General features: G+C 58.7%; 46 protein-coding genes and 6 pseudogenes (1 of these 52 running past the window's edge). 22 read left to right on the top strand and 30 right to left on the bottom strand.

The features are described from left to right. The 4 genes from ACVWXE_RS03730 to ACVWXE_RS03715 form a co-directional block, all read right to left on the bottom strand. Positions 1-150, bottom strand: partial view of an RNA-guided endonuclease InsQ/TnpB family protein gene (locus tag ACVWXE_RS03730; RefSeq protein ID WP_457489616.1) — the beginning only. It extends 1,044 nt beyond the left edge of the window; 150 of the gene's 1,194 nt are visible here — the first part of the coding sequence; its start codon is at positions 148-150; its stop codon lies off the left edge, out of view. Positions 151-345: 195 nt separating this feature from the next. Continuing rightward, entirely contained in the window at positions 346-714 is a 369-nt protein-coding gene (locus ACVWXE_RS03725) for a hypothetical protein (protein WP_457489615.1), read from the bottom strand. Between the two features lie 48 nt (positions 715-762). After that, entirely contained in the window at positions 763-2,535 is a 1,773-nt protein-coding gene (locus tag ACVWXE_RS03720) for an ABC1 kinase family protein (protein ID WP_457489614.1), read from the bottom strand. Positions 2,536-2,670: 135 nt separating this feature from the next. Then, complete coding sequence (locus ACVWXE_RS03715) at positions 2,671-3,957, bottom strand: glucose-1-phosphate adenylyltransferase (protein ID WP_457445209.1); 1,287 nt, start codon at positions 3,955-3,957, stop codon at positions 2,671-2,673. Between the two features lie 131 nt (positions 3,958-4,088). Here ACVWXE_RS03715 and ACVWXE_RS03710 point away from each other — a divergent pair, with 131 nt between their 5' ends. The 3 genes from ACVWXE_RS03710 (at position 4,089) to sat (ending at position 6,737) form a co-directional block, all read left to right on the top strand. After that, positions 4,089-4,871, top strand: coding sequence for a ParA family protein (locus tag ACVWXE_RS03710; RefSeq protein WP_457384419.1), 783 nt, complete (start codon positions 4,089-4,091; stop codon positions 4,869-4,871). A 140-nt stretch (positions 4,872-5,011) separates the two neighbouring features. Next, positions 5,012-5,380 carry a hypothetical protein gene (locus ACVWXE_RS03705; RefSeq protein WP_414329683.1) on the top strand — a complete coding sequence of 123 codons (369 nt, stop codon included), beginning with the start codon at positions 5,012-5,014 and terminating at the stop codon, positions 5,378-5,380. A gap of 166 nt (positions 5,381-5,546) precedes the next feature. After that, on the top strand, positions 5,547-6,737 hold the full coding sequence (sat, locus tag ACVWXE_RS03700; protein WP_414423984.1) for a sulfate adenylyltransferase: 1,191 nt from the start codon (positions 5,547-5,549) through the stop codon (positions 6,735-6,737). Between the two features lie 117 nt (positions 6,738-6,854). On the opposite strand, the pseudogene ACVWXE_RS03695 reads toward sat, so the two are convergent. From ACVWXE_RS03695 to ACVWXE_RS03660, 8 genes and pseudogenes are all read right to left on the bottom strand, one after another. Continuing rightward, positions 6,855-6,947: pseudogene (locus ACVWXE_RS03695) on the bottom strand (copper amine oxidase); the annotation flags it as partial. Between the two features lie 112 nt (positions 6,948-7,059). Beyond that, a complete protein-coding gene (locus ACVWXE_RS03690; RefSeq protein ID WP_414332524.1) occupies positions 7,060-7,236 on the bottom strand; it encodes a hypothetical protein in 177 nt (58 codons plus the stop codon). Between the two features lie 350 nt (positions 7,237-7,586). Further along, positions 7,587-8,012, bottom strand: coding sequence for a hypothetical protein (locus ACVWXE_RS03685; RefSeq protein WP_011432703.1), 426 nt, complete (start codon positions 8,010-8,012; stop codon positions 7,587-7,589). A gap of 43 nt (positions 8,013-8,055) precedes the next feature. Continuing rightward, a complete protein-coding gene (locus ACVWXE_RS03680; protein ID WP_457489613.1) occupies positions 8,056-8,883 on the bottom strand; it encodes a TlyA family RNA methyltransferase in 828 nt (275 codons plus the stop codon). A gap of 95 nt (positions 8,884-8,978) precedes the next feature. Next, positions 8,979-9,806, bottom strand: a complete 828-nt coding sequence (pstB, locus tag ACVWXE_RS03675; RefSeq protein ID WP_414388053.1) for a phosphate ABC transporter ATP-binding protein PstB — start codon at positions 9,804-9,806, stop codon at positions 8,979-8,981. A gap of 82 nt (positions 9,807-9,888) precedes the next feature. Then, positions 9,889-10,779: a phosphate ABC transporter permease PstA gene (gene pstA, locus ACVWXE_RS03670; protein WP_457467002.1), complete on the bottom strand. Its 891-nt coding sequence runs from the start codon at positions 10,777-10,779 to the stop codon at positions 9,889-9,891. A 6-nt stretch (positions 10,780-10,785) separates the two neighbouring features. Continuing rightward, complete coding sequence (gene pstC, locus ACVWXE_RS03665; protein WP_457489612.1) at positions 10,786-11,754, bottom strand: phosphate ABC transporter permease subunit PstC; 969 nt, start codon at positions 11,752-11,754, stop codon at positions 10,786-10,788. 33 nt (positions 11,755-11,787) lie between these two features. Next, positions 11,788-12,105 (bottom strand): hypothetical protein, encoded by a 318-nt coding sequence (locus ACVWXE_RS03660; RefSeq protein ID WP_457489611.1) that lies wholly within the window; start codon positions 12,103-12,105, stop codon positions 11,788-11,790. A 358-nt stretch (positions 12,106-12,463) separates the two neighbouring features. Here ACVWXE_RS03660 and rplI point away from each other — a divergent pair, with 358 nt between their 5' ends. From rplI to glmS, 8 genes are all read left to right on the top strand, one after another. Beyond that, positions 12,464-12,928: a 50S ribosomal protein L9 gene (gene rplI / locus ACVWXE_RS03655; protein WP_414329820.1), complete on the top strand. Its 465-nt coding sequence runs from the start codon at positions 12,464-12,466 to the stop codon at positions 12,926-12,928. A 178-nt stretch (positions 12,929-13,106) separates the two neighbouring features. Next, positions 13,107-14,882 (top strand): replicative DNA helicase, encoded by a 1,776-nt coding sequence (gene dnaB / locus ACVWXE_RS03650; RefSeq protein ID WP_414412921.1) that lies wholly within the window; start codon positions 13,107-13,109, stop codon positions 14,880-14,882. A 131-nt stretch (positions 14,883-15,013) separates the two neighbouring features. Beyond that, positions 15,014-15,910: a universal stress protein gene (locus ACVWXE_RS03645; protein WP_457489610.1), complete on the top strand. Its 897-nt coding sequence runs from the start codon at positions 15,014-15,016 to the stop codon at positions 15,908-15,910. Positions 15,911-15,956: 46 nt separating this feature from the next. Continuing rightward, positions 15,957-16,790, top strand: coding sequence for a nickel pincer cofactor biosynthesis protein LarB (larB, locus tag ACVWXE_RS03640; protein WP_457439994.1), 834 nt, complete (start codon positions 15,957-15,959; stop codon positions 16,788-16,790). A gap of 260 nt (positions 16,791-17,050) precedes the next feature. Next, on the top strand, positions 17,051-17,947 hold the full coding sequence (locus ACVWXE_RS03635; RefSeq protein ID WP_457489609.1) for a TerC family protein: 897 nt from the start codon (positions 17,051-17,053) through the stop codon (positions 17,945-17,947). Between the two features lie 487 nt (positions 17,948-18,434). Continuing rightward, on the top strand, positions 18,435-19,241 hold the full coding sequence (locus ACVWXE_RS03630; RefSeq protein WP_414417147.1) for an ABC transporter ATP-binding protein: 807 nt from the start codon (positions 18,435-18,437) through the stop codon (positions 19,239-19,241). Then, positions 19,241-20,464 (top strand): MlaD family protein, encoded by a 1,224-nt coding sequence (locus tag ACVWXE_RS03625; RefSeq protein WP_457489608.1) that lies wholly within the window; start codon positions 19,241-19,243, stop codon positions 20,462-20,464. The genes ACVWXE_RS03630 and ACVWXE_RS03625 overlap by 1 nt, the downstream gene beginning before the upstream one ends. Before the next feature lie 188 nt (positions 20,465-20,652). Next, the gene (glmS, locus tag ACVWXE_RS03620) at positions 20,653-22,500 is read left to right on the top strand and encodes a glutamine--fructose-6-phosphate transaminase (isomerizing) (protein WP_414355853.1); all 1,848 of its coding nucleotides are present in this window, start codon (positions 20,653-20,655) and stop codon (positions 22,498-22,500) included. On the opposite strand, the gene ACVWXE_RS03615 is transcribed toward glmS, so the two are convergent. Further along, entirely contained in the window at positions 22,461-22,967 is a 507-nt protein-coding gene (locus tag ACVWXE_RS03615; protein ID WP_457489607.1) for a heavy metal-responsive transcriptional regulator, read from the bottom strand. The two genes, glmS and ACVWXE_RS03615, sit on opposite strands and share 40 nt — an antisense overlap. A 155-nt stretch (positions 22,968-23,122) precedes the next feature. Continuing rightward, positions 23,123-24,337, bottom strand: a pseudogene (locus tag ACVWXE_RS03610) (RNA-guided endonuclease InsQ/TnpB family protein). A 13-nt stretch (positions 24,338-24,350) separates the two neighbouring features. Between ACVWXE_RS03610 and ACVWXE_RS03605 the strand changes: the two are divergent. After that, positions 24,351-24,470, top strand: a pseudogene (locus ACVWXE_RS03605) (IS200/IS605 family transposase); the annotation flags it as partial. A 211-nt stretch (positions 24,471-24,681) separates the two neighbouring features. Here ACVWXE_RS03605 and rpsD read toward each other — a convergent pair. The 3 genes from rpsD to ACVWXE_RS03590 form a co-directional block, all read right to left on the bottom strand. Next, positions 24,682-25,293 carry a 30S ribosomal protein S4 gene (gene rpsD / locus ACVWXE_RS03600; RefSeq protein WP_011432724.1) on the bottom strand — a complete coding sequence of 204 codons (612 nt, stop codon included), beginning with the start codon at positions 25,291-25,293 and terminating at the stop codon, positions 24,682-24,684. Between the two features lie 176 nt (positions 25,294-25,469). Next, on the bottom strand, positions 25,470-26,606 hold the full coding sequence (gmd, locus tag ACVWXE_RS03595; RefSeq protein WP_414344822.1) for a GDP-mannose 4,6-dehydratase: 1,137 nt from the start codon (positions 26,604-26,606) through the stop codon (positions 25,470-25,472). Positions 26,607-26,738: 132 nt separating this feature from the next. Further along, positions 26,739-28,121, bottom strand: coding sequence for a nicotinate phosphoribosyltransferase (locus ACVWXE_RS03590; RefSeq protein WP_457489606.1), 1,383 nt, complete (start codon positions 28,119-28,121; stop codon positions 26,739-26,741). 306 nt (positions 28,122-28,427) lie between these two features. Between ACVWXE_RS03590 and ACVWXE_RS03585 the strand changes: the two genes are divergently transcribed. Together ACVWXE_RS03585 and ACVWXE_RS03580 are read left to right on the top strand one after the other, a co-directional pair. Beyond that, positions 28,428-29,498, top strand: a complete 1,071-nt coding sequence (locus ACVWXE_RS03585; RefSeq protein ID WP_457489605.1) for an isochorismatase — start codon at positions 28,428-28,430, stop codon at positions 29,496-29,498. Between the two features lie 49 nt (positions 29,499-29,547). Continuing rightward, complete coding sequence (locus ACVWXE_RS03580) at positions 29,548-30,864, top strand: ATP phosphoribosyltransferase regulatory subunit (protein WP_414344827.1); 1,317 nt, start codon at positions 29,548-29,550, stop codon at positions 30,862-30,864. Here ACVWXE_RS03580 and ACVWXE_RS03575 read toward each other — a convergent pair. The 4 genes and pseudogenes from ACVWXE_RS03575 to ACVWXE_RS03560 all read right to left on the bottom strand — a co-directional run bounded on the left by ACVWXE_RS03575 (position 30,848) and on the right by ACVWXE_RS03560 (position 36,096). Continuing rightward, the gene (locus tag ACVWXE_RS03575) at positions 30,848-31,903 is read right to left on the bottom strand and encodes a DNA polymerase III subunit delta' (protein WP_457489604.1); all 1,056 of its coding nucleotides are present in this window, start codon (positions 31,901-31,903) and stop codon (positions 30,848-30,850) included. The two genes, ACVWXE_RS03580 and ACVWXE_RS03575, sit on opposite strands and share 17 nt — an antisense overlap. Positions 31,904-31,906: 3 nt before the next feature. Then, positions 31,907-32,086 (bottom strand): hypothetical protein, encoded by a 180-nt coding sequence (locus ACVWXE_RS03570; RefSeq protein WP_011432732.1) that lies wholly within the window; start codon positions 32,084-32,086, stop codon positions 31,907-31,909. Positions 32,087-32,338: 252 nt separating this feature from the next. Then, positions 32,339-34,585, bottom strand: a complete 2,247-nt coding sequence (locus tag ACVWXE_RS03565) for a hypothetical protein (protein WP_457489603.1) — start codon at positions 34,583-34,585, stop codon at positions 32,339-32,341. A gap of 588 nt (positions 34,586-35,173) precedes the next feature. Then, positions 35,174-36,096, bottom strand: a pseudogene (locus ACVWXE_RS03560) (IS630 family transposase). 178 nt (positions 36,097-36,274) lie between these two features. Between ACVWXE_RS03560 and ACVWXE_RS03555 the strand changes: the two are divergent. The 3 genes from ACVWXE_RS03555 (at position 36,275) to ACVWXE_RS03545 (ending at position 42,245) form a co-directional block, all read left to right on the top strand. Then, on the top strand, positions 36,275-36,442 hold the full coding sequence (locus tag ACVWXE_RS03555) for a hypothetical protein (protein ID WP_083757636.1): 168 nt from the start codon (positions 36,275-36,277) through the stop codon (positions 36,440-36,442). Positions 36,443-36,546: 104 nt separating this feature from the next. Continuing rightward, entirely contained in the window at positions 36,547-38,811 is a 2,265-nt protein-coding gene (gene recJ, locus ACVWXE_RS03550; RefSeq protein ID WP_457489602.1) for a single-stranded-DNA-specific exonuclease RecJ, read from the top strand. A 134-nt stretch (positions 38,812-38,945) separates the two neighbouring features. Next, entirely contained in the window at positions 38,946-42,245 is a 3,300-nt protein-coding gene (locus ACVWXE_RS03545) for an AAA family ATPase (protein ID WP_457489601.1), read from the top strand. 5 nt (positions 42,246-42,250) lie between these two features. Here the strand turns inward: ACVWXE_RS03545 and ACVWXE_RS03540 are convergent, their stop codons facing one another. The 6 genes and pseudogenes from ACVWXE_RS03540 to ACVWXE_RS03515 all read right to left on the bottom strand — a co-directional run bounded on the left by ACVWXE_RS03540 (position 42,251) and on the right by ACVWXE_RS03515 (position 47,605). Then, a complete protein-coding gene (locus ACVWXE_RS03540; RefSeq protein WP_414344594.1) occupies positions 42,251-42,676 on the bottom strand; it encodes a GerW family sporulation protein in 426 nt (141 codons plus the stop codon). Positions 42,677-42,741: 65 nt separating this feature from the next. Continuing rightward, on the bottom strand, positions 42,742-43,005 hold the full coding sequence (locus ACVWXE_RS03535; protein ID WP_414344596.1) for a DUF2973 domain-containing protein: 264 nt from the start codon (positions 43,003-43,005) through the stop codon (positions 42,742-42,744). Further along, positions 43,005-43,316, bottom strand: a complete 312-nt coding sequence (locus ACVWXE_RS03530; RefSeq protein ID WP_457489600.1) for a DUF2605 domain-containing protein — start codon at positions 43,314-43,316, stop codon at positions 43,005-43,007. Before ACVWXE_RS03530 ends, ACVWXE_RS03535 begins: the two co-directional genes overlap by 1 nt. Before the next feature lie 50 nt (positions 43,317-43,366). Further along, positions 43,367-44,851 (bottom strand): annotated as a pseudogene (locus ACVWXE_RS03525) (cobaltochelatase subunit CobN); the annotation flags it as partial. Between the two features lie 47 nt (positions 44,852-44,898). Next, positions 44,899-46,077, bottom strand: coding sequence for a transaldolase (locus ACVWXE_RS03520; protein ID WP_414344598.1), 1,179 nt, complete (start codon positions 46,075-46,077; stop codon positions 44,899-44,901). A gap of 574 nt (positions 46,078-46,651) precedes the next feature. Further along, positions 46,652-47,605 (bottom strand): RluA family pseudouridine synthase, encoded by a 954-nt coding sequence (locus ACVWXE_RS03515; RefSeq protein ID WP_457489599.1) that lies wholly within the window; start codon positions 47,603-47,605, stop codon positions 46,652-46,654. A 329-nt stretch (positions 47,606-47,934) separates the two neighbouring features. On the opposite strand from ACVWXE_RS03515, the gene ppsA reads away from it, so the two are divergent. Then, positions 47,935-50,400 carry a phosphoenolpyruvate synthase gene (gene ppsA / locus ACVWXE_RS03510; protein ID WP_457489598.1) on the top strand — a complete coding sequence of 822 codons (2,466 nt, stop codon included), beginning with the start codon at positions 47,935-47,937 and terminating at the stop codon, positions 50,398-50,400. 81 nt (positions 50,401-50,481) lie between these two features. Further along, positions 50,482-51,756, top strand: coding sequence for a dihydrolipoamide acetyltransferase family protein (locus ACVWXE_RS03505; RefSeq protein ID WP_457489597.1), 1,275 nt, complete (start codon positions 50,482-50,484; stop codon positions 51,754-51,756). Positions 51,757-51,773: 17 nt separating this feature from the next. On the opposite strand, the gene ACVWXE_RS03500 is transcribed toward ACVWXE_RS03505, so the two are convergent. Then, on the bottom strand, positions 51,774-52,907 hold the full coding sequence (locus tag ACVWXE_RS03500) for a DUF389 domain-containing protein (protein ID WP_457489596.1): 1,134 nt from the start codon (positions 52,905-52,907) through the stop codon (positions 51,774-51,776). 97 nt (positions 52,908-53,004) lie between these two features. Beyond that, complete coding sequence (lipA, locus tag ACVWXE_RS03495) at positions 53,005-53,898, bottom strand: lipoyl synthase (protein ID WP_457489595.1); 894 nt, start codon at positions 53,896-53,898, stop codon at positions 53,005-53,007. Between the two features lie 174 nt (positions 53,899-54,072). Here lipA and tkt point away from each other — a divergent pair, with 174 nt between their 5' ends. Then, complete coding sequence (gene tkt / locus ACVWXE_RS03490) at positions 54,073-56,073, top strand: transketolase (RefSeq protein WP_457489594.1); 2,001 nt, start codon at positions 54,073-54,075, stop codon at positions 56,071-56,073. A gap of 407 nt (positions 56,074-56,480) precedes the next feature. Here the strand turns inward: tkt and ACVWXE_RS03485 are convergent, their stop codons facing one another. After that, positions 56,481-56,609, bottom strand: a complete 129-nt coding sequence (locus ACVWXE_RS03485) for a hypothetical protein (protein WP_011432750.1) — start codon at positions 56,607-56,609, stop codon at positions 56,481-56,483. Between the two features lie 184 nt (positions 56,610-56,793). Between ACVWXE_RS03485 and ACVWXE_RS03480 the strand changes: the two genes are divergently transcribed. Both ACVWXE_RS03480 and ACVWXE_RS03475 read left to right on the top strand, forming a co-directional pair. Beyond that, positions 56,794-57,279 carry a hypothetical protein gene (locus tag ACVWXE_RS03480; protein ID WP_457489593.1) on the top strand — a complete coding sequence of 162 codons (486 nt, stop codon included), beginning with the start codon at positions 56,794-56,796 and terminating at the stop codon, positions 57,277-57,279. A 276-nt stretch (positions 57,280-57,555) separates the two neighbouring features. After that, a pseudogene (locus ACVWXE_RS03475) lies at positions 57,556-57,671 on the top strand (RNA-guided endonuclease TnpB family protein); the annotation flags it as partial.

The raw sequence follows: 57,671 nt of genomic DNA, 5'->3' as shown, positions 1-57,671 counted from the left end.
TTGGAGTTTGACTGCGTTGACTACTTTTTCTGGTGTGTTTTGGTTGACCCAGTTCAATGCCTGTACAAAGGCATCCATCGTCGCGTCCAATTTGGCGGCTTGCGACTGGGCTACCTTGAGCTTGCAGGAGACGGTCAGGACTTGGGTCATGGTTCTATTGTAACCTCGCATTCCTCCCGGCACTGACCCTACGGGTACAGTGCGGGGCTCCTGCGATTTCTAGCTGAAGCACCTTCGCCAGAGGCAGACCTGGCCCAGGATCGCAACTCAGCCGAGAGAGGATGGCAGAACCTAGAGAGGAAAGCCGCTGCCGCCTCTAGTTTGGCATGGACAGGGATCCCCTGCTCAAGGCTTTTCCTCAACAGCCCTGGAAGAGGTTTCCTTGACGAGCAATTGCGTGCGCATGGCCTGAATCGCCTCGTTTAACTCGGCAATCTTGGCCTCTAGAGTGCGGCGGGCTTGAGCAATGCGTTCTGCCTCATTTTCCCACTTCTTCCAGTCGCTGGACATGGCCGACTCACCCGAAGCACTGAGGCGCGGTCGTTCAGGGGTTGCGGAGGTGCCGTTGAGACGATCCGGATCCCGGCGTTGGCCTTCGGCGGATCCCTTTCTGAGTCGAGGGGCAAGCACAAACCCAATGACCCCGCCGATGATCCCTCCCAACAGGGCGCCAGTCACTACACCCGCAATGAAGTCACCTTTCTGATCTGCCACGCTTTTGTCCAGCTCAATAACAATAAACTTGAGTCATCTTCTTCCGTTCTACCTTTCCTGTCCCACTCCTGCCAGCAAATCCGACCAGGGTTGAGGTAGCCGCCAGCGGCTAAGATGTTCCAGATGGGCTTGCACCTGCTCCCTCAACTCGGCAAACGTGTGTTGCAGATCGCCGGTCGAGGGTAGGGATCTCAGCGTTGCCTGCCAGAGGTAAGCTGGGGAAAGTTCAGGGCTGAGCAACTGCCACAAACGCTGCAGCTTCTCAAAGTGAAGGCGATCATCTTCTGTGAGGGAAAGCACCAACTGGCGACGCAGATCGCGGGCCTCTTCCGACATCAGGTAGCGCAAACCCGTTTGGGCGGTGGGTAACCAATCCAATCCCCCATCGCTGCGGGCAATTTGAATCAGGTTCTCCAGGCGGTTCCAGCGGAACTTACCATCCTTGATCAACACTTGCAGCAGCCGTTGGCGAATACGCGGCGATTCATCCGTCAGCAGGCGCTTGGCCACATAGGGATAGGCCACACCGACGATGCGGAACTGGGGATAGAGGCTGAGGGCTACTCCCTCTTGGGTCACCAAAGAGCGGATCACCAGAGCAAAGTGGGAGGGCACCTGAAAGGGGTAGCGGTACATCAAGTCGGAGAACTGATCTGTGGCCGTTTTGAAGTTAAAGTTGACCACCTCTTGGGTCAGCACGTCTGCCAGCACCTTTTCCAAGGCGGGGATCAGCTCTTGGCGGCCGACATCCGACTGCAAAAAGCCCAGATGAATAAAGTCATCGATCAGGGCGTTGTAGTCGCGATCCACCAGGTGAACCAGAGCATCCACCAAGTACTCCTTCATTTCCTCGGTAAGCTGATCCATCATGCCGAAATCGATGTAGGCCATACGGCCATCGGTGAGGGCAAACAAGTTACCTGGGTGGGGATCCGCGTGGAAAAAGCCGTATTCCAGCAATTGCTTGAGGGCAGCAACCACCCCGATACGCACCAATTGTTTCACCTCCAGGTTGGCTGCTCGAATGCGCTCCACATCCGTCAGCTTGATGCCGTCGATCCACTCCAGGGTCAGAACCCGGCGGGTGCTGTAAGCCCAGAAGATGCGCGGCACGTACACATCCGGATCGTCGCGGAAGTATTCGGCGAAGCGCTCGCAGTTTCGCCCTTCGTGCAGGTAGTCGATCTCCTCAAAAAGCTTGCGGCCAAACTCATCGACCACCGCCGTCAAAGTACTGCCCAGGTTTAAGGGCAGCCAGGGGCCCAGCCATGTCGAGGCCCAGCGAATCAGGTACAGATCCAGGCTCAACTGCTCTCGCAGATGGGGTCGCTGCACCTTCACCGCCACCCATTCGCCGCTGTGCAACTGCGCTTTGTAAACCTGGCCCAAACTGGCAGCAGCCACCGGCTCTGGAGAGATCTGGGCAAAGATCTCGGCAATCGGACGGCCCAACTCGGATTCGATGCGGGCAAATGCTTGCTCGGAAGGAAATGGCGGCAGTTGATCTTGCAGTTGGGTGAGTTCTTCTAGGTAGTCTTTGCGCACCAGATCGGGGCGGGTGGAGAGGGCCTGACCCACCTTGATGAACGTTGGCCCCAGGTCGGTGAGCAGCTTTCGCAACTGCACCGAGCGCCGTCCCACATTGCGATCAGTGTGTCCCCACAGTTGATCCCAGCGCAAACAGAGGACAAACCACAAGAAAGGCCAGAGAATGGCCAGCGCCCGACCGATCACTTGGGGCAGGCGCCAGCGGTAATAGCGGCAGATCAATTGCGGATCGTAAACTTCCAAAGCGGCAACTGATGAAATTCTACTAAACACACTCCAGCGATCTCACAGTCTTTTGTTTTGAAGCTCTCGGTATCCATCTTAACAGAAAAAGCCTCGCCGTTTCTGCGCAAGGGCCTGTCAGCCCCATCCTGCCCCCTTCTCGGCCAGGGCCGGCCTGTTTCCCCCTCAAATGATGGTGTTGTCCGGGATCACCGAGTCTTTGATGATGGTGACGATGCCGTTGCTGATCCAGATCCCTTCCTCTTCCCGCTGCGCTTCGGTGACGTGATCCTTGTTGAGGATGCGGACATTGCGCCCAATGCGGGCATTCTTATCCACGATGGCGTTGACAATGTGAGAGTTGGCCCCGATGCCCACCGGTGGGATCCCTTCCTCCAGCCTGGCCTGCCGCTCTTCTACCGACTCGTAGTAATCGGCTCCCATCACCAGGGTGTTTTCGATGATGGTGTTGGCCTCCAAGCGGCTGCGAATGCCGATGATGGAGTTGCGAATTTGGGCGTTTTTGATGATGCAACCATCGGCGATCATGGAGTTGACAATCTGGGAGTCGAGGATTTTGTTGGGGGGCAAAAAGCGCGGGCGGGTGTAGATGGGCATTTCGCTGTCGAAGAAGCTGAAGGGCGGGTTGGGCTGCTGCACCAGTGCCAGGTTGGCCCGGTAAAAAGCCTCGATGGTGCCGATGTCTTCCCAGTAACCCTTGAAGAGGTAGGCTTGCAGATGGTACTTGCCGATGGCTGCCGGCAGCACCTCTTTGCCAAAGTCGGTGTGCTCCTTGACTTTGAGCATCTCGATCAGAGCTTCTCGCTTGAATACATAGATGCCCATGGAGGCGATGTAGGGCTTGGCTTTGGCTTCTTCCGGGCTGAGGCCGAGGGCTTGGGTGTCCACCTGACAGGCTTTCAGCAGATCTCCTGTTGGCTTTTCCTTGAAATCCACAATGCGACCGTTCTCGCCAAGCTTGAGCAAGCCAAAACCCGAGGCCACTTTTTCTTCACAGGGGAGCACCGCCAGCGTCACATCGGCCCCAACCTGCCGGTGATGGTGGATGAAGGGGCGGTAGTCCATGCGGTAGAGGTGATCCCCAGATAGGATGAGGAAGTCCCGCGGCTTCCAGGAGTCCATCAGCCAGAGGTATTGGCGGACAGCATCGGCGGTGCCTTGGAACCAATCGGGATTGTCAGGGGTTTGTTGGGCCGCCAAAACGTCCACAAAGCCGCCTGTGAAGGGGGACAAGCGGTAGGTGTTGACGATGTGGCGGTTCAGAGAGGCCGAGTTGAACTGGGTGAGGACGTAGATTTTTTCGATGTCGGAGTTGATGCAGTTGCTGACCGGGATGTCGATGAGGCGGTATTTGCCGGCCAGGGGCACAGCGGGTTTGGCGCGGCGCTTGGTCAGGGGATAAAGTCGGGTGCCACGCCCACCTCCCAAGATGATCGCCAGTACATCGCGCATGGTTGTCCTCCACCAGGCTACACCCAATAGCATAGACTGCTGCGGGGCCACCTCAACGACTGTCCTGTCCAATCTGGCCAGGCTGCTCGGGAAGGGGAACAAGTTGGCAAGACAGAATGCAGGGAGAGCTGATGGCGCGTATCCTGGCCTTTACCAACAACAAAGGGGGCACCGGCAAGTCCACCCTCTGCGTCCACGCGGCTCAGTTGACGGCCCAACGGGGATACCGAGTTCTGCTCATCGATCTCACGTCCCAGGCCACCGCCAGCAACCTTTACCTGGAAGGGGCCGGATCCCTGGCGGCACCGGAAACGGTTTGGGCCAGCTTACACCCGCAACACCAACGTCCTCTGGAAGAGGTGATCTACTGCACCGACAAGGGGGTAGATGTGGCGCCCTCCCACAGCACCATGGCGGAAGTGGCGGCCCAACTGGCTGCTGCCGGAGAGATGGGGCAGAATCTGTTGCAGCGCCAACTGGATCCCTTGCTGCCGGACTACGACTTCATCTTTCTCGATACGCCGGGAGAACTGAATGCCCTCACCGCCAATGCCCTGCGGGTGGCCCAGCGGGTGTTGATCCCGACACGGCTCAACCGCGCCGATTTCTCCTGCGCGGAAGTAACCTTGCGCTACATTGAGGCCCTGAAAGGCCAGCTAAGCCAAGCCCGCGCCATTTTGACAATGCTGGACGACCGCTATCTGCCGGGGGGCATTTGGTCGGGATCCCATACCGGGCAATTGTACGTGCAAGCGCAACAGATTTTTGCGGATGTGCTTTCACCCGTTACCATTCCAGATAGCAGCGATTTGCGCATCGCCTTTGACTACGGCTTGACGGTGATGGACTATCGGCCTGGGTCGGCGGTGTGTCAGCGGCTGCTACAGTTGGTTGAACACGAGGTGCTCTTGTGACCGGATCTGACCGTAGCCTCTTTCCTTCGTCGGGGGAAACTTCCCGCCGCTCCGGCGGAATTCGGCGCAAGGCCGGTGCTAAAACCAGTTCAGAGCCCACCTCCGCAGAGTCTACTCCCACAGGTGAGGAGCCGACAACGATGTCTTCTCAGTCTCCCCCAGAACCAACCCCAGAATTGCCGGAAATTGCAGCCCTCAAAAGCCAACTGGCCGAAGCTCAACAACTCTTGCAGGACTACCAAAACAAAGTCTCTACCCTGCAAGCTCAATTGCAGCAAGTCACTGCCCATCGGGACGAATTGCAAAAGGCGCTGGCGCAGTTGCAAGCGGTCGCGGACGAGCGGGCCAAAACCATCCAGGAGTTACGGAAACCCAAAGAGCAAGCCCCCATCATTCAGCCCAAACCCCAATCCTCGCCTCTGCACGCGCAAAAGAAGATCATGAATCGGCCCATCTTCGACAACGTATCGGCCACCGATGAAAGCATGCCTCCCTATCTGCTGGATTGACCGGGATGGAAGGGATCCCTGAGGGTGTGAGCCTGGATGGGGTCTCCATCTGTTCTGCTCCCGCCTGCTTTCAGCCCGACCTGTGCTTTCTTCCCCACTTTCTGGGGATCTGGGATCCGATAGTTGGATATTGGATTGGATAACCTTTGTTCCCGCTGCCCTTCCCATGAGCCAATCTCCATCGACTCTCCCTTCTGGTGATGCCATTCCGCCCCACGGGGGCACCCTGATCAACCGCATTGCCCCGCCTGAGCAGGCGCAGGAGCTGCGTTCCAAAGCCGAACATTGCCCCATCCTCTATCTCGACGAGCGGGCCCAATCGGATCTGGAGATGATCGCTATCGGGGGCTTCAGCCCGCTAACGGGGTTTATGGGGCGGGAAGATTACCAGGCCGTTCTGGAAACAATGCACCTGGCCAATGGCTTGGCTTGGTCGCTGCCGGTCACCCTGCCGGTCTCCTCAGAAGTGGCAGCGGGTCTGAAAGAGGGGCAAATGATTGCCTTGGCCAGTGCCGAGGGCAAGATCCTGGGCCTACTGGAGCTGACGGAGAAATTCACCTACGACAAAACCCGCGAAGCCCGGCAAGTTTATCGCACCACCGATGAGCAACATCCAGGGGTAAAGGTGCTCTACGAGCAGGGATCCGTCTATTTGGCCGGCCCCGTCACCCTCCTGCAGCGGGATCCCCACCCTCTTTTTCCGGCCTACCAGATTGACCCGGCCCAATCGCGGCAACTGTTTCGGGAAAGAGGCTGGAGAACCATTGTAGGCTTCCAAACCCGCAACCCCATCCACCGCGCCCATGAATACATCCAAAAATGTGCCTTGGAGATTGTGGACGGGCTATTTTTGCACCCGCTGGTGGGGGCTACCAAAAGCGATGACATTCCCGCCGATGTGCGTATGCGCTGCTACGAGGTGTTGATCGAAAAGTACTACCCCAAGGAGCGGGTGATCTTGGCCATCAACCCTGCGTCGATGCGCTACGCCGGCCCCCGCGAGGCTATTTTCCATGCTCTCATTCGCAAAAACTATGGCTGTACCCATTTCATTGTGGGGCGGGATCACGCCGGGGTGGGGAACTACTACGGTACCTACGATGCCCAACACATTTTCGATGAGTTCCAGCCGGGGGAGCTGGGCATCATTCCCTTGAAGTTTGAACATGCTTTCTATTGCACCGTCACCGGCACCATGGCCACGGCCAAGACCAGCCCCAGCCAGCCTCACCAGCGCATTCACCTCTCAGGTACCAAGGTGCGGGAAATGCTGCGCCGCGGTGAAGTGCCCCCGCCGGAGTTTTCTCGACCAGAAGTGGCCCGGCTGCTGGCCGAAGCCATGCGAGAGCGGGGTTAACCCTGGGAATCTCCCTAAGTGGCAGTCAAAAAGGGCCTGGGACAGACCAGACCCTCTGTATTGAAAGTTGTATTGAAAGTTGAACTTGAACCAGATTCCAGTCGAGTATCGGGCCGGCTCCGCTAGATTGATTGTCGGGTTGCGGTCGAAGAAGCCCCAAGGTACCAGCCTAAAGCCCGTTCTGTGTACAGGCATGACGGGCCAATCCTCATCCCATGAAAAAAACCCTGCCCAACGGCATGGGGAGAATGTATGATGGGGAGCCCGCGTTTCTACAGAACTCCCTCGAAGTCAAGCAGCCCTGAATAGGCAGCAACAGTTCTCATCCCGCCTCAAACCAGAGTTGTTCGGGATCCACATAATAGCAGCGGGCATTGTCCGCACAGATCAGCGCCCAGCCGTTTTGGTCGGCCTCGACCAAAGTATACTCACACTGGGGAATGAAATAGCCTTGGTGGTTTCGGGTATCGCTCTTAACCCAAACGGTCTGACGGTTCATCTTAAAGTTCCTCCCATCTGCAGTCAAAGGGGTCAAAAAAGTGAGGTTGGAAAACGGGACTCGATTCAGTGGCTATGGAAGCGGCGGCAGTGCAACACCACTGCAATTGAAGTGCAGCCACCGCCGAGCTAAGCATCTCGCGCCAGCCCGGAGTTCAATCTCATCAATCAACTGAGGCCGGGGAAGAGAAGCGACGAGAGCTAACCCCTATCGATAAATGGATCCCATATTGCTATTGGGTACAAGAAGTTTAGCACCAACTCCATGAGAACATCGCTAAGAGTTGTAGATTAAAATAAAAAGCTCTAGATTTTCCTAAAGTCTTGTTGCAAAACAAGGAATAGGGTCACTTAATCTTCTTCAAAGAGCCAGTTGTAAATCTTGCTCAAGTGGGGCCAAGCAGGACGGCGGTTCCCTCCCTCTTGCAGGTTGGATTTGACACCCTCAATCTGCTCGGGATCCCGTGCCAAGATTTGCTTAATGGCCTCCACCTGCTGGCGTACCCCGGTTTTTTTCAGCTCCAGCATGGCTAGGGTCAGATTCACACGGGGCTGGGCATCCACCGGATCCAACTTTACAGCAGTTTGAGCGGCCTTCAGAGCTTTTTCCGCCTGACCTTCCAGAAGATAAAGCCAGGACAAGCACGTCCAAGCCGCCGCCGCCTTTGGGGATCCCTTACAGATCGACTCAAAAGAGGGAATTAACGTCTTGGCTGCTTCCCCGGATTCATAGCGCCGAATCCCTTCCTGAAACAATTCTTCAATTTTTTGGCTCATCTCCCCCAACCCAGCACATCAACCTATTGACAAAATCGACAAGCTACCCGTGTAGGGTCGCTCTTGCCTGCTCGCTCATCTGTTGTAGCGCACTGCCGCTGGGGAGAGGGATCCCTTCTCCTTCAGCCAGCCAGAGCCAATACTCGATATTGCCGGCAGGGCCAGTGATGGGCGACCACGTGTAGCCTTGCACCTGCCAGCCCTGGGCCACGGCCGAGCGCATCACCGTCTCCAGCACGCGGGCATGGACAACCGGATCCCGTACCACCCCCTTTTTACCCACCTGGTCTCGGCCCGCCTCAAACTGGGGCTTCACCAGCAACAAAGCTTCCCGCGGCGGGCGCAACAGGTTCCAGAGAGGATCCAACACCTTGGTTAGGGAAATAAAAGAGAGATCCACCACTGCCAGATCTGGCCAGCTTGGAGTAGGCACCTCCGTTCCGTAGAGATCGACAGGCTGCAGGTAGCGCAGATTGGTTCGTTCCTTGAGGATGACCCGTGGGTCGGTTCGCAGAGACCAAGCCAGTTGCCCATAGCCCACATCCACTCCGTAGACCCGCTGGGCTCCCCGTTTCAACAAGCAGTCTGTAAAACCTCCTGTGGAAATGCCCGCATCCAAACAAATACGACCCTGCACCTGAACAGGAAAAGTTTGCAGCGCCCCCTGTAGCTTTTCTCCCCCCCGTGAGACAAAAGCAGGCCCAGACTGGATCTGCACCGTCGGATCCCCGCTCACCCAGGTTCCAGGCTTTTCCGCCCGCACCCCATTTAGAAAGACTTCTCCTGCCAAAATGGAGCGTTGCGCTTGCTGGCGTGAGGAAAAATATCCGCGCTCCACCAACCAGCTATCCAGACGCACCCGCTTGGCCATCTCGCCGGTGCCTCACCTTGCATAGATCTTCCCGCCCATTAGAATAGGCGAGCGGGATCCCAACTGACCAGAATTGAGGGATCGCCAACAGCAGATTAGCCGAACCGTCCGCTCACGTACTCTTCCGTTTCCCGATGGGCGGGAGAGTTAAAGATTTTCTCAGTGCGGTTAAACTCCACCAGCCGTCCGTAGCGAAACCCCTCTTCGTCGACTTCAGTGTTGAAGAAGGCGGTAAAGTCGGAGACCCGCGCTGCCTGCTGCATGTTGTGGGTAACGATAATGATCGTGTAGCGACGGCCCAGTTCCTTGAGCAACTCCTCAATGCGCAACGTGGAGATTGGATCCAACGAGGCACAGGGCTCGTCCATCAGGATAACCTCCGGCTGGATGGCCAAGGTGCGGGCAATGCAGAGGCGCTGCTGCTGTCCCCCCGAAAGGGAGAGGCCGCTCGTCTTCAACTTGTCTTTCACCTCGTCCCAGAGGACGGCCTGACGCAATGCGCGCTCTACCAGCTCATCCAAGTCTCCTTGGTAGCCGTTGACCCGTGGCCCAAAGGCAATGTTGTCGTAGATGGACTTCGGGAAGGGGTTGGGCTTTTGGAACACCAGGCCAACTCGCCGCCGCACTTCAGCAGGATCTACATCGGGATCGTAGATGTTTTTCCCGTGAAAAATTACGGATCCCTCTACTCTCGCCCCCGGGATCAGATCGTTCATGCGGTTAAAGCAGCGCAGCAAAGTACTCTTGCCGCAGCCGGAAGGGCCAATAAAAGCAGTGATGTGATTCTTGGGAATCTTCAGAGAAACCTGCTTCACCGCCAAATGAGAGCCGTAGTAAACACTGACTGCTTGCGTTTCCAGCTCAACAGTTAACTTGGCAGACTTCTTAGAGGAATCAGGAGTGCCGGGAAATGGAGGGCGCATAGGAATACCAGAGGTAGACGTTGCTTCAGAACCCAAACTCAAAATCGAAGAATAGTGAGGCAAAAATCTCAGAAGAACCAGATCAGATAGTAATGGTTTCCTGACGACGACTCAGCAGCAGCCGGAAACTGATCGTGGTGATCAAAACCAGAATCACCAAAGCCAAGGCTCCTCCCCAAGCAATTTTCTGCTGGTTCTCGAAGGGAACAATGGCAAAGTTGTAGATCAGCACCGCCAGCGAAGCTACTGGCTTCAGCAAACCATCGGGCCATAGGAAACTGAACAGAGCGGTGAAGATTAGAGGCGCTGTTTCCCCTGCTGCTCGGGCAATGGCCAAAGTCACCCCCGTTAGGATCACCGGCAAGGCAGCCGGCAAGACAACTCGAAACACGGTCTGCACCCGGGAAGCGCCCAGAGCATAGGCAGCAGCCCGAGTATCCGCCGGCACCAAGCGCAGAGCCTCCTCGCAGGAGAGGATGATGATCGGCAAAGTCAGCACCGATAGAGCTACCCCACCCGCCAGGGCAGAAAAGGTCTTAGTGGAGAGCACAAGCACCCCATAGGCAAACACCCCGGAAATGATGGAGGGAACCCCGGTCAGAACCTTGATGACGAAGCGCAAAGCCGAGGCTGTTGAGCTGTTCTGTCCAAACTCCGAAAGGTAAATCGCAGCAAACAAGCCAGTTGGGAAGGAGATCAAGATGGCAATCGATACCACAATGATCGTCCCCAGCACTGCGTTGCCAAAGCCACCTACCTGATCGCCAGGAGGAGGAGGAAGCTGGGTTAAGGTCTGCCAATTGAAGCGCTCAATGCCATTGACGAAAACATAGTAAAGGATGGAAGCGAGCACAACAATCGCAAAAATGCTGGAAGCAAAGATCAGGCCTGTCATCACCCAGTCCAGCACGACGCGCTTGGATCTGACTTTGCGTTTGAACAAATTGGCCTGTGCTGCCACTTGTGTCGCCATGTTCCTCTACTCCCGAGAAGCCGTCAAAGCAAACTTGACCCGACGAACCATCAGCTCAGCGATGATGTTGACCACCAGCGTAATGACCAGCAAGATCAAAGCCGCATACATCAGAGCCGAGATCTGCTCGTCGGCTGCTTCTGCAAACTCGCTGGCCAGCAATGCAGGGATGTTGCTGGCAGGGGCCAAAAGCGAGACTCTAATCCCCCGCGCATTGCCAATCAGCATTGCCACCGCCATGGTCTCGCCCAGGGCGCGTCCCAAACCCAGCACCACAGCCCCCAACATACCCCCAATCGCAGCCGGTAGTACCACTCCAAAAATAGCTTCCCATCGCGTAGCCCCCATCGCATAGGCAGCCGCGCGCAGCTCAGGAGGAACAGCCACCAAAACCTCTCTGGCGATGGCCGTGATGATGGGGATGATCATGATCCCCAAGACAACCCCTGCCGTCAGCATCCCCGGCCCAATCGGTGGTGTGCTGAAAATGGGAAGCCAATTGAAGTTCTCGTACAGGAACATCTGAACGGGGCGGAAGAAGGGGATGAAGACAAACAATCCCCAAATGCCGAACACCACACTGGGAATAGCCGCCAACAGCTCAACCACAATGATCAGAGCCAGACGCAAGGACTTCGGAAGAAAATCCTCGCTCAGAAAAATAGAGATGCCAAAGCTAAAAGGAACCCCCACAATCAGAGCGATGAGAGAAGTCACTAGCGTGCCGTAGATCTGTGGCCAGGCCCCATAGACGTCCTCGACCGGATCCCAGGTGGTGCTCCAGAAGAAACTCAGTCCAAACTTGCTGATAGCTGGCAAAGACTGAATGCCGATCTCCAGAGCAATCCAGAGCAGCAGAAAGGCTGAGAAAAACACTGCGATCCGTGTGGCCCAGATAAAAACCTGGTCGCGCCGGCGCTGGAAAACCGGTCGAGGCTGAAACATAGAACTGCTGTCAGAAAAAAAGGTATTCATCCGCCTGAAGCCAGAAGTGGTTGGTAAGAGTTTTTACGGGGTAATGCCTTCTAGCGCAGCCAGAGCTTTTTGCCGCGTTTCTTCCGGCAGAGGGACATATCCCAACTGCTCAGCGAAAGCCTGCCCCTCAGTGAGGCCGTAGCGGAGAAACTCTTTGACAGCGTTGGAAGTCTCCGCTTTGGGGTAAACCTTGTAGGCAAGGATCCAGGTGTAGCCCACAATAGGGTAAGAGTCTTCCCCAATAGGATCCGGATCGACCCCCAGCAAACGCTCGTTGAGCTGAATTCTGGCCAGCGCCGCTTTCTCCGTCTCGACGTTGGGAGTTACAAACTTGCCTGCCCGGTTTTCCAAAGGCCAGTTGTTTTTAGTTTAGTTAAAACGAGGTTAAGCCTAGGTTATCTCTGGGGATATCCGCCAAATGTTGCAAACCCCTCAAGGGATCCCCTTTGGTGTCAGCCACTCCCTATCCTGGATTGGGTATCTCCCAAAACAGAGAACTTCCGCCTTTTGAGTTTGGAAAGGTGGCTTCTTCATCTTCCCGCCAAGGTTCAGAGCTGGAAGAGGACTCTAGAGACCTGCCAATCGGGAATAAGCTCTGAGAAGGGATCCCCTATGCCGACGGGCTAGTGGCTATGGCACTCTGGGCTGACGATGAACCTGCTGAGCCTCTAGAATGGAAGGCTGTCGAGAAAATGAAGTGCCTTCCCCGATGTCGAAACGTAACATGCAGGTTGTGCTGCGCCAGGCGATCCCAGGGCTGGGCAAGCCCGGAGAGATTGTCAACGTCAAGCCCGGATATGCTCGCAACTACCTCTTCCCACGGCAGATGGCGGTGCGGGTTACCCCTGGCATATTGAAAGAGCAGCAGATGCGTCTGGAGCAGGAAGCGGCTCGTAAACTGGCAGAAAAACAACGGGCGGAAAACTACAAGACCGCTCTGGAGACCATTGGTCGCTTCGTCATCCGTAAGAAAGTGGGAGAACACGATCTCCTATTCGGGCAGGTTACCACCAGCGATATTGCCGAGGTGGTGCTGGCTACCAGCGGCCTGGATATCGACCGCCGCAACATTCTCCTCAACGAGGAAATCAAAAAAACCGGGGTTTATCCCGTGCAGGTAAAGTTACACCCCGAAGTTACCGCTACGCTGCGCATTCAGGTTACTCCCGAATGAGGACTCACCTTCGAGGATCCCTGAGTTCCCGTGAGGGATCCCGGGGTGAGTAGGGTTTTTGCCTTAGGCAACAAGCGGGTATGCTCAGCCTAGAGCTTGACCCGCCTGACGATTGGAGCTGACTGGCTGAGAGGCCGGTTGCCCTAGGGCTGGGTTGATTTTCCTATCCTGGCTTGTGGTGATCAGCGATTACGACTTAACGGGTGGGGATCGGCTTCCTCCTCAAAACATTGAAGCTGAGGAGGAGATCCTGGGGGGCATCCTCCTCGATCCGGATGCGTTGGTGCGGGTCGCGGAGTTTCTGCGTCCGGAGATGTTTTACATCTCTGCCCACCAAGAGATTTACCGGGCTGCCCTCCAACTGCACAGCCAAGGCCAACCCACCGACTTGATGACTGTGTCTGCCTGGTTGGCAGATCATCACCTTCTGGAGCGGGTGGGAGGAACAGGGGCGATCCGTCGTCTGCTGGAGCAAACCGTCAGCAGCGTCAACATCGACCAGTATGCCCGCCTGGTGATGGATAAATACATGCGCCGCCAGTTGATCCAGGTGAGCAATACCTTGGCTCGTTTGGCCTACGATACCAGTCAGCCCCTGTCTCAGGTGATGGATCAAGCCGAGCAGCAGGTGTTTGGCCTCACCCAAGAGCGGGTGCAGCGCAGTCTTATCCCGGCCTCCGAGGTTTTGGTCAATATCTTCTCGGATTTGGAAGAGAAGTTCCAGAGTGGGGCTCAGCTCCCTGGGATCCCGACCAAATTCATCGACCTGGATAACTTGACCCAGGGCTTGCAGCGATCCGATTTGCTGATTCTGGCCGGTCGTCCCTCGATGGGGAAAACCAGTCTTGCCCTCAACATTGCCCAAAATGTGGCTGCCTATGCCAAGCAGCCGGTCGCCATCTTTAGCCTGGAAATGTCGAGGGAGCAACTGGTGCAGCGGCTTTTGGCCAGCGAAGCCCGCATCGACAGCAGCCGTCTGCGTTCTGGGCGCATCAGCGAACACGAGTGGCAGCGCCTGGGACAAGCCATTGGTTTTTTATCGCAATTGCCCCTGTTCATCGACGATACCCCCGACTGTACCGTTACAGAAATTCGCTCCAAAGCGCGGCGTTTGCAGGCGGAACAGGGGGGAACGTTGGGGATGGTGTTGATCGACTACCTACAACTGATGCAGGGATCCGCTGCCGACAACCGGGTGCAGGAGCTGTCGCGCATTACCCGTGGCCTCAAGGCCATGGCCAAGGAGCTGATGGTGCCGGTGCTGGTGCTGTCTCAGCTCAGTCGGGCTGTCGAGTCGCGCTCCGACAAACGTCCACAGCTGGCGGATCTGCGGGAATCGGGCTGTCTGGCCGGGGATACGCAGGTGATGGATGCGGATCGCGGCAAGATCTGGCGGCTGGATCAACTGGCGGCCCTGCCGGCTTCGGCGGAACTGCCCCGCCTGCTCAGCTTGAACGGGCGCGGGCGCTTGGTGCCCCAACAGCCTGTGAAAGTGTTTTGCAGTGGTCGGCAGCCCACCTGTGTTCTGAAGACCCGCCTCAACTTTTCCATTCGCGCCACCGGCAATCACCCCTTTTTCACCCAACAGGGCTGGAAAACCTTGGACGAGCTGCAATTGGAGGAAGAGGTGGCGGTGGTGGTGCAGGAGGGGCTGATCTGGGATCCGGTGGTGTTCATCAGCGAGCCAGGGGAGCCTCAGCCGGTTTACGACATCGAGATGCCCCGCCACCACAACTTTGTGGCCAACGGTCTGCTGGTACACAACAGCATCGAGCAGGATGCCGATCTGGTGATGATGATCTATCGCCCGGAATACTACGATCCCAACACCAGCGATCGCGGCATTGCCGAGGTCATCATTGCCAAACATCGCAACGGCCCCACCGGCACTGTGCGCCTGCTGTTCGAAAGCCAGTACACCCAGTTTCGCAACCTGGCAGATCCCAACCGCTGAGCAACCGATGCCGAAGAGGGATCCAGAGCTGCTGCCTTGGGAACAACCCCGCAAGGTGTTAGCTTAGGATCGCTGCGGGCCAAAGCGTTGCTCTTGAGCCGGCTACCCTCTCTCCTAATGCTCAAAACGATATGTTTAAAAACGTGTTAATTGCCACCGACCGCCGAGATGGCCTGCAGCGTTTTGGCAAGTGTCTAGAAGATCTGCACAGCAATGGCATCGAGCGCGTCACCTTCGTCCGCAGCGTAGATTGGCAAGAGGACGACATCGGCATTCCCGACGACATTACCCCCGAAGTCCAGGCAGAGCAGACCCAGTTGCAGAAGCTGCTGAACCCGATCCCGGCGAGGTTGGAAGTCAAGGCTCTGGTGCAGGTGGGCAAGCCGGCAGAGGCGATCTTAAAAGGGATCCAAGCCTACGGCTGCGATCTGTTAATCACAGGCATGGGCACCCACAATCTGCTCGCCGAAAAATTGTTCGGCAGCACCACCATGGCGCTGTTGCCGAAGCTGAAAATCCCCCTACTGGTGATGCGCCCCCAGCTGCTGGCTACCTTTACCCTGGAAGAATTGCGCTTGCGCAGCCGCCACCTGTTTCGCTGCCTCTTGGTGCCCTTTGACTTTGAGCAGCCGCGTCAGCAGTTGCTGAACCATCTCGGCCACCTGCTGCCCGGTACTTCCCAGTGCCAGACGCTTACCCTGCTCTACGTGGTGGATCCCAGCGCCCGCCGCAACCAAGGAACTCCGGTGGAGGTGCTCCAACGCAAAGCCGAGGCTGACCTGGCCCAGGTGCTTGAACCCCTGAGCGAGCAGGTGAAGCCCGTACAGCTGCGCACCCTGGTGCGGGTGGGATCCCCTCTCAAAGAGATCCTGGCTACTGCTGCCGATGAAGACATGACGGCCATTGCCACTGCCTCCCCCCATGTGGGCAGCTTTTGGGAGTGGTCGGTTCGCAGCCTCACCGGCGAGATTTTGCGGCAAAGTTGGCATCCGGTGTTGTTTTTCCCGCGCGGGTCTTTGGCCCAATAAATCCAGGCAAGATCCAAGCCGAGTGTTGCAGATTAACTCACCTTCCATGAACCCCCCTTCCACGACAGCGCTGCAGGATCTGTTTCGGGCGGTGGCCCAAGGGGAGCTCACCCCAGAGCAAGCCCTGCAAGCCTATCGCTTTCTGCCCTTTGAGCCGGTGGGAGACTTCGCCCATGTGGATCACCACCGTCCCTTGCGCACGGGCTTTCCTGAAGCCGTGTGGGGGCCGGGCAAGACCCCAGATCAGATTGCCCAGATCCTGGAGCAACTCCACCAGCGGGGATCCCTGGCCTTGGCCACCCGCATCGAAGCCCAGGTGTATGCCGAGATCCGCAGCCGCTTGCCCCAGGCCCAGTATTCCGAGTTGGCCCGCTTGTGTTGGATCCCGTCCCAGCAGGTGGTCAGCCATCCTGGACAGGTCAGCGTGATCTCCGCCGGCACTGCCGACTTACCGGTGGCAGAAGAAGCCGCCCTCACGCTCGAGCTTTCTGGGTTTCAGGTGAAGCGCCTCTGGGATGTGGGGGTGGCCGGGATCCATCGGCTGCTGCACAACTGGGCGGCCCTGCAAGCGGACGTGCTGATCGTGGTGGCGGGCATGGAGGGGGCCTTGGCCAGTGTGGTGGCGGGTCTGGCGGATTGTCCGGTGATCGCTGTGCCCACCAGCATTGGCTACGGGGCCAGCTTCCAGGGCTTGGCTGCCCTGCTCACCATGCTCAACTCTTGCGCAGCGGGGGTGGGAGTGCTGAACATTGATAACGGTTTTGGGGCGGCGATTCTGGCAGGCCAGATCCTGCGTTGCGGACAACGGCTGGCGGCTCGACTGAGCTCATCCGGCCCCACTGGAGATCCAACAGAGGATGGCCAGATTTCAGAAGGTTAAGAACTGTAAATGGATCCTGAGCCAAACAGGCTATACTCAGGCCATAGTTTAGGCTTGGGCTTTCTCTTTCCCATCCTTCGGGAGTTTGAGGGTGTTGCCTCTGGTCACCTAACTGGGTTCATGCCTTTTTCTGGGGTACCTTTATCCGAAGATGGGGAGGGTTCCTACGCTGGTTAACTGCTGTGTTGGACTGACTGGGGCGGACAAAACGCGCGAATATGCTAATTGATGCAACACTTGTCAAAAATGCAACAGATGCGATGGGAGCGACCTTGATCCTGGCGCAAGGGATGACTCAGTCCTTCACCTGGACAGATATTTTCTTGGTGGTGGCTTTGGTGTTTTTGGAGGCCGCCCTCTCTGCGGACAACGCCGTTGCCCTAGCAGCTCTGGTGAAGCATCTGCCCACCCCTCAGCAACAAAATCGGGCCTTGCGCTGGGGCATCATCGGCGCTTACAGCTTTCGCATTGCCATTGTCTTCGCGGCAGTTTGGTTGGTGGAGTATCCACCCGCTCAGTTTTTCGGGGCCTGTTATCTGCTCTGGCTAGCCTGGCAGCACTTTCGGGGCGAGGAAGAAGGCCAAGAACAGGACATCACCCGCCACGCCAATTTTTGGCAGACCCTGGTGATGGTGGAACTGACGGATCTGGTCTTTTCTTTCGACAGCATCGCTGCTTCGGTGGGTGTCTCCCGCAAGGCTTGGGTAATCATCCTCGGCGGCATTCTCGGCATTACCCTGATGCGCTACATGGCTTCTCTGTTTTTGCGTTGGTTGGACGAGTTCTCTCACCTGGAAGATGCCGCTTTTGCCATCATCGCCTTGGTGGGGAGCACCATGTTGTTGGAGGTGTTTTTCCCCCAAATCGAGATCCCAGAGTGGGGGATGGTGGTGGCCGTGATCCCCTTATTTGTCTGGGGCTTCTCGCGGCGCGTGAAACTCCATTCAGAACAGGATAAGCAGCCGGAGCTGGCCGACGGAGAGAAGAGGGAAGAGAAAAGAGCAGGGGTTACAGACGAGATGGAGATCGTCCCCTCCGGTTGGGTGGCTGCCCTTGAGGAAGACCTCGCCCCTGAGCTGCAGAGCAGAGAGAATGGAGAGGAGAGGATGCCTCTAACCCCCAAAACCCTGAACTTTGCTGAATTTACTGAGCTTTAGGCGGTTTGGCAAAAGTCATTGAGAGGGATATAGTAGACCAAGTTTCCCCCTGATCCTTGAGTCCACCGCAACGGTTGCCGGGAAGTGAAGGGGGAAAGCGCTCGGGGGGTATTCCTCAGGGCTTTGCGGGATACCGCCTTCCTGTTTGGACTCCGTCCCGCTGACGCGAACAGAGATAGGCAGGATGCGATCGCTTCTTTCCTGAACCATGTTCAGGAGAGTTCAGCGTGAATGTATCAGGTACGGCTTGGGCCTATCGCCAGGGATCCCTGATCTGCCTTGATAGGGCTGTGGGCTGCTTCATTGCCTTGGCCCCTGCCGACTCCTAAACTAGCAGTGAAGCCGACTCAAGGAGGGAAGCATCCTGAGCCCCCAGTTTTGCTTGAAATCATTGGTCAAGTGCTTCAGAAGCAGCATAGACAGCCCAAAGGAGCAGCAGGCCGCGGAAAATAGGCTCCAGCCTTTGGCGAGGGCGGAGGTTCTGAGCATGCCAGCAGTGCAGAGCACTGCCCCCTTGGTGGAGCTGCGCCAAGTTTCCAAGCGCTTCGGCTCGACGGTGGTGCTTGACCACGTGGATCTGAAGGTGTACCGGGGTGAGGCCCTGGGCCTGGTGGGGCCTTCGGGCACCGGGAAATCGACGCTGCTGCGCATCATCGCCGGCCTAACGGAGCCAGACGCTGGAGAAGTGCTCTGGTGCGGGATCCCGCTCCCGGAGATTCAAGCCCATCATGCAACTCCCCCTTTGCGAGTAGGGATGGTGTTTCAGCAGGCCGCCCTCTTCGACTCCCTGACGGTGGAAGAAAACGTGGGGTTTTTGCTCTACGAGCACTCGCAGTTGCCCCGCTCCCGCATTCGGGAATTGGTGGCCGCCAAGCTGGAGGCGGTGGGACTGGCGGGCAAAGAGCACAACCTGCCAGAAGAACTCTCGGGGGGGATGCGCAAACGGGCCAGCTTCGCCCGCGCCATTATGGAGGATCCTTCTCTGCCCCAGGATGAGCCCCAATTGCTGCTGTACGACGAGCCCACTGCGGGTTTGGATCCCATTGCCTCCACGGTGATTGAAGATCTCATTCGGGAGCTGCAGCAGGTGAAAAAAGCCTGTGAGAGCTACATTGTGGTGACCCACCAGCACAGCACCATTTACCGCGCCACCGACCGCATTGTCCTGTTGGCTCAGGGGCGGGTGCAGTGGGAGGGATCCGTGCAGCAGATTGAAACGTGCGATAACCCCTTTGTGCGGCAGTTTTTCAGCGGTAGCGTAGAAGGGCCGATTCAAGTGGCGGGGCAGGTGTGATGCGTTCGCGAGCAGTGCGAGAAGGGGCAGTGGGCCTGTTGATCCTGGCGGGGGCGCTGGGCTTTGCCGGCCTGTTTTTGTGGATCTACAACCTGCGCTTTGGCAGTCGCGGCTTTCAATTTACCGTCACCTATACCAACGTGGTCGGCCTGACAGAGGGATCCAGCGTGCGGCTGCGGGGGGTAACCATAGGTCGAGTGGAGCGGATTGTGCCTCAACCCAGCCAAGTAGAAGTACAGGTGACCATTGATCAGCCCCTAGTCATCCCCCGCGATTCCCTGTTTCTTACCAAACAGACGGGGTTGGTGGGGGAAACGGTGATGGACATCCTGCCCCAGGGGAGGGGTCAGGCGGCAACGGGATCCCCTCTGGCAGCGGATTGCGACAGCAGTCAAATCATCTGCGATGGAGATGTGGTGGAGGGCAAACCTGGAGTGGATTTTGGCCAGTTATTGATCCGGCTGGATCAGTTGCTCACACGGGTCAACGACGATGAGCTCTTCGACACCCTTAACGCCACCCTAGAAGGGATCACCCGCGTCGCCAATAGCGTAGCCAGTCTTTCAGAAACCGTAGAAGAGCGAGTAGCTGCCCTGCGCACCGAAGATCTGGACTTGTTGCAATTCACGACCGCTGCCACAGCCATCCAAGACGCGGCTGGGGCTGTGAGGGGAACTGCCCGCAGTTTGCAAGCGGCTGCCGATCAATTCACCGCCCTGGTGGATCAAAACCGCACTTCCCTTAACGCCGCCCTGGAGAACATTCAGCAGGTGAGCGCCGATCTCCAGGCCATGTCGAGCGCGGTGCGCCCGCTGGTTACCGATCCACAACTCCAGGCCGATGTGCGCCAGATCCTGGCCGAGGTGCGAGCGGCTGCGGAGAACGTGGCCCAAGCTACCGAAGATCTGCAGCAGATTGCCGCCAGCCTCAACGATCCGGGCACTTTAGCTACTCTGCGCCAAACCCTCGATTCCGCCCGCATCACCTTTCAGAATATGCAAAAAATTACCGCCGACATCGACGAGCTGACCGGGGATCCCCAGTTTCGCCGCGGCATTCGAGAGTTGGTGTTGGGGCTGAGCCGACTGGTCTCCAGTGTGCCCGGAGAAGATGGGATCCAGCCCGCGGTGGCCGAAGGGTATCACTTTCGTTTTGCGCCCGTCTCTTTTGCCCAGGGGATTGTCTCTGGATCCCAAGGATGGCAGCCGCAGACTTCCCCATAAGTTGGCTGCCTTTCCCCTCTCTCTAGCGGGAGTCTGGGATCCCTGAGATGACCCGCTGAGGTAACAACGGCGGCCAAAGCCGTTGAAGGGATCCCCAACCTGGGGTAGGCTTTGCGGATAAGGTGCTGTGCCTACGGCACCCCCTATGGCTACGCAACGCTGGCGCGACTGAGGTTGAGGTGTGAGGAATGTGTGGCATTGTCGGCTACGTGGGTTTTCAGTGGGCTGCCCCCATCCTGTTGGAGGGCCTGCGCACCTTGGAGTATCGGGGCTATGATTCTGCCGGCATCGCCACGGTGGATCCCGAAGAGGGATTGAGGATTGTTCGCGCTACCGGCAAGCTGCACAACCTGCTGGTAAAGCTGACGGCCAACATGCCCACCGCCAAGGTAGGGATCGGACATACCCGCTGGGCCACCCACGGCGGCGTGACCGAAGAAAATGCCCACCCCCAGTGCGACGAGCGCGGGCGCATTGTGGTGATCCAAAACGGCATTGTGGAAAACTACCTGGAGCTAAAGGAGCGTCTCCTGGAGCGGGGGATCCCATTTCGCTCCCAAACCGATACGGAAGTGATCGCCCAACTGCTGGGTCTCTACACCGAAGAGCTGGGCTCCTTTGAGGCGGCCTTTGGCCAGGTCATGGGGCAACTGCGGGGGGGAAACGCCGTGGTGGCTCTGGATCGGGAGGCGCCGGATCGGCTGATCGCAGCCCGTTTGGGCAATGCCGGAGCCGTGGTGGTGGGAGAGGGAGAAGGGGAAAACTTCGTGGCCTCCGATCTGCCTGCCATTGTCCGCCATACCCGCAAGGTGGTGTTCTTAGAAGATGGGGAAATGGCGGTTCTCACGGAGTCTCAAGTGCGCTACTTGCGCATTACCGGCGAGGAGCTGCGCAAATCCAGCATCACCGTGGCCTGGGATCCCGTCTCAGCCGCCAAGGGAGGCTACAAGCACTTCATGCAGAAGGAGATCTTTGAGCAGCCCCGCACCACCACCGATACGCTGCGGGGGCGGGTGGATCTGGAACAGGGCCGGGTGACACTGGAGGGGCTAACGCTTTCTGAAGCGCAACTGGCCCACATTGAGCACATCCACGCCGTAGCCTGTGGTACTGCCTGGCACGCCTGCTGGGTGCTCAAGTACTTCATCGAGAGCTTGGCCCGTACCCCCGTGGAGGTGGACTATGCCTCTGAGTTTCGCTACCGCCAGCCGGTGTTGCGCCCCAACCACCTGTTGCTGGCTCTAACCCAGTCGGGAGAAACCGTCGATACGCTGGCAGCCATGAGCGAGGCCCGCACCCAAGGGATCCCGACTCTGGCGATTGTCAACGCCATCGGATCCCAGGCCAGCCGTCTGGCGGATGCCGGGGTTCTCTACATCCATGCCGGTCCGGAGATTGCCGTGGCTTCCACCAAAGTGTTTACCGGCATGTTGGTGGCGGGGTATTTGCTGGCCCTGCAACTGGCCCAAGCCAAAGGGATCCTCAGCCCGGCCCAGATCCAAGCCCACCTGCAAGCCTTGATTGAGCTGCCGGGCAAGATCAGCCTGATGCTGAAGGACGCCGCCCTCTACGACCAACTGGCGGAGCAGTACCATCATGTTGCCAACATGCTCTATCTGGGCCGCTGGGTTAACGCCCCGATTGCCCTGGAAGGAGCTTTGAAGATGAAAGAGGTGAGCTATATCCACGCCGAAGGCTACCCGGCAGGGGAGATGAAGCATGGCCCTATCGCCCTCATCGACGAGCGGGTGCCGGTGGTGTGCATTGCCACCCGGGATCCCGTCTACGAAAAAATGCTCTCCAACATCGAACAGGTGCGGGCGCGGGGGGGACGGGTGATCGCCCTCATCAACCCCGAAGACACCCAGGTGCGGGAGAAAGCCGACCACATCATCGAGGTGCCCAGCACGACACCCCTGTTGTCGGCGGTTCTGAACGTGATCCCCCTGCAGTTGTTCGCCTATGCCATGGCTTTGCGCCGCGGAGCCGATGTGGATCAGCCGCGCAACTTGGCTAAGTCGGTAACGGTGGAGTAACGGCTGTTGCCCTTGCCGCCCCTGGCCTCTGGTTTTTGCAAAATCGGGCAGATCACCTCTTTTTCATCAGCAGCCGCAGGGGGGATCTGCCAATCGGAGAGGAGACCTTGAATTTGGCTTTTCAGCGCTTGCAGATCGGCAATTCGCTGTTCAATCTCCTGCAGCTTGCCTTGCAGATGCTGGCGAATTTCTGGACAAGGCTGCTCCCCTCGGTCGTGGACATCCAGGATTTGGCGGATTTCTTCTAAGCTCAGGCCCAGGCTCTGGCAGCAGCGGATAAAGGCCAGACGAACCAAAACCGAAGGGTCGAACAGCCGATAGCTGGACTCCGCCCGTTCCACCGTTGGCTTCAGCAGGCCTATCGATTCGTAGTAGCGCACCGTGCGTACAGGCAAGCCGGCTGCTAGAGCCACCTGGCCGATCTTCAGGCTAGCAGACAAGTCTCGGACAGCAGCAGGATTCGACATGTCCCCAACTGGATCCCTGTAGATTTCTTCAGCGTGACATACTCCCACACTCATGCTGACGCAAAGCGCTCCGCGCCGCCAAAGCGAGAGAGTGCGGGCTTCAAGGACTCCGTCCCGCTGACGCGAACAGTGACTCCGGTTAGCGCTCCGCGCCGCTAGCGCGAAAAGGACGTTTCCTGCGCTTGAGGACTACGTCCCGCTGACGCGAAAAGAACGGGATGCCCCACCGCCCTGTACTTGATGTTGATGGCCGCATGGTGGTCGCGTCCTAGTTCTAGCCCACAATGGGAACAAGAATGCCACCTGTCTTGAATCGCTTTCGGTACTCTTTGACCACACCGAGAGCAGTTTTGACTGCTGCCGTTGGGATTCACTGCAATCGCCCTCAGCCCAGCTCTTTCAGCCTTGACTGCCAGAATTCGCAGAAATTGTCCCCACCCAGCATCATAGGTAGATTTTGCTAGTCGGGTTCTAGCAACACCTTTGATATTCAGGGCTTCGTACCCAATATGCTTGCCTTTGCTTACCAGCCAGTTCGCTGTTTTGTCATGAAAATCTTTGCGCTGAGATAGTGGTTAGTGGATAGTCACTATTCACTATCCACTAGTCACTAGCCATAGGCGGTTTGACCCTTTCTTCTTGCGAGACACTGCCCGCTGCAGTCTCTTTAACCGCTTTTGGGCTCTGCGGTAATACTGGGGAACTGGAACAGACTCCCCCGCGTCGGTCACCAAAAAGGAGTCCAGCCCCACGTCGATTCCTATGGTGTTCTCCAGTGTTGGCAGGTCAGGGGTAAATACGGGGACAGATGAATCTTGCAGGCTCAAGGTCACATACCACCCGTCTGCCTTGCGGGTGATGGTAGCAGTCTTGATGACAAAACCGTCAGGCAAAGGACGGTGCTGAATTATCCGAACAGCACCGATTTTGGGCAGATGGATAAACTGCCCGCAAATGCAGTCTTGTTTCATCGGGGGGAAACTGAAGGAGCGATACCGCCCAGCTCCCTTAAATCTGGGTTTCCCTGCCCGCTTGCCGTTACCGTCCCCCTTCAGCCAGCGGTCGAATGCTTTGTGCACTCGCTCTATGCAGTTTTGCAGGACTTGCGAATGGACTGCTCTGTACTCCGGAAACAGGGCTTTCGTGCTCACCAAGTCCCGTTTCTGGGAGTAGAAATCGGGCTTGTCTTTCAGCTGGGGCAAATGACAGACTAGGGGACAAGCATTGATGTCACAGCGATTGTGTTCCCACCACGCAAGGCGCTCTGCCAAGCGGTAGTTGTACTGCTTCCGTAACAAGTCTAGCCACTCGCTCATCAAAGCAATCTGGCTGGGCGTAGGTCGCAAACGGTACTGGTAAGCAGTTCTCATTGAGGCAAGGGTAATCTACTGGAATGAATCCTACCCTATTGCTTCATGCGGTGGGGTTACCGTCTCGGTTTTAGGCCAGTCCATTGAAAACCAAAGTGTCCCCGCCTCTCATCCCGACCCTCACCCTGGATAGTGGTGAGTGGATAGTGACTAGCCACTAGTCACTAACAGAGGGCAGGGCTTCCCGGCGGTCTAGCTAACGCTACGCATCGCCAACAGGAGCGATGAGCAGGGGAAACGCTACAAAAAACAAACCGTGAAAAATCCCCCGGCCTCAAGGGTGAGGAGAACGTCAAACTGCCCAAAATTCCCCTGCAATTTGCAATGGCTACAAAAGGGGATCCCTAGAGCTTGCGGGAATAGAACTCAACCACCAAAAGCTCGTTGACCGGGGCGCAAATTTGCTCGCGGGGGGGCAATTCCTTGATGCGTCCGCGCAGCTTTTCTTTGTCAAACTCCAGGTAGTCCGGCAAAAACAACCCCGGATACTCCGCGTAGGCGGCCACCAGCTTGCGGGAAGATTCCTTGTTTTTTACTGTAATCACATCCCCCACTTTGCAGCCATAGCTGGGAATGGTTACCTTTTGGCCGTTAACCTCTATGTGGCCGTGGCTCACGAGCTGCCGAGCTGCCGGAATGGTTGGAGCCATGCCCAGACGAAACACGATGCAATCCAACCGCATTTCCAGCATTTGCAGCAAGGCCAAACCGGTGGATCCCTTGGAGCGCCGTGCCTTGCGCATGTAGCGGATCATCTGCCGCTCGCTCAGCCCGTAGTTGAAGCGCACCTTCTGCTTTTCTTCTAAGCGAATGGCATATTCGGATTTTTTCTTGCGCTCGGCGCCATGCATACCGGGCGGGTTGGTATTTTTGGGGCGCTTGCGCGTCAAGCCGGGCAGATCAAGTCCCCCGAAGCGACGAATAATTTTTAGGCGGGGGCCTGTGTAGCGGGACATGGGGGCATTTCTCCGAAATCAGCAAACAAAGTCAGCAAGAGATGGTCAGCTGGGGAGCAAGAGGACGAGGCACCAAAAGAATCGGCGATCTACTATATTAAGCGTTTAGTTCCTGCTTTGGACAAGGGGTCAAGGCGGTCTTTTGGGATCCCGTCTCCACCGTTCTAACTGTCTTGTCAGTCGTAGTGAACCCCCAGCTGAGTGCGGATGAAAGCGCGATCTTCGCTAAGCAAGCCGTTGAGGGTGCGCCGTTCCCCCAAGATGGGATCCGGATCCAGGCCGATGGCTTCCAAGTCGGCCAGCACCATCAGCTCCACCAACTGCGGGAAGCTCACCTTGGGCTCCCATCCTAGGACTCGCTTGGCTTTTGAAGCATCCCCCAACAGCAGATCCACCTCGGTTGGGCGGTAGTAGCGGGGATCGATCTCGATCAACACTTGGTCTTTGTACAACCCCTGTTCGGCTTGGCCGGAACCTTTCCAGGTAATCGGCAGGCCCACCAGCGCGAAGGCCCGTTCCACAAACTCGCGCACAGTGTGGGTTTCCCCGGTAGCCAGCACATAGTCATCCGGCTGGGGTTGTTGGAGCATCATCCACATCCCCTCGACGTAGTCTTTGGCGTAGCCCCAGTCCCGCTTGGCATCCAGGTTGCCCAGGTAGAGCTTGTCCTGTTTGCCGGCCACAATGCGGCTGACGGCGCGGGTGATCTTGCGGGTTACAAAGGTTTCCCCTCGCCGTGGGCTTTCGTGGTTGAACAAGATACCGTTGCAGGCGAAGAGGTTGTAGGCTTCGCGGTAGTTGACCGTCTGCCAGTAGCCGTACACCTTGGCACAGGCATAGGGGCTGCGCGGGTAGAAGGGGGTGGTTTCCTTTTGCGGGATCTCTTGCACTAGGCCGAACATCTCCGAGGAGCCTGCCTGGTAAAACTTCACCCGGATCCCGGTGCGCTGCTGGTAGTCGCGGATGGCCTCTAGAAGACGCAGCGTGCCCATGGCCACTGCATCGACGGTGTATTCCGGCGCATCAAAGCTCACCCGCACGTGGGATTGGGCCCCCAGGTTGTACACTTCCGTCGGCTGCACCTGTTCCAAAATCCTGCGCAGGGTGGTGCCATCCGTGAGATCCCCGTAGTGGAGAAACAGCCTGGCCTGGGGGTTGTGGGCATCCACGTAGATGTGGTCGATGCGGTCGGTGTTGAAGGTGCTGGCGCGGCGGATGATGCCGTGAACTTCGTAGTTTTTCTTCAACAACAGCTCGGCCAGATAGGAGCCATCCTGTCCGGTGATGCCGGTAATTAGGGCACGTTGGGTCATAGAGCTGGGGGCAAAGACTAGGAAAACACCAAAAATCAAAATGGCCTGAGGCTCAAGTCCAATGGCAAAACTCAAACCTCAAAGCGGAGACCTTGAAGCTAGAACATTATAGTGCAGCGGGACTCCTTCTCCTCAGGCAGGGCCCGCCGAGGCACATTCCTGGCCAAGGGTGTGGTCTTTCAACCGTTGCAAAGCGGCAGTCAGGGCTGTGGGCCAGGGATCCGGCTGGCGCAGTTGTCGCACTCCCTGGGGCAGGCACAGCACAGAGGCGCGGCTGGTGCGGGCAATGGCTTCCAGATCCGGCAAGGGATCCAGCAGCAGCCCTTTTTCCATAACTTTGCGCAAGAGCGGTTCGTAGCCAGGAGGCGGGGGCTCGTCAGCATGGCCCAACAAGTCTCCTTCAGGGCCGCGAAAGATCTGCTTGCGACCGGGAAGGGTGGCTTTGGCAAAGGAAGCTTTGGCCACCGGGATCCCATTGATTTCCACCAATTTGTACACCCCGTTTACGCCTTCTCCAGTTACCAGGCGGGTGCCCACCCCATAACCGCTGATGGGGGCTTGGGAGCGATGCAGGCGCTCGATCTCGTATTCGTCCAAATCCCCACTGACGAACACCGGGGCGCCTTGAGGCAAAATTTGTTTCACCCGGCGAGAGAGATCTTCCAAATCTCCCGAGTCGATGCGCACCCCGCCGATTTCCCCCTGGGATCCCGGTTGATCTGGGCTTCTGGCCGCAAAGAGCTGGGCTGCTGTGCGCGCCCCTTGGATGGGATCGTAGGTATCGATTAGAAGCGCAGCTTGGGGAAAGTAGCGCCGAAAGGATTGAAAGGCGCGGGTTTCGTCTCCCGAGAGAGCAGCAATGGCCATCACTAGGGAATGGGCCATGGTTCCTGCCGGCTTGCGCCCCAATTTCAGGGCTGCCAAGACGTTGGAGGTGGCATTGAACCCTGCCGCCAGAGCCGCCCGGGCTGCCCACAGCCCCGCCTGGGGACCAAAAGCTCGCCGGGTGCCGAACTCCAACAAAATGGCCTCATCCCCTGCTGCATCTCGCATACGGGCCGCCTTGGTGGCGATCAGGGTCTGGTAGTTAAAGGTGGACAGCAAGTAAGTTTCCACCAGTTGGGCTTGCCAGAGGGGGGCTTCCACCCGCAACAGGGGCTGGTTGGCGAAAATGGCGGTTCCTTCCGGCACCGCCCACACATCCCCCTCAAATCGGCAGCGGGCCAGCAGCTCCCAAAAGCGCTCCGGCGCATCGGCGAAAATGCCCGTTTCCCGCAGCGCTCGCAAAGCCTCGGGGGCGAAGCTCAGTTGCTGCAGATAGTCCACTGCCTGGGTGAGCCCCATGGCGATTAGGTAGCCATAGTCGGTGGGCAGCCGCCGCACAAACAGCTCAAAGGCAGCGGGCTGAGACTCTAGCCCTTCCCCCACGTAGCAGGCGGCCATGGTGAACTGGTACAGGTCGGTTAGCAGGCCATAGTCTTGGGGCCGCAACGACGAGAAATCAGGGCTCAACATGAAAAACCTCGGGGCAGAAGCCAGTGGGGAACGGCGGGATCGAGCAGAGGGCTGTTGCGAAGGTTATAGTGAAACTTACCATAAGTAAGGCTGCTTGTAGGGATCCACCAGAAGCATCACAACCCCAAAAAACCCTAAAAATCGGCCTCGACAAGACACCAAACCCAAACTCAGCCAGAAATACAGGCGGCCATCTGGACAAAATCTTGCCCCCAACTTATAGTGAAACCAACCATAAGTGTTACCCGTCCAACTCTATCGAGCGGGTGCAAGCCTGGTCAATCCAGCCCCCACCGGAAGAACGCCATGAATACCACTCTACAGGAGCTAACTGTTAAGGCTCCAGCGGGCCTTCCCCCCCACTTTGATCCGGAGCGGGTGGGGGAGATTTGGCGCGTGCCCTACCAACAGCGGGCAGCAGAAGCCGAGCGCTGGGCCAAGGAGCAAGGGATCCCGCCGGCGGAGGCCGATCAGGTGCGGGTGGGCTTGTTGCTCATTGATGTGCAGAACACCTTTTGCATTCCCGGCTTTGAGCTGTTTGTGGCCGGTTCCAGCGGGTTGGGAGCGGTGGAAGATAATCGCCGGCTTTGTCAGTTCATCTACCGCAATTTGGCCTGCATCACCCAGATTGTTGCCACTCTCGACACCCACACGGCCATGCAGATCTTCCACCCCGTCTTTTGGGTGGACGCGCAGGGAGCCCATCCTGAGCCGGCCACGGCCATTTCGGCAGCCGATATCCGCTGCGGACGCTGGCGGGTTAACCCCGCCATGGCTGCCAACCTCACCCAGGGGGATCTGACGCGGTTGCAGGTCTACGCTCTGCACTACGCCGAGCAGTTGGAGCAGGGGGGAAAATATCCCCTCATCGTCTGGCCCTACCACTCCATGCTGGGGGGGATTGGCCATGCCCTGGTGCCAGCGGTGGAGGAGGCGATTTTCTTTCACGGCATGGCCCGCTGCAGCCAGCCCAGCCTGCAGCTCAAGGGAGCCAATCCCTTGACGGAAAATTATTCCGTGCTTAGCCCGGAGGTTTTGACCGGGCCGGAAGGGGATCCCATCGACGAGAAAAATGAGCTCCTCATCCACCACCTGCTGCAGTTTGACGCCCTGATCGTGGCTGGCCAAGCCAAAAGCCACTGCGTGGCCTGGACGGTGAGCGACCTGCTGCAAGAGATCCAGGCCACGGATCCCAGCTTGGCCAAGAAAGTCTACCTTCTGGAGGACTGCACCTCGCCGGTGGTGATTCCCGGCGTTGTGGATTTCAGCGAACAGGCGGAGGCCGCCTTCGCCCGCTTTGCGGAAGCAGGAATGCACCGAGTGCGCTCCACGGATCCCATCTGGGAGTGGCCTGAGTTTCCCCGGGATCCCAGCTGACCTCCAACATCCGGTATGATGCAGCAGGATCTTCTGCTGGAGCAGCCCTGTGTACGGTCGCGGTAGCGGTGCGGAGCACTCTCGCGGTAGCGGTGCGGAGCACTTTTGGGATCCCCGCCCTGAGGCCAGTTCCACCGTCTCCAGCAGTCTGCGCCCCCCCAGCGGTGCCCGGGATCTCCTGCCGCGGGAAGTACAACGGCGGGAGAAGCTGGAGGCTCAGCTGACCCGGGTTTTCCGGCGCCATGGCTACCAGCGCATCATCACTCCCACCCTAGAGCGGCTGGAAACGCTGCTGGCGGGGGGATCCATCCGCGCTGAGTCGGTGCTGCAACTGCGGGATGGCGAAGGGACGATGCTGGGGCTGCGCCCCGAGTTCACTGCTTCCATTGTGCGGGCGGCAGCCACCCGTCTAGCCGGTGGGCCTTTGCCGTTGCGGCTCTACTACCACGGCAGCGTTTTTCGCAACAGCCGGCGGGAGGAGGGATCCTACAGTAGCCAGGAGTTTTTTCAGTCCGGAGTGGAGCTGATCGGGGCAGGGGGATGGCTGGCAGATGCCGAGATTCTGCTGCTGCTGGCCGATTGCATTCGCTCGATCGGCATCTCTTCTTGTGTAAACGGGACGGAGGCCGCCTGGACGCTGCTGCTGGGAGATGTCAGCCTCACCGAGAGTTTGCTCAGCGCCGTTGCCCCCACGGCTCAAGCGGCAGTGCGCCGTGCCATTGCCCAGCTCGACTACGTTTACCTGGAATCGGCCCCTCTGCCGGAAGCCGCCCGCCAGATTGGCTTGCAGATTCTGGGGCTGCGGGGCCAGCCCGGCTCAGTTCTTTCTGACCTGGCTCAGTTGCCTGTGCCGCCTGAGCGGCTGCGGGATCTGCGGCAGCTCTGCCAGGTGCTGGAGGAACATGGGGTGCGGGTGGTGCTGGATCTGAGCTTGTTGCAAACCCTGGCCTACTACACCGGCATCGTTTTTCAGGCGGTGGCGAGCGGGGAGGTCATTGCTCTGGGGGGGCGCTACGACCGGCTGCATGCTCTCTACAGCCCTCAGCAGGTCGAACAGCCGGGGATCGGCTTTACCCTTCTGCCGGATACGCTGCTGCGGCTCTTGCCCCCCGATCCCCAAACCGAGGAGATGGGCTGCAAACGGTTGGTGGTGCCCCTGGTGCCGGCAGGGATCCCGGCGGCGCTGGCCTTGGCCGCCCGCTGGCGAGAAGAGTGCACCGCACCGCTGACGCGAACGGAGGCGGTGGAGCTGGAATTGCTGGATCGGGCCCCTGAAGAGATCGAAGCCTATGCCCGCCAATGTCGGATCCCGGAGATCGCCTGGGTACAAGCCGACGGCAGCTACCACATCACCCACCCGGGCTAATGCTGGCAAGGTTGACCTCCCAACAGAGACGGGGCTGCACCAGTTGCAACAGGTGTTGGCGAATGCGTTCCAACTGCCGGATGGCGCTCTGCACCCCTGGCGCAAACGGCTGACGGGATCCCTGCGCCCAAAAATGCTGCTGCAAATAATCGATCAGCCACAGTTGTGCCGGCAGCTCCAAACTGGCCACCGCTCTGCCCAATTCCAATGCTTGCTGGAGAGAAGAGTGCCAGGGCCAACGTTTGAGTTCCTCAAGGAGCGACGGCGGGATCTGCTGCAGGTGCTGGTGGGCCAGCAAGGCCAAGCCGGGGCTGCCCTGGGCCAAGGCAATCAGCTCGGATCGAGGGATCCCTGCCAGATCTGGGCAACCCAACCCACTCAGCACCCGGTCGACCTCTTCTGGGCTGAGGCGGCGAAAAGGCACCATCTGGCAGCGGGACAACAGCGTCGGCAACAGCGAGGCCGCCTGGGGGGCGATGAGAACAATGTGGGCCGGGCCGGGCTCTTCCAGAGTTTTCAACAAAGCATTGGCAGCGCTTTCCGCCAAGGTTTCGGCTCCCTCCAGCACCACCACCGCTCCCGATAGCGGGGCGGAGCCCTTTCGCTGGGCTCGAATCGGCTTGCGGGCACAGAAGCGGGATACCCCCTGCACCTGCTCCAGGCGAATTTGGGGCGGCGAGCGCCGTTGCAAGGTTTGCGCCTCCGGGGAGTCTGCCGCAATTAGGCGGCCTTGGTGCAGGTAGGTGGGGCTGACCCAGTGGAGATTGGGATGGTTGCCCGCCAGCAGCCAACGGCAGTGGGAGCACTTGCCGCAAGGGATCCCGGAGCTGGATTCGCACAAGAGGGCCTGGGCAAACCAACGGGCCATCAGCTTCCGCCCCACCCCTTGGGGGCCCAAGAAGCAGTAGCTGGAAGTCACCCGCTCCTTCTCCAGGGCCGCCACAAGCAGTCGTGCCGCCATCTCCTGCCCGACAATGTGCTGTGGAGGCAAGACCTTCATCCGCTTGACGGTCTCGGCGCTCGGACGGAGTTCTGGCATATCTCAGCATCCGCTGGCAGAAGCTGGCAGGAAATGTTTGCGAAAATACTGCAGCGTCTCCGGTCGCAATAACCCCCGCTCCACCAAGGGATCCCCCCAGTGGGGCGAAGATTCATCCATCGGTGGCAAGGACTCCAGCACTTCAGCAGCCAACAAGTCGGCAGCCTTGAGGAACTGATACATTTACGCTGAACACTGCTGAACATCACTGTTCAACTATGCAGCGATAGCATTCTGTTTGTTTCCAAACAGAATGGCGGTATCCCGCAAAGCTTTGAGTAGAATACCCAAAGCGCAGTTTCCGTGTCGTCTTACTACCAATTTTCTGCTTTGCTTTGGCTACCATGTTGGCAGACTCGAAAGTAAACAGAAAGATCAACTGGTAGTAATCCGTACTGAACATATTATACATTATTTTCAGTATAGTTGAGCTTATTATTGACTAGAGTCATGCTCTCCCACCGTGCGGCACCCCGACAAACGGGCAGAATACCCCCCATCCGCAAAGAACTTGAAAGTGCTATGCCTCCGGCACCCTACCGGGAACCGCACCGCTACCGCGACCGTGGTTGCCTTCAGGCCGGTACACTCGCCAATGACCGCGGTCAGCTTGCCCCCCGACTGTTGCCAGCGGCTGAGGATGTCTTGGATCTGGGGCCGATCCAGCAAGCCCGCTGCCTGCAAGTTTTGGAACAGATGCCTGGCCCAGGGGGTGAGTTCCGCCAGCAAAGGATCCGTCGGCGTATCCTCAGGAGTGTCGGCGTCGGTCTCGGGTTCCTCCGGTCTCCCCGTAAGGACTGCGTTTCGCTCACGCAAGCGTGCTGGCCCATCTTTGGCGGTTGAGCCAGAGAAGTTGGCTGCTCTCAACTGGGCTTGGGCTGCTTCGGCGATCAGCTTTTGCTGTTCGTAACTCACCTGCAGCAGACGGTTGCGATTCTGCTCAATCTTGAGGTTCTCCTGTAAAGTCTCCAAGCTCTGTCGGTAGGCCGCTAGCAGCTCTCGCGCGTCTCGCAGTTCCACCGTCAAGTTGGCCTGCTGCTGTTGAAGGGCGCTGAGGCGGGATCCCATCGTTTTCAGTTGTTGTTGAGCTTGCTCCAAGGCTTCTTGGCGGGCTTGCAGGGATCCCTCCAGTTGGACAATGCGCTGGTCGGCCTCGGCCCGTTCTGCCCTGAGCTGGTGGATCAGGGCTTGGCTCTGCTGCAGTTGCTCCTCCAGTTGAGCAAGGTGCGCTTCGTAGTCACGGTTGGCTGCCATCAGCTGTGCTATTTCCGCTTGCAGTTGTTGTAGCTGCGCCTGTAAGCTTTCCACCTGCTCTGGGGGAACATAGCCGGAAAGCCGCGCCATTTGGGCCTCGTGCTCTTGCTGTAGCTGGGCGTAGCGCTCTTGCCACATCTGCAAAGCGGCCCTCAGCTCCGCAATCTGTTGCTCCAAGGCGGCAACCTGCTCTGGCCAGAAGGAGTCCAGATGTCGGGATGGGGCAGCTTCTGGCTCTGCAGCTTGCTGGGCAAGTTGGGCCTGCAACTGATCCCGCTCCGATCGGAGCTGCTGGATTTGATGAAGCGCTGCCTCCAATTGGGCGCGTAGGTCAGCCACAACGCTGCTGGGCACCGAGTCCAACTGGCGTTTCTGCAGAATCTGGATTTGCTCTTGCAACTGCTCCAGTTCCGACTGATAGCAATCTTGCTGGGTTTGCAACTGCCGCTGCGCCCTTTGCTCAGCAGCGCGGGCAAGAGCCAGCTCCGTTTCTAGACGTTGCAGTTGTTCCCGCCAAACCCGCAAATCCTGCTGCAACGTTGCCTGGTGCTGGAGCTCCGCCTGCTGGAGACGAATGGTGGCTTCCAGTTTTTGAATGCGCTGCTGATACTGGCTTTGAAAATCGGCAATCTGCTGGTTCATGCTGGCCAGGATCCGATCCCATTCCTGTTCCTGGAGCTCGATTTGTAGCCGCAAGGCTTCCACTTGCTTGCGGTAGTCAGCCAAGGTGGCCGGTTGAGGCTCATCGGCAAAGGGATCCGAGGCTGCCGCGGCTAATGTTCCAGGGATGGAATCTCCCCCAACTGCGGATTCGAGACTCGATGGCTGAATTGTTCCCTCGCAAGAGATCTTGGCCTCTTCGGGTACAGCCAAATCCTGGGCCAGAGCTTCTCGGCCAGGAGTTGCCGCTCTTTGGGGGGTAAGCTGAACCTCGGGTTTGGGATCCCTGGCCAAAAAAGGCTGCAGTGCTTCCCACGCATTGGGGGAAGCCATCCGTTGCAGTTGCACCTGGACATCCAAGGCGCGATCCAAAATGGCGGGCTGTACCCAACCTTTCCAGGTGAGGATTTCCCCCAATTTCCGCCCATAGCGACGCTGTTGAGCCAGAGCAACCCGCAATTGCTCGAAATCCAAATGGCCCAGCGCCACCAAAATCTCTCCTAGAGAAAGGGACTGGCTGGGCAGGAAGCGGTAGAGATCAGCCAGAGTGAGCCAGCCGCGCTCGAGACACACTTCTCCCAACTTGAGGTGGTTTTGCTGTTGCTCTCGCAGAGCCTGAGCCAACTGGGATTGGGAGATCAGACCCGCCCGCAGCAAACGCTGTCCCAGCGGTAAGCTCGACTCAGCCCCGTCGGCAGCAGCACCCCGCCCCTCCAGAAAGGGGAATGGGGTAGAGCCACTCTGGGAGGAAGAGGAGCGCGGAGGCATCAATAAAGTTCCCAGTTTAGGACTGTGTTGTTGCTGTACTTTAGCTTATCGCCCCTCAGGATAAAGCACAAAGAGATGCCAACGCCACATTGACCAGAAAACTGGGTTACAAGCCCCGCCCTTTATGACGGCTTCTTGATACAGTAACTGCGAACTCCGCCAGCTTGTTCGCCTGCGGCGGCACTGAGTGCTTCGTGGTGCAGTACCTGATACATTCACGCTGAACTCTCCTGAACATGGTTCAGGAAAGAAGCGATCGCATCCTGCCTATCTCTGAGCAGGAAGGCGGTATCCCGCAAAGCCCTGAGGAATACCCCCCGAGCGCTTTCCCCCTTCACTTCCCGGCAACCGTTGCGGTGGACTCAAGGATCAGGGGGAAACTTGGTCTACTATATCCCTCTCAATGACTTTTGCCAAACCGCCTAAAGCTCAGTAAATTCAGCAAAGTTCAGGGTTTTGGGGGTTAGAGGCATGCTCTTACTAGAGGGACATTAGAGGGACAAAGTATCTGGGAGTCTCTTCCCAGTAATTAGGGCGGCGGCATCCCTCTTCGTGCATAGGGATGGAGCAGTACAGCCTGTTAAGGAATCAAGGGGCACAGTAGCAACACCTAGCAAACCAACTTCGGAAGCAGAATGGATTGATGAGTAGTCAAGAGGTCTCTGCTATCTGCTCCATCCCATACTTCCCGGCTCTGGAAAACTGCCGGATAAAAGGCTTCAATACCGACCACATCCTCTCAATCGGATTCAACTCTGGTGCATACACAGGCAGGTCTATGATCCGCGCACCTGTTCCTTGAATCAAACCCTCCACTTCCGAACTCTAATCACCACCTTCCGCGCATCCAGTTCCGAACATGAGTCACTTTGCAAAAACTCCAGAAAATTGCTCTTCCGCATTCCACCCTTGATAACACAACAGCCTACTACCTCTCTCCAGGAAATAGCTTCAATAATCTTATGTTTTTTCCCTTTGCATCTCTGACGGTAACTGTAAGCTCTTTGACTGCGTAAACTCCGAGATACCCCTCCGTTCCATTGCCTCTCACACCCTTGTCTGGTCTAGAATAGCTATATCTTCCACTGGTATATTCTTGACTTCTTAACTATAGGCTAATTGTTGCCTTTGCACCTCCTCTTCTCTGATTTTTACACTGCGGTAATTCTTTTTAGCGTCATTCCTCGCTTTTTTAAAAAGTTGTCTATCGTAACAGCACTCACATCAGTATCCAGTTGCTCTCGTAGCAGTTCTTGATACTACCACGGATAATAGTTCAGGCGCCTTTCAATGACCGTCATAACTTCTTGCCGGTGTTGTTCCAGAATACCTACTCGCTTTGTGCCGACTTTCTTGGGGGATAAATCCTGAGTTTGTTGATACTGATGCACCCAGTGGTGCAGTGTTCTTTGGGTTACCATGAACTGTTCCGCTACCTGGCAAGTGGAGGTCTTGCCTGCCTGATAAGCTGCCACAACTCTTTGGGATAAATCTAACAAATAGGTTGGTATATATCTCTCTTTTCTCTTGGATACTTGTATCCTAATTCATAGGCTGTAATCGGTGAAGTGCCAAAAATGATTCTGATTCTTGTTTCAGCATCGTTGCTGAGCAACCGCTAGGGTGTAGAGACGCGGATCTTCGACAAGAGGATCCCTAGGAAAAAACGAGAAAGAAGGAGAGAAAATCATGTCTGCCAGCACCCTTGTCCGTTGCGCCTGTGAACACTGCAACTGCAGCTTCGAGAGCAGCCAAGGCTATCGCTACGAAGGTCAACTCTACTGCAGCGAAGCCTGTGCCACCCACAATCACGAGCACCCCTCCGCCTGCTGTGTGGCTTCCCACTGCTGCCAGTAGGGTTCAAGGTAGCCCATCATCCCCAGCCCTTTCCTCTGGGATCCATTTCCCCCCTGGGCCGTTTTTGATAGGCTCCTAGGAACCTTTATCCCTGTCGAGCTTGCATGGAATACCGCTGGGAGCTGCTGCCCACTCCCCCCCAGTTCAATCCGCAACTGAGCCGGGAATATGGCAAGTATGCGGCCAAGGTGATGGCTCTGCGGGGTCTGCACACCTGGGAGCAGGCGCAGGCCTTCGTGGATCCCGAACACTATTCCCCCACACCACCAGCATCCCTGCCGGATCTGGAGCGGGCGGTGGCGCGGCTGCTGCAGGCACGGGAAAGGGGAGAGACCCTGTGCATTTGGGGGGACTTTGACTGCGATGGTGTCACCAGCACCAGTCTTCTGCTCTCGGCGTTACAACCCTTGGGCTTCCGAGTCCAGTTCACCATACCGCTGCGCAGTACCGAAGGGCACGGCCTCAACCCTCAACGGCTGCAGCAGGTGCTGGCCCAGGGCTGCCAAGTGATCCTGACGGTGGATTGCGGCATGGGCAATACCGCCGAAATTGCCATGGCCCAAGCCCAGGGGGTGGACGTGATCGTGACGGATCACCACATGCTGCCGGATCCTCTGCCCCCTGCCCATGCGGTGGTCAATCCCTTGCGGCTGCCGGATGACCATCCGCTGCGCTTCTTGCCGGGGGTGGGAGTGGCCTACAAGTTGGCGGAGGCGCTCTACCAAGCCCTAGAGATCCCTGGTGTCGAGCAGCACCTGGATCTGGTGGCGGTGGGAATTGTGGCCGATGTGGCGGTGTTGCAGCGGGAGTGCCGCTACTTGGTGCAGCGGGGCCTGCCGGTGCTGGCCAGTACGCAGCGCCCGGGGTTGCGAGCTCTGCTGGCCCAGGTTAGCAACGGCCAGCTCCAGAGGTCGCCGACAGCCCAGGATATTGCTTTTCGCATCGCCCCCAAGTTGAACGTCATTGGCCGCTTGGAAGACGCCAGCTTAGCAGTGGAGCTGCTGACCACCTCCGATCCAGAGCGGGCCCAGGCGCTGGTGCAACGGTTTGTTGCCCTTGACGAAGAGCGCCGGCAGCTCACCCAGCAAGTGATCCAAGAGGCCAGCCAACAGGTAGAGAGCTTGGATCTGACCCGGGAAGGAGCCATTGTTCTGGCGGAAGCCGGCTGGAACCCAGGGGTTCTGGAGATCGCGGCGGCGCGCTTGGTGGAGCAGTACCGCTGCCCGACGGTGTTGATTGCCAAAGACGAAGCCACAGGGCTGGGCCATGGGTCGGGTCGTTCCCTGCCAGGGGTGAACCTGGTGGAGGCCATCGAGGCCGTGCGCCCCCTCTTGCGGCGGGGAGGCGGACACCCCATGGCCGCCAGGATCCAAGTGGATCTGGCTTGCCTGGCCGCTGTGCAACTGGCGTTGCAGCGGGAGCTGGCCGCGCGGGTTAGCCCGGATCAGCGGGCTCGCGCCTTGGCGGTGGAGATTATCCTCGACTGGGAGCTACTGGTCTCTCAGGATCGGGATGGGGTGGCAGAGCTGGATGAGGTGTATCGGCAATTGCAGCTTCTGCAGCCCTTTGGGCACGGCAACCCCAACCCCGTCGTTGCCTTGATGAACTTCCGTCCCAATAGCTCCAACCTGGGAGTCTCCCGCAATGGCCGCCACCTCAAGTTTGAACTCCAAGGCTCGCCGGGATCCCGTACCCTGTGGTTTTGGCAAGCCGGAGAAGAGCTGGAGCGCTGGCAAAAATGCCAGGCTTTGGACATCGCCCTCCAGTTGGAGGCGGATGACCGGGGCAGACAGCCTTGGCAGGGCAAAGTGCTGGCGGTGCGCCCTGCGGGAGAGTGGCAGGCACCCACCATTTCCGCCCCTCGCCTACAGATCCAAGATTTTCGGCAGAAACCCCTGCCGGATTCGCTGAAAGGGGCCATCTGTTACGACGGGCAGGAGGCCGAGAACCTTGTTCCACCACCAAAAGGGGCAAAGCTGGTGCTGGCCCGCTGGCCCTGGCTACCGGCGGACTTGGCACAACTGCTGCAACAGGTACAGCCCCGAACCCTGATCCTGGCCGCTTCTGCCTCCCCCTGGGAGCAGATCCCCCAGCAGATTGCCCAACTGCAAGCGCTGTGGCAAGCAGGCCGACGGGATCCCGAGGATCTGGCTGCAGTAACTGGCTTTCCCCGGCAGTGGCTGGCGGAACTGGACAGTCCGGAGCAGATCCCCACGCTACTGATGGGCCGCCTTCAGGAATCCCAAGCCTTTCACCGCTGGCTGGACGAGGCCAGCCCCACCCAGATTGCCCAACTGTGTCAGCGGCTAATGCAATCGGATCCCCTCTCAAGAGAGACAAGAGAGAAAAGAGAAAAGAACGGAGAGTAGTGAGAAGGGAGTATCCTCACTCCTCTCTCCTCACTTCTCACTCCTCATTGTTGCTCCCCACCGCTGACGCGATACTCTGGATCAAATGGCTCAACCTCATTTTTTCCAGCAACCAGAGCCCCTCAGAGTTTTCCGTGATCCCGGTTCGCCTAACCTTGCACAATTTTCTCTGTTACGCTCACGCCGTTTTGGATCTGCGTGGGATCCATACTGCCTGCATTTGTGGCCCCAATGGGGCAGGCAAGTCTGCCCTGCTCGATGCCCTCACCTGGGGCCTTTGGGGGCAAAGCCGGGCTAGCAATGATAGCGATCTCATCCGCAAGGGGGCCAGCGAAGCCTGGGTAGAGGTGATCTACCGCTCCCGAGGACAAACCTACCGCATCCTGCGCAGCCGTCATCTATCGGGCGAGGGATCCCTGGAGTGGCAAATTCAAACCGGAGAAACCGACGGCCAACCTCGCTGGCGCAGCCTAACCCGCCGCGGCATGCGCGCCACCCAACAGGCCATTCAAAGTCAGCTCAGCCTCGACTACGAGACCTTTATTCACTCTGCCTATCTGCGACAAGGACAAGCGGATGCCTTCACCCTGAAGCGTCCTGGCGAGCGCAAGCAGATCTTGGCCGACATGCTCAAGTTGGGGCAGTACGATTTGCTGGCCGACCGCTGCCGGGAACAGGCGCGCAGTGCCAAACTCAAAGCCGATCTGCTCCAAGAGCGCCTGCAGCAGCTCAACCAACAACAGGCCCACGTTGGCCAAATCCAAGCCGAGCTGGAGCGACTCCAACAACGGCAAACTCATCTGCAGCAGCTCCTAGCCCAGCAACAGCAGGAATTGCAAGCCCTAGAGCGCCTCTACGAACATCGCTGCATCCTGCAGGAGCGCCACCAACACCTTACCCAACACTTGCAAAAGCTCGGCACCAACCTACAGCACACCGAGCAACAGTGGCGTGCCCAGCGACAGCACCTGCTCCAGTTGGAAGAGCTGATCGCCCAGAGTGAAGACATCCTGGCGGGTTACGAACGCTACCAAGCCCTGATGGCCCAAGATCGCCATCTCCACCACCTCTTCGAGCAACAGCAGCATCTGCTCCAAGAACGCCAAAAGCTGCAAGCCCAGCAAGCAGAGCAGCAACAGCAGCAACTGCGCAAGATGCAACGGCTGCAACAGGAGTTGGCCACCTGCCAAGCCCAGGCCCAAGCCGATGCCCAATTGCTGGCAGAACAGGAGCGCATCGAAATCGGCCTGCGCCACTACCAGCAAGCTCAAGAGCGTCTCCAGGCCCTGAACCAAGCCCAAGCTCAAGCCGCCGTCCTTCTCCAGCAGCAACAGCATTGGCAAGAGCAAATCCGCCGCGAGCGGGAACGCCTGCAAGCCCGCGTTCAGCTTCTCAGCCAGCAACTACAAAGCCGGGAAACTCTAGCCCAGCAGCAGCAGCACCTGGAGCAGAAAATTGCCGAAGGAGAGGCCGCCTTGGCAGAGCTGGAGCGACGGCGTCTCTACCAGCAGCAGGTGTTGGAAAAAGTCCAAGAACGACGGCTGTTCGTGCAAAAGCTCCAGGAACGCCAGCGGGTTCTCCAGCAACAGTGGCAACAGGAAGAAGAACGCTGCCGCCTGCTGGTGACCACCTGGGAGGAAGGTCAAGAGGTGTTTTCCGCTCAAAGTGCTCCGCGCAGCGAACGAGATCAGGTCACCCCCACTTTGGCGAGAGTGACGGCCCTTGTCGAGGAGACAGCAGAACAAGAGGAGGGATCCCCGGCCCTATCTTCCGCCGGTCAACCTGCCGAGTCATCCCCCGCAACGCCAACACCAGAGCCGCAGGGATCCGGCTTTATGGCTCCGCAACGCCGTCGCCACTGGACTTGCCCCCTCTGCGCCCGTCCCCTCAGCCTGCGCCTGCGGGATGTGGTGCTGAAAAAACACCGCGAGCGTCAAGAGGAAATTGCCGGCGAACTGTTTGTTATCCGCGAACAACTGGCGGTGGCCGACCGGGAGATCGAACTCTTGCAAGAAGAATACCGCCGTCTTAGCCAAGAACTGGCCACTTGGGATGAGCGCCTGCACCTTCAAGGGCGATTGCAACAGCAGTGGGAAGCCGAGCAGGAGCGCTGTCGGCAAATCCAGCTCTGGCAAGCAGAGGCGGCAGAGTTGAGGGAAATCCTTGACCGGGAAGCTTACGCTCAAGAAGCTCGGCAACAGCTCCAGCAGATCCAGCAGGCCCTGCACCAACTGGGCTATGACGAGCGCGAGCACGCCCTACAACGGGGAGAACTGGAGCGCTGGCGCTGGGCCCTGGGCCGCTCTCAAGAACTCCGCAAGGCCCAAGAGCGCCGCTCTCGCCTCTGCGAGCAAATCGCATCTCTACAGGCACAACTGGAAACCCTGCAACAGGTGGGATCCAAGGACTCCGTCCCGCCAGTGGGATCGGATTCTCCCCTGGCGGAGCGGTTGGCTCAGGTGGAACAGGCGTTAAACCACCTGGGCTACGATGGATCCCTGCACCAGCAGGTGAAAGCCGAACTGGCCCAAGCGCAACTCTGGCCGGTGCGCCTGCAAGCCCTACAGGTGGCCCGCCAGGAACTGCCGGAGGTGGCAGCCCGCACCCAAGCCTTATCCCAACGCCTACAGGAAAGCCGCCAGCACTTTGCCCAGGCCACCCAAGAGTTGGAACGGCTTCAGCAACAACTGGCGGAGCATCCCGAGGTTTTGCCTGCTCAGCTGGAAGGGATCCGCCAAACCCTGCGGGAGCACCGCCGGCGGCTGGATGAGGTGCTGTCTCAGATAGGGGCCGCCCAACAACGGCTACAACAGGCGGTTCAACAGCAGGCGGAACAGGCCGAGCTGGAACAGCAACTGCAACAGGCCCGCCGCCAGCAGCAGGTGTACCAAGAGCTGGCCAATGCCTACGGCCGCAACGGCATCCCCGCCCTGATCGTCGAAAATGTCCTGCCCGAGCTGGAAGCCCAGGCCAACCAGATCCTGGCCCGCCTGACCCAACACCGCCTGCACCTGCAATTGGTTACCCAGCGCTCCGGGCGACGCTATTGCTCACCGGCCAAGCTGTCCTCCGTAGCGGGACGGAGTCCCTATGACACCCTCGACATTCTCATTGCCGATCCCCACGGCACCCGCCCCTACGAGACCTACTCCGGCGGAGAAGCCTTCCGCATCAACTTCGCCATTCGCCTGGCCTTGTCCCGCCTGCTCACCCAGCGCTCGGGATCCGACCTGCAAACCTTAATCATCGACGAGGGGTTTGGATCCCAGGATGCCACCGGGCGCGCCCAACTGCTGGCTGCCATCAACGCCATCGCCCCGGACTTTGCCTGCATCTTGGTGATTACCCACATCCCCAGCCTGCAGGATGCTTTCCCCCACCGCATCGAGGTACAGCCCTCTCCCCAGGGATCCCGCCTCTCCATTCGCGGCTAGTCCCTTCAGGAGTTGCCGGCACGATTTTGCAGCCACTGCTGCAACAGGGGCACCAGAGTCTCGCTGAGTTGGTTCCACTGGTCGGGCTTCTGGACGGTGGTCAGCAGCTCCACTCGCTCGCCTCGGATCACCAGAAAGCCAACTGGCTCGATGCGCACCCCACCCCCCGCTCCCCCGAACAGACTGGCCGGATCCCCGCCGTTGCCGCGACAGCCAGGAGCAGTCTTTCCAAAGTTACCCCCTCCCCCACCCAAGCCAAAATGCAAGGACATGTAAGGGACAATAATCGTCTCACCAATAGTGATCGGCTGACCAAAGGTTTGTCCCGTTTCCGCCAAAACCTTCAGCTTGCCGAGCACCGCCTCCAGCACCGATTCCACGTTGAAGTCGGATCCCATCTCCGTTGACTCGCCCACCAGACGCTCGGGCAAATGGCGCGCAGTACCTTCCCAGGCTAGTGCAGCCACGCCCAAGAGAGAAAGCCCAAGAAACTCCTCTAATCTTCGTCCGGCGAGCCGGAATAGAGATCTTCCAAACGGCTGCGAGCTTCTTCCAAGCTGGCCGAGCGAATCACCAGTAGAGGCTCCTCGGTGAGGTTGCCATCTTCATCCAGCAGCTCTGGGTGAGGGATCCGCTTGCGGGCACGACGAGGAGAGGCCTTGCGCTCTTCCACGCCCAGTGTGATGACATTGGTAACCAAGTTGCGCAGGGCCAAAAAGGCAATGGCCACAAAAGCGATGAGGTAGAGAATCTGCAGCATTACAGGTCGCGGGAGGGGTGAATCTGGCGAAATTGACGGCCCAATTCGGCACATTTCATCAGCAGGCGATGCCATTTTGCCATCAGCCCAGGGTCGATGCCAACCTCTTGATCAGAGGCCTGATAAAGCGCTTTGGCTACCTGTAGCTCCGCCTGGGCAGCCAAAACCTCTTCCAGCAAGGACTGCTGCTCTTCTGGGCTGATAAATTCCAGGGTCTCTTCCTGCAAAAAGCGGCGAGAACGCTCAAACCAGTAGCGGTAGTCCTCCAACAGTGGCCCCAGAATCTCTCGCAACAGCTCAGATTTGCTCATGGCCTGGGATCCCTCCACAACTGGTTTGGATGAAAAAATCTTAGCAGAACTTAACCTTCTCTCGCCACGGGAGAGCGGGATTCCAGGTAGGCTTCCATCTCCAGCATCAGGGCTTCGATCTGAGGCAGCAATTCCAGGGCCTGCTCTTGCCAGTAGCCCCGCTGGTGGGCTTCCAGCAGCCGCTCGCTCATGTCCCGCAGCGCCCAGGGGTTGCGGGATCGCAGGAACTGCTGGACTTGGGGATCCAATAGGTAGGCGCGGGCCAGGCCGGCGTACATGAAATCCGGCACAGCATGGGTGGTGACGTCGTAGGCAAAGAGGTAGTCCAGGGTGGCAGCCATCTCGAAGGCGCCCTTGTAGCCGTGGCGCATCACGCCGGCAATCCACTTGGGGTTGATCACGCGGGCGCGATAGACGCGGTCAATTTCTTCGGCCAGGGTGCGGATCTTAGGGTTGTGGGGACGGGCGTGATCCCCGAAGTAAATCCGCGGGTTGCGGCCCTGGAGCGTTCGCACTGCCGCCACCATCCCCCCTTGAAACTGGTAGTAGTCATCGGAGTCCAGCAGGTCGTGCTCGCGGTTGTCTTGGTTGTGGAGCACAATTTGCAGGTGGGCCAATTGCCGCCGCAGGGCTTCGGGGGCCGGCTCTCCCTCGCCATCGGCCCGGTAGGCGTAGCTGCTCCAGTTGAGGTAGGCGCGGGCCAGATCCGCTTCTGTTTCCCAGTTTTGCGCCTCGATCAGCCCCTGTAGGCCGGCCCCGTAGGCCCCTGGCTTGGAACCGAAGATGCGCAGCCGCGCCCGCTCCGCCGCTGCTTGCTTTGGGATCCCTTGCTCCTGCCAGTACTGGGTATCGGCCAGCACGTGGGCCCGCAGGGGATTGTCGGCTTCTGGCTCCTCCAGGTCAGCCACGGCCTGCACGGCCCGGTCAAACAGGGCAATCAGATTGGGAAAGGCATCGCGAAAGAAGCCAGAAATGCGCAAGGTTACATCCACACGGGGGCGGCCCAAAACCGCTACAGGCAGGATCTCGATGTCCACCACCCGTCCTCCATCCCAGCGGGGTTTGACCCCCAAGAGCGCCAGGGCCTCGGCCCAATCGTCGCCGCCAGTTCTTAGAGTTGAAGTGCCCCAAACGGATAGGCCCAGGCGACGGGGATATTCCCCCTGCTCTTGCACGTAGCGCTCCACCAGCCGCTCGGCGGCCAGTGAGCCGACCTGCCAGGCGGTGGGGGTGGGGATGGCGCGAATGTCCACCGAGTAAAAGTTGCGCCCCGTGGGCAACACGTCCACTCGGCCTCGGGTGGGGGCGCCGGAAGGGCCGCTGGGCACATAGCCGCCCCCTAGCCCATGCAGCAGGTTCTCCAGCTCCTGAGGGGTTTGCTGCAGGCGCGGCAGCAGATCCGTCTCGATCCAATGCAGCACCTGCCTGGCTGCTGGCCCCGGCGGCGGATCGTAAGGGATCCCTTGCAGCCGCTGGGCAATCCAGCGACGGGCTTGTGCCTCCAGGGCGGCAACCCCATCTCCGATGTGGCGAAAGTTCTCGCCCATAGACCTTGAGGTTTTCCCAGGCCGGCTGCCAGCGGCTAATTCTTCAGATAGACCGCCGCCCCTAGGCCGACCAACATTTCCTCAGGGGTAATTTTGCCATCTTGGTTGGTATCCAGGGCATCGAAAACGCGATCTGCCCCCATCCACTCCTCGCGGGTGATGAAGCCATCCCCATCCAGGTCGTAGAGGCGGAAGACATCCTGGGCGGCGTGGGTAATGGTTTCCTTGGCACCCTCCAGCTTCTGCAGCCGCTCGGTGAGCAGTTTTTCCAGCACCTCCAGCGCTTTGGAGAAGCCCTGGATCCCTTCTTCCAGCTTTTCTGAGGCCATGCGGTTTTCCCGGTGCATCTGGTCGAAGGTGGCTCTGTCCATCACCAGGCGGGGAATATCCATCTGCTTGGCTTTTTCCGGATCCAGTTTGCGCTCCAGGTAACCCTCGGTGTTCTGCAGCTCCGCCAGCAAGGCGGGCGAGATGGTCAGGAGATCACAGCCGGCCAACTCGATGATCTCCCCGATGTTGCGGAAGCTGGCCCCCATCACTTCCGTCGGAAAATCGTATTTGCGGAAGTAGTTGTAAATCTGGGTTACCGATTGCACCCCCGGATCTTCGGCAGGGGGATAGCTCTCCCGGCCCGTGTGTTTCTTATACCAATCCAAGATGCGGCCTACAAAGGGCGAGATCAGCTTCACCCCCGCTTCGGCGCAGGCTATGGCTTGGTGCAAGCCAAACAACAGGGTAAGGTTGCAGTGGATCCCTTCTTTCTCCAGGATCTCGGCAGCCCGGATCCCTTCCCAAGTCGAGGCAATTTTAATCAGCACCCGCTTGGGATCCGCTCCTGCCGCCTTGTAGAGCTCGATCAAATGGCGGGCTTTGGCAACTGTGGCTTCTGTGTCGTAAGAGAGGCGGGCATCCACCTCCGTCGAGACCCGGCCAGGAATGATGGACAAAATGCGCACGCCAAAGGCCACGGCCAGTTGATCGATGGCGTGGGCCACCACGGTTTTGATGTCGGCTTTGGATCCCAGTTCTTGGCGGGCCTTGAGCAAGGTTTCATCGACAATGCCCTGATACTGAGGCATTTGGGCTGCAGCCGTGATCAATGAGGGATTGGTGGTGGCATCCTGCGGCTTAAAGCTCTCGATGGCGTTGATATCCCCCGTATCAGCCACCACGACAGTCATCTGTCGCAATTGCTCCAGCAAGCTCTTGCTCATGTTCGGCTCCTTGAGATTGCGCTACGCGCCGCTTCTGCGACCTAGTTTCAGTGTTACCCATCCCATTCAGGGATCCCGGTAGACATGAGATTGTCTTAATTCTGATACATTCACGCTGAACTCTCCTGAACATGGTTCAGGAAAGAAGCGATCGCATCCTGCCTATCTCTGTTCGCGTCAGCGGGACGGAGTCCAAGCAGGAAGGCGGTATCCCGCAAAGCCCTGAGGAATACCCCCCGAGCGCTTTCCCCCTTCACTTCCCGGCAACCGTTGCGGTGGACTCAAGGATCAGGGGGAAACTTGGTCTACTATATCCCTCTCAATGACTTTTGCCAAACCGCCTAAAGCTCAGTAAATTCAGCAAAGTTCAGGGTTTTGGGGGTTAGAGGCATGCTCTGCCGCTCACCCCCACGGGTGTGGGGACAACTGGGCATACTCGTTTCAAACAAGATGAAGACCCTTCGCCGCTGACCCTCACCCCTTGCGGGCGAGGGGAGCTGGGGATCAACCAACCAGCTGTTCCACAGCCGTTTGCAATGACCAGGCAAAGCAAGGGGGAAACCCCAGAGGCTGCCTAGCCCGCCTGGCTGCGCAACTGCCGCAAGAGCCGCTCAAACTCCTCCGGCAGGGGAGCGGTAAACTGCAGCGGCTGGCCTGTGCGCGGGTGAACAAAGGAGAGCTTCCAGGCATGGAGAGCTTGGCCGCCCAGCTTAACAGGGCTGGTTTTGCTCTGGGTGTAGAGGGGATCCCCGACAATGGGTAGGCGCATGTGGGCAGCATGCACCCGAATTTGATGGGTGCGCCCGGTCTCCAGCTCAAACTGCATCAGGGTGTAGTTGCCCAGCCGCTCCAACACTTGCCAGTGGGTTACCGCCACTCGCCCTTGGCCAGGGGTCAGGACGGCCATTTTCTGCCGATCCACCGGGTGCCTCCCAATGGGGGCAGAGACGGTGCCTTGGCTTTGGGCCGGGCGACCGAACACCACCCCCAAGTAGATGCGCCGGGCGGTTTTGGCCTGGATCTGGGCTTGTAGGTGCTGGTGGGCCTGATCGTGTTTGGCGATCACCAGCGCGCCGGTGGTGTCCTTGTCGAGGCGATGCACAATGCCCGGACGCTGTTCGCCGTTGATGCCCGACAGGTGGGGACAATGGGCCAGCAGCGCGTGCACCAGGGTGCCGCTGGCGTGGCCAGGAGCCGGATGCACCACCAGATCGCGGGGCTTGTTGAGCACAATCAGGTCGTCATCTTCGTAGAGAATGTCCAACGGGATCCGCTCCGGCTCTAGCGTCGCCGGCCTGGCTGCCGGGATCCGCACTTCGATCTGATCCCCCGTTTGCAAGGGGCGATTTTTATCCAGACAGGGCTTCCCATTCAGCCAAACCTGGCCTGCCCGGATGAGCTGCTGCAGGCGTGAGCGAGACAGATCTGGGAGTTGCTCCGCCAACCCCCGATCCAGCCGGGAGCCGTGGTGTTTTTCCGTCACCCTTATCTGGCGAATTTCTGCCGCAGGCTGCTCGTGACCCTCCATCGCCATTGGCCCTGCTGTCAAACTCCCTTCTTTGCCCATTGTGGCAGCCCGGCTACTTTTGCACTGAGTAAAAAAGGTCGAAGATTTGTAGCAACTTCCTCAGGCAGCTTCCGGGGAGATCTGCTTTGTCTCATCGCCTTCTGAGCCTTTTCGACGGGATCCCTGGGAAATTTTAAGGGGCCGAAAATCCTCACTAGAGTGAGGGTATGGCCCGCCGAGAATAAGTGGGGCCAAGTGCTGGCGCAGGGGGAGTTTGGCCCCTGATGTGACAGACAATACAGCACGCCACAACGATTGCAATGGGTTCAATCGGTCTAAGGAGACAAGGCATGTCGGATGGAGCAACCCTGGGATCCCAGCTTCAGCAACCCTCCCAACCCCAGCTCTTGTCGGAGCCACCCTTGGTTTTGCCCCTGACGGAAGTGGGGCTGCGGGATATTGCCCAGGTGGGCGGGAAAAACGCCTCGTTGGGCGAAATGCTGCAGCAATTAACCCCCAAAGGGATCCGCGTGCCCCTGGGGTTTGCCACCACTGCCTATGCCTACCGCCAGTTCATCGCCGCTAGTGGCCTAGAGGAGAAACTGCGCGGGATCTTTCGGGATCTCGACATTGAAGATGTGAACAACCTGCGCCATCGCGGCAAGGCTGCCCGCACCTTAATTTTGCAGACGCCCTTCCCTCCTGAGCTGGAGCAGGCCATCAGCGAAGCCTACCAGAAGCTGTGCGAGCATTATGGCCCCGACACCGATGTGGCAGTGCGCTCCAGCGCCACGGCCGAAGACTTGCCGGATGCCAGCTTTGCCGGCCAGCAGGAGACCTACTTGAACGTGCATGGGGTGAAGGCGGTGCTCAACGCCTGCCACCGCTGTTTTGCCAGCCTGTTTACCGACCGGGCCATCTCCTACCGCCAGATCAAGGGCTTTGACCATTTTCAAGTAGCCCTCTCGGTGGGGGTGCAGAAGATGGTGCGCTCCGACCTGGCCTGTTCGGGGGTGATGTTCTCCATCGACCCAGAAACCGGCTTTAAAGATGCGGTGCTGATCACCGCCGCCTACGGCCTGGGGGAAAACGTGGTGCAAGGGATCGTCAACCCCGATGAGTACGTGGTCTTCAAACCCACCCTCAAGCAGGGACTGCGCCCCATCCTCTCCCGCAAGCTGGGCAGCAAGGCCCTGAAGCTGGTCTACGACGAGGGGGGATCCCGTTCCACCAAAAACGTGGCTGTCCCCGAAAGCCTGCGCAAGCAATATGCCCTCAAGGACGAGGAAGTCCTGGAGCTGGCTCGCTGGGCCTGCCTGATCGAAGAGCACTACTCGGCGCTGCGGGGCCGCTTCACCCCCATGGACATCGAGTGGGCCAAAGATGGGATCACCGGCGAGCTGTTTATCGTCCAGGCCCGCCCCGAAACGGTGCAGTCGCAAAAAGGGGCCAACCAGCTGACCACCTATCGCTTCACCCAGCCTGGGGCGCAGCCCGAGCCTCTGGTGCGGGGACGGGCCGTAGGCGAGGCCATTGGCCAGGGCACAGCCCGCGTCATTTTGGATGTGCGCCGCTCGGATCAGTTTCAGGCCGGCGAGGTGCTGGTGACCGAAAAAACGGATCCCGACTGGGAGCCCATCATGAAAAAGGCCAGCGCCATCGTCACCAACCAGGGGGGCAGAACTTGCCATGCGGCCATCATCGCCCGCGAGCTGGGGATCCCGGCCATTGTTGGCTGCGGCAACGCCACGCAGGTGCTCCGTTCCGGCGAGCCCATCACCGTCTCCTGCGCTGAAGGGGAAGAAGGGCGGGTCTACCCGGGCCTGTTGCCCTATGAGGTGACGGAGATCCCGCTGGAGGAGCTGCCCCGTCCCCGCACCCAGCTGATGATGAATGTGGGCAACCCAGAAAAAGCCTTCGGCCTCAGCGGGATCCCTTGCGATGGCGTGGGGCTGGCGCGGCTGGAGTTCATCATTGCCAACCACATTCAGGTCCACCCGCTGGCTTTGCTCAACTATGAGCAGGCGGTGAAAGAGGAGCCTCGCCTGGCGGAGCTGACCGCCCAATATCCCGATAAGCCTGAATACTTTGTGGATAAGCTGGCCCAAGGGGTGAGCACCATCGCCGCCGCCTTCTATCCCAAGCCGGTGATCGTGCGGCTGTCGGATTTCAAGAGCAACGAGTATGCCCACCTGCTGGGGGGATCCCGCTACGAACCCCACGAGGAAAACCCCATGATTGGCTGGCGGGGGGCCTCCCGCTACACGGATCCCCGCTACCGCGAGGGCTTTGCCTTGGAGTGTCGGGCCATGAAACGGGTGCGGGATGAGATGGGCCTGACCAACGTCATCTTGATGATCCCCTTCTGCCGCACGCCGGAAGAGGGACACAGGGTGCTGGAGGAGATGGCCCGCCACGGCCTGGTGCGGGGAGAAAACGGTCTGCAGGTGTACGTGATGTGTGAATTGCCCAGCAATGTTATCCTGGCCGACGAGTTCTGCCAGATCTTCGACGGCTTCTCCATCGGCTCCAACGACCTCACCCAGCTCACTCTGGGCCTGGATCGCGACTCAGCCCTGGTGGCCCACCTTTTTGACGAGCGCCACGAGGCCGTCAGGCGGATGATCGCCCAGGTGATCCAGACGGTGAAAAGCCATGGCCGCAAGATCGGCATCTGCGGGCAGGCCCCCAGCGACTACCCCGACTTCGCCCGCTTCCTGGTGCAAGCAGGGATCGATTCCATCAGCCTCAACCCCGATTCCCTGTTGAAAACCCTGCTGGTGGTGGCCGAAGCAGAAGCGGCTGGCGCCCGGTGAGCCCAAAGCCGGCCCAGGGACGTGCGCGGGGATCCCGTCTCCTGGGTTACAATCTTTTCTGCTGTGTTCCCATCCCCATCGATGATCCACGAACTCTCCATGCCGGCCCTCAGCTCCACCATGGAAACGGGCAAGATCGTCACCTGGCTTAAGAACCCCGGCGACCGCGTGGAGAAGGGAGAAAACATCCTGGTGGTGGAGTCGGACAAAGCGGACATGGACGTGGAGTCCTTCCACAGCGGCATCCTGGCCAGTATCCTCATTCCGGCAGGAGCATCGGCCCCGGTGGGCGCGCCCATCGCCCTGATTGCCGAAAGCGAAGCGGAAGTGGCCCAAGCTCAGGAAAAAGCCAAAGCCCTCGCTGCTGGCGTTACCCCTGCGGCTCCACGTAGCGCAGACCGCGCCTCTGCAGCTCAGCCGACAAGCCCTGCCCCTGCGGCAACCCCCACCTCTACACTGCCAAATGGATCGGATGGCGCCGGATCCCAGCGGGTCGTGGCTTCCCCGCGGGCGAAAAAATTGGCGGAGAGCCTGGGGATCGATCTGCGCACCGTGCGCGGCTCTGGCCCCAATGGTCGCATCGTCGCTGAAGACGTGGAGCGAGCTGCGGCCCTTTCCGCTCCTGCAGTGGCTGCCCCCTCTGCCCCAGCCCCTACGTCCCCAACTCCTGTGGCTGTCCCCTTGGGGGAAACGGTTCCCCTCAGCACTTTACAAGCGGCGGTGGTGCGCAACATGAACGCCAGCCTTGGCGTGCCGGTGTTCCACGTGGGCTACACCATCACCACCGACAACTTGGATCAGCTGTACCAACAGGTAAAGCCTAAGGGGGTGACCCTGACGGCCCTTTTGGTCAAAGCGGTGGCCCTGACCCTGGAGAAGCATCCCCTTTTGAATGCCAGCTACACAGAAAACGGCATCCATTACAAATCGGATATCAACATCGCCGTGGCCGTGGCCATGGAGGATGGCGGGCTGATCACCCCTGTCCTAAAGCAAGCCAACCGGCTGGATCTGTATGAGATCTCCCGCCGCTGGAAGGATCTGGTGGAGCGGGCGCGGCGTAAGCAACTGCAGCCAGAGGAGTACAACAGCGGCACCTTCACCCTCTCCAACCTGGGCATGTTTGGGGTGGATCGCTTCGACGCCATTTTGCCGCCTGGCCAAGGGGCTATTTTGGCCATCGGCGCTTCTCGCCCCACGGTGGTGGCGACGCCGGAAAAAGCGATTGCCATCCGCTCCCAGATGCAAGTGAACCTTACCTGTGATCACCGCGTCATCTACGGCGCCCATGCAGCGGCCTTCCTGCAAGATCTGGCGCAGCTCATAGAGCACAAGGTGGGATCCCTGACGTTGTAGCAAGCCCACCCGGCGATTCAGTAGGGGGTAACAATCCCCCTCGGTCGTGGGGAAAGAGTTGCCTCTGTAGGGTTAACCTCGGGATCCGACTCAGGCTCTTCTGGGTCAGGCATTTCTCGGCGCACCTCTTGGTCTTGTACCACCCGAAAAATCAGGGTAAAGGGGCGACCTACCTCCGCCGCCACAAATTCCTCCAGCAAAGTCACCTGCCTGGGGGTAATCGGCTCGTCTGCTCGTACCAACAGCACTACTTCTGGGGGATTGACCACCCAGTTAAACTCGCTGCGCAATAGGGTTACCCGTTGGAAGGTGATGGTTCTGTTTAGCAAGGCGGTTCGTAGCGCCCATTCCAACCGAGATTGATACAGCAGTTGAGTCATACTGGCTGCCAGCGGCACCAGCAACACCATCACCAAACCGAACATCCACACCAATCCAGAACGGGCCTTGTGCAAGGGGGCGTAGCCCATCAGCAAAAACGTAACCATGCAAGCCAGGGCAATCCCCAACAGGTTGGTGGAATAGAGCAGGGTTGCTCCTAGGCTGATCTCCCAGTCGGCATGGGCCAGTCCCAAACCAATCACACACACCGGCGGCATTAAGGCCACAGCAATCGCAACCCCTGCCAAACTGTCGGCGATCTCTTTGCGCACCCTAGCAAAAGCGCTAATTCCCCCTGCTGCTAGCGCCACTCCCAAATCCAACAGGTTGGGTTGAGTGCGGGCCAAAATTTCGCTGCCCCAATTGGGAAGACCTACCCAACACCCCAGCAGGAAAGACACCCCCACCCCAATACCAGTTCCCACGGTCAAAGACAGGATGCCTGTACGAAACAAGAGCACATTCCCATCTAAAGCCCCCATGGCCATGCCGCGAATCGGCAGCATCAGAGGAGCCACGATCATCGCCCCAATGATCACGGCCGGGCTATTGGCCAGTAACCCCAACGTGGCAATCACAGAGGAGCCGAGCACCAACATCAAGTAGTTCAGGCTGAGGCGAGACTCCCGCATCAATCCCATCATCAACTCGGCATATTCTTCTAGAGTGACCAGTGGTGGCCGCCAGCGGAGAGGCTGTGGCCAACCCTGGGGTGAGGGAACCAAGCCGGTTTCTGAGCTGCTGCTAGTAGAAGGAGGGATCCTGTTCATATCCATGATTGGGTTCGCGGTCTTGGGTCTCCTTGGCGGTGTCAGGAACACACCAGCCTCGGGCTTTCAGCAGTCTAACTTGGTGGAGAGCCGCTACTCAGGATCCCCCTTTGGGAGAGTGGCGCATCAAATCTTGTACGGCCTCGGCATGGTAAGAGCTGCGGGTGAGAGGGGAGGACACCACCTGCAAAAAGCCCAGTTCCTCTCCCACCCGTCGCCAATGGTCGAACTCTTCGGGGGGAACGTAGCGCTCCACCGGCAGGTGTTTGGGGCTGGGCGCCAGGTATTGGCCGAGCGTGAGAATGTCACAACCCACCCGGCGCAGATCCCGCATCACCTGCAAGATCTCCTCGGCAGTTTCTCCCAGGCCCAACATCACCCCCGACTTGGTGTACAGGCCGGGATCCCATTGCCGTGCCAACTCCAACAGTTTGAGGGAGCGCTCGTAGTTCCCTTGCGGGCGTACACGGCGATAGAGGCGGGGCACCGTTTCGGTATTGTGGTTGAGCACCGTCGGTCGGGCTGCCAGGATCTGCTGCAGCGCCTGCCAGTTACCGCACAGATCTGGGATCAGGACTTCGATGGTCGTCTGGGGCATGCGGCGGCGGATTTCCGCAATGCAGGCAACAAACTGGCCGGCTCCCCCATCGGGCAGGTCGTCCCGATTCACCGACGTAATCACCGCATGGCGCAACCCCAAGCGCTCCACTGCTTCCGCCACCCGCAGGGGTTCAGTGGCATCCAGGGGCAGAGGGCGTTTGGTGAAGTCGATATCGCAGTAGGGGCAGGCGCGGGTACAGGCCGGGCCCATGATCAAAAAGGTGGCGGTGCCGTTGGCAAAACACTCCCCCAGGTTGGGACAGGAAGCCTCTTCGCAAACCGTGTTTAGGCCCAAGTCCCGCAGCAGTTGTTTGACGGATCCCACCCGTTGAGGGGCCTTGGCCCGCAGCCAGGAGGGTTTGCCGCCAGGAGAAGAAGAAACAACGGTCAAAGAAGTGCTCCAACACAAAACAGCAGCGACGGTATCACTCAGCTTAGCCTGCCATTTGGCCCCCTTGAATTTGGACAAAGCCAATTTCCCGGCCCAATTGATCCCTGCCGCCTCGGAAGCAAGACCCAAAACACGGCATACTGGAAAGCAAATGTCGAGCGATAGGGATCCCACATGGTTGTTGCTGCTCCTCCCTCTCTGGAACAACTTGCCATCAATACGATTCGCTTTTTGGCGGTGGATGCTGTTCAGAAGGCCAACTCCGGCCACCCTGGCCTGCCGATGGGAGCAGCACCCATGGCCTATGTGTTGTGGCAGCAGTTCATGAAGTTCAACCCCCGCAACCCCAAGTGGGTGGATCGGGATCGCTTTGTGCTCTCGGCGGGGCACGGCTGCATGCTGCAGTACGCGCTGCTGCACCTGACCGGCTTTGATGTGAGCCTAGAGGACATCAAGCAGTTTCGCCAGTGGGGATCCAAAACCCCCGGCCACCCGGAAAACTTTGAAACTCCGGGGGTAGAGGTCACCACCGGCCCGCTGGGGCAAGGGGTGGGCAATGCGGTAGGGTTGGCCATTGCCGAGGCCCATCTGGCCGCCCGCTTCAACAAGCCCGGTTACACCATTGTGGATCACTACACTTACGTGATCTTGGGGGATGGCTGCAACATGGAAGGGGTGGCTTCTGAAGCAGCTTCTCTGGCCGGCCACCTGCAACTGGGCAAGCTGATCATGCTTTACGACAGCAACCACATCTCCATCGACGGCAGAACGGAAATCGCCTTTACGGAAGATGTGGGCAAACGCTATGAAGCCTACGGCTGGCATGTGCAAAAAGTAGAGGATGGCAACCACGACTTGAAAGGGATCGCCGAGGCTATCCAGAAAGCCAAGGAAGTCACCAACAAGCCGTCCTTGATTATTGTCGAGACCACCATCGGCTACGGATCCCCCAACAAGGCCGGCAGCGAGAGCGTCCATGGGGCACCCCTGGGGCCGGAAGAGGTGAAGCTCACCAAACAAAACCTGGGCTGGCCGCTGGAGCCGGAGTTTTACATCCCCGACGAGGTGCTGGCCCACTTCCGCCAGGCCATCGAGAAAGGGGCCAAAGCCGAAGCGGAGTGGAACGAGCGCTTCGCCGCCTACGAGAAGGCTTACCCCGAAGAGGCCGCCGAGTTCAAGCGCATCATGGCCGGGGAGCTGCCGGTGGGCTGGAAAGAAGCGCTGGCCCCCATTGCCGAAACCGGCAGAGAATCCACCCGCAACCTCTCCAAGTTTTGTCTGAATGCCTTGGCCAAAGCGGTGCCGGAACTGCTGGGGGGATCCGCAGATCTCGCCCACTCCAACATGACTTATCTAAAGGGGATCCCAGAGTTTCAGGCCGGCTCTTACGAGGGGCGTAACTTCCGCTTTGGGGTGCGGGAACACGGCATGGGAGCCATTGCCAACGGCATGGCGCTTCATGGAGGTCTCATCCCTTACGACGCCACCTTTTTGATCTTCACCGACTACATGCGGCCTGCCATCCGCCTGTCCGCCCTCTCGCAGGTGCGGGTGCTGCACGTCATGACCCACGACTCCGTCGCCTTGGGAGAAGATGGCCCCACCCACCAGCCCATTGAGACACTGGCTTCCCTACGGGCTATCCCCAACCTCTATGTGCTGCGCCCAGCGGATGCCCGCGAAACGGTGGGATCTTACCAGGTGGCCCTAGAAGCCAAGACCACCCCTTCTGTGCTGGTGTTTACCCGGCAAGCCGTCAACCCGGTGGAGGGCACCTCTGTTGAAGGCGTAGCCAAAGGGGCCTATGTGGTGGTGGATGCCCCCAACCCAGAGCTGATCTTGATCGCCACCGGCTCTGAACTGGAGCTGGCGGTGAAAGCTGCAGCCCAACTGAAGCAGGAAGGCCGGGCCGTGCGGGTGGTCTCTATGCCCTGTATGGAGCTGTTTGAGGCCCAGCCCCAGAGCTACCGAGACTCGGTTCTGCCCCCCAACGTCACCAAGCGCGTCTCCGTCGAGGCAGGTTCCACCTTCGGCTGGCACAAGTACCTGGGGTTTGAGGGGGTGGCCATTGGCATCGACCGCTTTGGCGCCTCTGCCCCCGGCCCGGTGTGCATGGAGAAGTTCGGCTTCACGGTGGAAAACGTGGTCAACACTGCCCGCCGGCTGCTGGGCTGAGGGCACTTTACCCCTTCCTCGGCGCTTTCAAGGGGCTCAGCAGGGATCCCTTCTCTGCTGGGCTTTTTTCCCTGTTGAGCCTGCTGCCCAGCGGCGTGACCCGGACAGGCGTAGCGAACCTCGCATCAACCAATCAGCAGGACTTCCAAAGCATCCGGATCTGCTTCTTTCTGTAGGGCAGCCATGGCGGAGAACGCAGTCGAGGGCGGCTTCCTGCCCCGCAGACAACACCTTTGCCTTGAGGACATCTTCAACCATGGCGGGGATGATCCTTGAAGGCAAGTTGGAAGTCGAGCAGGCTGCCACCATCGCCTTGAAATCGCCTTGAAGAAGAAACTTTGGCTTCCGCCGCCGTGCTGAGGTGCTTGTGCCGGCTGCAGACACAAACAGCTTTGCCTACTGTTTGCCTACTGTAGGAACCCCGCCAGTAAAATCACCGCGGCTCCCACGGCAGCCAAAATCGTCAGCGCCCGGCCCGCGTCGGCACTGCCCTTCCACGAGAAGTTTTTCTCCGACTTTTTCGGTTCTGCTGGCATGGCCATGCCTCCCTTTGCATTGCCAACTCTAACTTAACTTCCCCCCCACGGGATCTTAGCTGGTTGGGGCATACCCTGGAAAAAACAGCAGCCATCTGGCCCGGCCAGCCGTTTTTGGGAACAATACAAGCAGGCAAGGGATCCAACTCCCACCAGTCTGGAAGCACATCCTGAGGCGAAAGCCATGAGCTATGCAGAACGGAGCGAAAGAATGGTTTTGACGTTGGCGACTCTGCTGGGCGGCTGGGTTGGCGGAGGGTTGTTGCAGGGATCCCTCTGGGTTGCCGCTCAGCCTACCTTTCAGACAGTGCCGTTGCCGCGCCTGCCTGTGGGTGTCGATCAATCGGTCTTCGATCGCCCGGTAGCCCGCTTTAACCCCAACCTACCTGCCGAGCTGGTGATCCGCAATCGCACCGGTCTGCCTTTGGAATACGGCTTTACCGATCCCCGCCAGAAAGTCTCGGAACTGCCTGCAGGCGAAACGTTGCGCCTGAGCAACCTGCTGATCCCCAACTGCATGGCCATCAACACGCCGATGTTGGCTCCTGTGGGCTACCAGGTGAGCGTGGATTCTTTCAACGTGATCACTGTAGAAGTGCGCCTGGTCAACGATGTCTCCGGCGACCACTGCCTCGATCTGCAAGCGACAGGGGCTATTTTTGTGAATTGATATCAATAAACTGACATAAATCGATCGGCGATCGGCGGTCACGACACAAGTTAGTTGATCAAAGGGATCCCTTACATCCTCACCTACAGTCATCTTCTGGCCTTTGCCAGGATGGACATGGGATCCCACACGGTAGATGGCAGTTGACTTTGCCCGGTTTTGACGCTGGGATTGAGTCTATTGGAGAGCCGATCAGCTTACTAGCGCAGGAGCCCCGCACTGTACCCGTAGGGTCAGTGCCGGGAGGAATGCCCTTTGATGAAGTACAATGAACTTATGAGCCAAATCCTGACCATCTCCTGCAAGCTCAAGGTGTCCCAGTCGCAAGCCGCTAAATTGGACGCGACGATGGATGCCTTTGTGCAGGCACTGAACTGGGTCAACCAGAACAC

The sequence above is a fragment of the Thermostichus sp. MS-CIW-41 genome (assembly GCF_054058915.1).
The sequence above is the reverse complement of the archived record's forward strand: the minus strand, read 5'-3'. Positions and strand labels throughout refer to the sequence as shown.

Bases quoted from the DNA above. Each gene is read 5' to 3' on its own strand.
- ACVWXE_RS03680 (WP_457489613.1), bottom strand. From the start codon at position 8,883: ATGGCCAAGCGGGTGCGTCTGGATAGCTGGTTGGTGGAGCGCGGATAT.
- pstB (WP_414388053.1), bottom strand. From the start codon at position 9,806: ATGCGCCCTCCATTTCCCGGCACTCCTGATTCCTCTAAGAAGTCTGCC.
- ACVWXE_RS03690 (WP_414332524.1), bottom strand. From the start codon at position 7,236: ATGAACCGTCAGACCGTTTGGGTTAAGAGCGATACCCGAAACCACCAA.
- ACVWXE_RS03715 (WP_457445209.1), bottom strand. From the start codon at position 3,957: ATGCGCGATGTACTGGCGATCATCTTGGGAGGTGGGCGTGGCACCCGA.
- pstA (WP_457467002.1), bottom strand. From the start codon at position 10,779: ATGGCGACACAAGTGGCAGCACAGGCCAATTTGTTCAAACGCAAAGTC.
- rplI (WP_414329820.1), top strand. From the start codon at position 12,464: ATGTCGAAACGTAACATGCAGGTTGTGCTGCGCCAGGCGATCCCAGGG.
- ACVWXE_RS03645 (WP_457489610.1), top strand. From the start codon at position 15,014: ATGTTTAAAAACGTGTTAATTGCCACCGACCGCCGAGATGGCCTGCAG.
- ACVWXE_RS03555 (WP_083757636.1), top strand. From the start codon at position 36,275: ATGTCTGCCAGCACCCTTGTCCGTTGCGCCTGTGAACACTGCAACTGC.
- ACVWXE_RS03705 (WP_414329683.1), top strand. From the start codon at position 5,012: ATGTCTTCTCAGTCTCCCCCAGAACCAACCCCAGAATTGCCGGAAATT.
- gmd (WP_414344822.1), bottom strand. From the start codon at position 26,606: ATGACCCAACGTGCCCTAATTACCGGCATCACCGGACAGGATGGCTCC.
- ACVWXE_RS03625 (WP_457489608.1), top strand. From the start codon at position 19,241: ATGCGTTCGCGAGCAGTGCGAGAAGGGGCAGTGGGCCTGTTGATCCTG.
- recJ (WP_457489602.1), top strand. From the start codon at position 36,547: ATGGAATACCGCTGGGAGCTGCTGCCCACTCCCCCCCAGTTCAATCCG.
- ACVWXE_RS03590 (WP_457489606.1), bottom strand. From the start codon at position 28,121: ATGTTGAGCCCTGATTTCTCGTCGTTGCGGCCCCAAGACTATGGCCTG.
- glmS (WP_414355853.1), top strand. From the start codon at position 20,653: ATGTGTGGCATTGTCGGCTACGTGGGTTTTCAGTGGGCTGCCCCCATC.
- ACVWXE_RS03480 (WP_457489593.1), top strand. From the start codon at position 56,794: ATGAGCTATGCAGAACGGAGCGAAAGAATGGTTTTGACGTTGGCGACT.
- ACVWXE_RS03585 (WP_457489605.1), top strand. From the start codon at position 28,428: ATGAATACCACTCTACAGGAGCTAACTGTTAAGGCTCCAGCGGGCCTT.
- rpsD (WP_011432724.1), bottom strand. From the start codon at position 25,293: ATGTCCCGCTACACAGGCCCCCGCCTAAAAATTATTCGTCGCTTCGGG.
- ACVWXE_RS03570 (WP_011432732.1), bottom strand. From the start codon at position 32,086: ATGTATCAGTTCCTCAAGGCTGCCGACTTGTTGGCTGCTGAAGTGCTG.
- ACVWXE_RS03505 (WP_457489597.1), top strand. From the start codon at position 50,482: ATGATCCACGAACTCTCCATGCCGGCCCTCAGCTCCACCATGGAAACG.
- ACVWXE_RS03535 (WP_414344596.1), bottom strand. From the start codon at position 43,005: ATGCTGCAGATTCTCTACCTCATCGCTTTTGTGGCCATTGCCTTTTTG.
- ACVWXE_RS03520 (WP_414344598.1), bottom strand. From the start codon at position 46,077: ATGAGCAAGAGCTTGCTGGAGCAATTGCGACAGATGACTGTCGTGGTG.
- pstC (WP_457489612.1), bottom strand. From the start codon at position 11,754: ATGAATACCTTTTTTTCTGACAGCAGTTCTATGTTTCAGCCTCGACCG.
- ACVWXE_RS03530 (WP_457489600.1), bottom strand. From the start codon at position 43,316: ATGAGCAAATCTGAGCTGTTGCGAGAGATTCTGGGGCCACTGTTGGAG.
- ppsA (WP_457489598.1), top strand. From the start codon at position 47,935: ATGTCGGATGGAGCAACCCTGGGATCCCAGCTTCAGCAACCCTCCCAA.
- sat (WP_414423984.1), top strand. From the start codon at position 5,547: ATGAGCCAATCTCCATCGACTCTCCCTTCTGGTGATGCCATTCCGCCC.
- ACVWXE_RS03635 (WP_457489609.1), top strand. From the start codon at position 17,051: ATGGGAGCGACCTTGATCCTGGCGCAAGGGATGACTCAGTCCTTCACC.
- ACVWXE_RS03485 (WP_011432750.1), bottom strand. From the start codon at position 56,609: ATGCCAGCAGAACCGAAAAAGTCGGAGAAAAACTTCTCGTGGAAGGGC.
- ACVWXE_RS03515 (WP_457489599.1), bottom strand. From the start codon at position 47,605: ATGGAGGGTCACGAGCAGCCTGCGGCAGAAATTCGCCAGATAAGGGTG.
- ACVWXE_RS03565 (WP_457489603.1), bottom strand. From the start codon at position 34,585: ATGCCTCCGCGCTCCTCTTCCTCCCAGAGTGGCTCTACCCCATTCCCC.
- ACVWXE_RS03615 (WP_457489607.1), bottom strand. From the start codon at position 22,967: ATGTCGAATCCTGCTGCTGTCCGAGACTTGTCTGCTAGCCTGAAGATC.
- ACVWXE_RS03685 (WP_011432703.1), bottom strand. From the start codon at position 8,012: ATGAGCCAAAAAATTGAAGAATTGTTTCAGGAAGGGATTCGGCGCTAT.
- tkt (WP_457489594.1), top strand. From the start codon at position 54,073: ATGGTTGTTGCTGCTCCTCCCTCTCTGGAACAACTTGCCATCAATACG.
- ACVWXE_RS03575 (WP_457489604.1), bottom strand. From the start codon at position 31,903: ATGCCAGAACTCCGTCCGAGCGCCGAGACCGTCAAGCGGATGAAGGTC.
- ACVWXE_RS03500 (WP_457489596.1), bottom strand. From the start codon at position 52,907: ATGAACAGGATCCCTCCTTCTACTAGCAGCAGCTCAGAAACCGGCTTG.
- ACVWXE_RS03630 (WP_414417147.1), top strand. From the start codon at position 18,435: ATGCCAGCAGTGCAGAGCACTGCCCCCTTGGTGGAGCTGCGCCAAGTT.
- ACVWXE_RS03710 (WP_457384419.1), top strand. From the start codon at position 4,089: ATGGCGCGTATCCTGGCCTTTACCAACAACAAAGGGGGCACCGGCAAG.
- larB (WP_457439994.1), top strand. From the start codon at position 15,957: ATGAACCCCCCTTCCACGACAGCGCTGCAGGATCTGTTTCGGGCGGTG.